Source organism: Streptomyces coerulescens (genome assembly GCF_042657965.1).
Taxonomy (GTDB): Bacteria; Actinomycetota; Actinomycetes; order Streptomycetales; family Streptomycetaceae; genus Streptomyces; species Streptomyces coerulescens.
Window position 1 is genome coordinate 1 of the sequence record NZ_JBHSKM010000053.1, and the last position, 56,817, is coordinate 56,817.

General features: G+C 70.1%; 48 protein-coding genes, 1 tRNA gene and 1 pseudogene (1 of these 50 only partly in view). 20 read left to right on the top strand and 30 right to left on the bottom strand.

Annotated elements, in window-relative coordinates:
- On the bottom strand, positions 1-409 hold a 409-nt coding region (locus ACFPQ9_RS43610), incomplete at its 3' end, for a phosphopantetheine-binding protein (protein ID WP_380865844.1).
- Between the two features lie 294 nt (positions 410-703).
- On the opposite strand from ACFPQ9_RS43610, the gene ACFPQ9_RS43615 reads away from it, so the two are divergent.
- Positions 704-1,525 (top strand): hypothetical protein, encoded by an 822-nt coding sequence (locus ACFPQ9_RS43615; RefSeq protein WP_380865847.1) that lies wholly within the window; start codon positions 704-706, stop codon positions 1,523-1,525.
- A gap of 69 nt (positions 1,526-1,594) precedes the next feature.
- Here ACFPQ9_RS43615 and ACFPQ9_RS43620 read toward each other — a convergent pair whose 3' ends face one another.
- The 3 genes from ACFPQ9_RS43620 to ACFPQ9_RS43630 are packed head-to-tail and all read right to left on the bottom strand — an operon-like array spanning position 1,595 to position 4,101.
- On the bottom strand, positions 1,595-2,287 hold the full coding sequence (locus tag ACFPQ9_RS43620) for a thioesterase II family protein (protein ID WP_380865849.1): 693 nt from the start codon (positions 2,285-2,287) through the stop codon (positions 1,595-1,597).
- 36 nt (positions 2,288-2,323) lie between these two features.
- Positions 2,324-3,103: an ABC transporter permease gene (locus ACFPQ9_RS43625; protein ID WP_380865852.1), complete on the bottom strand. Its 780-nt coding sequence runs from the start codon at positions 3,101-3,103 to the stop codon at positions 2,324-2,326.
- Entirely contained in the window at positions 3,103-4,101 is a 999-nt protein-coding gene (locus ACFPQ9_RS43630) for an ATP-binding cassette domain-containing protein (protein WP_380865855.1), read from the bottom strand. The genes ACFPQ9_RS43625 and ACFPQ9_RS43630 overlap by 1 nt, the downstream gene beginning before the upstream one ends.
- A gap of 194 nt (positions 4,102-4,295) precedes the next feature.
- On the opposite strand from ACFPQ9_RS43630, the gene ACFPQ9_RS43635 reads away from it, so the two are divergent.
- Positions 4,296-4,721: an SCP2 sterol-binding domain-containing protein gene (locus ACFPQ9_RS43635; protein WP_380865858.1), complete on the top strand. Its 426-nt coding sequence runs from the start codon at positions 4,296-4,298 to the stop codon at positions 4,719-4,721.
- Between the two features lie 104 nt (positions 4,722-4,825).
- Here ACFPQ9_RS43635 and ACFPQ9_RS43640 read toward each other — a convergent pair whose 3' ends face one another.
- Positions 4,826-6,478, bottom strand: a complete 1,653-nt coding sequence (locus ACFPQ9_RS43640; protein WP_380865861.1) for an AMP-binding protein — start codon at positions 6,476-6,478, stop codon at positions 4,826-4,828.
- Positions 6,479-6,889: 411 nt separating this feature from the next.
- Here ACFPQ9_RS43640 and ACFPQ9_RS43645 point away from each other — a divergent pair, with 411 nt between their 5' ends.
- Complete coding sequence (locus ACFPQ9_RS43645) at positions 6,890-7,588, top strand: response regulator transcription factor (protein ID WP_380865864.1); 699 nt, start codon at positions 6,890-6,892, stop codon at positions 7,586-7,588.
- Here the strand turns inward: ACFPQ9_RS43645 and ACFPQ9_RS43650 are convergent.
- The gene (locus ACFPQ9_RS43650; RefSeq protein ID WP_380866086.1) at positions 7,579-9,837 is read right to left on the bottom strand and encodes a heavy metal translocating P-type ATPase; all 2,259 of its coding nucleotides are present in this window, start codon (positions 9,835-9,837) and stop codon (positions 7,579-7,581) included. The genes ACFPQ9_RS43645 and ACFPQ9_RS43650 overlap by 10 nt on opposite strands.
- A 781-nt stretch (positions 9,838-10,618) precedes the next feature.
- On the opposite strand from ACFPQ9_RS43650, the gene ACFPQ9_RS43655 reads away from it, so the two are divergent.
- Positions 10,619-10,694: transfer RNA gene (locus tag ACFPQ9_RS43655), tRNA-Arg, on the top strand.
- Between the two features lie 67 nt (positions 10,695-10,761).
- On the opposite strand, the pseudogene ACFPQ9_RS43660 reads toward ACFPQ9_RS43655, so the two are convergent.
- A pseudogene (locus tag ACFPQ9_RS43660) lies at positions 10,762-11,312 on the bottom strand (tyrosine-type recombinase/integrase); the annotation flags it as partial.
- A 250-nt stretch (positions 11,313-11,562) separates the two neighbouring features.
- Here ACFPQ9_RS43660 and ACFPQ9_RS43665 point away from each other — a divergent pair.
- The 4 genes from ACFPQ9_RS43665 to ACFPQ9_RS43680 all read left to right on the top strand — a co-directional run bounded on the left by ACFPQ9_RS43665 (position 11,563) and on the right by ACFPQ9_RS43680 (position 13,788).
- Positions 11,563-12,753, top strand: a complete 1,191-nt coding sequence (locus ACFPQ9_RS43665) for an amidase domain-containing protein (RefSeq protein ID WP_380865867.1) — start codon at positions 11,563-11,565, stop codon at positions 12,751-12,753.
- Positions 12,754-12,946: 193 nt separating this feature from the next.
- A complete protein-coding gene (locus ACFPQ9_RS43670; protein ID WP_380865870.1) occupies positions 12,947-13,279 on the top strand; it encodes a hypothetical protein in 333 nt (110 codons plus the stop codon).
- 67 nt (positions 13,280-13,346) lie between these two features.
- Positions 13,347-13,496, top strand: a complete 150-nt coding sequence (locus tag ACFPQ9_RS43675; protein WP_380865872.1) for a hypothetical protein — start codon at positions 13,347-13,349, stop codon at positions 13,494-13,496.
- A 40-nt stretch (positions 13,497-13,536) separates the two neighbouring features.
- Positions 13,537-13,788, top strand: a complete 252-nt coding sequence (locus ACFPQ9_RS43680; RefSeq protein WP_380865875.1) for a hypothetical protein — start codon at positions 13,537-13,539, stop codon at positions 13,786-13,788.
- Here the strand turns inward: ACFPQ9_RS43680 and ACFPQ9_RS43685 are convergent.
- Both ACFPQ9_RS43685 and ACFPQ9_RS43690 read right to left on the bottom strand, forming a co-directional pair.
- Positions 13,779-14,306, bottom strand: coding sequence for a hypothetical protein (locus tag ACFPQ9_RS43685; RefSeq protein ID WP_380865877.1), 528 nt, complete (start codon positions 14,304-14,306; stop codon positions 13,779-13,781). The two genes, ACFPQ9_RS43680 and ACFPQ9_RS43685, sit on opposite strands and share 10 nt — an antisense overlap.
- A 282-nt stretch (positions 14,307-14,588) precedes the next feature.
- Positions 14,589-14,717: a hypothetical protein gene (locus tag ACFPQ9_RS43690; RefSeq protein WP_380865880.1), complete on the bottom strand. Its 129-nt coding sequence runs from the start codon at positions 14,715-14,717 to the stop codon at positions 14,589-14,591.
- Positions 14,718-15,975: 1,258 nt separating this feature from the next.
- Here ACFPQ9_RS43690 and ACFPQ9_RS43695 point away from each other — a divergent pair.
- A complete protein-coding gene (locus ACFPQ9_RS43695) occupies positions 15,976-19,227 on the top strand; it encodes an RHS repeat-associated core domain-containing protein (protein ID WP_465269624.1) in 3,252 nt (1,083 codons plus the stop codon).
- Between the two features lie 1,630 nt (positions 19,228-20,857).
- Here ACFPQ9_RS43695 and ACFPQ9_RS43700 read toward each other — a convergent pair.
- The 4 genes from ACFPQ9_RS43700 to ACFPQ9_RS43715 all read right to left on the bottom strand — a co-directional run bounded on the left by ACFPQ9_RS43700 (position 20,858) and on the right by ACFPQ9_RS43715 (position 23,091).
- Entirely contained in the window at positions 20,858-21,067 is a 210-nt protein-coding gene (locus tag ACFPQ9_RS43700) for a hypothetical protein (protein ID WP_380865885.1), read from the bottom strand.
- 112 nt (positions 21,068-21,179) lie between these two features.
- Entirely contained in the window at positions 21,180-21,800 is a 621-nt protein-coding gene (locus ACFPQ9_RS43705) for a hypothetical protein (RefSeq protein WP_380865888.1), read from the bottom strand.
- 25 nt (positions 21,801-21,825) lie between these two features.
- Positions 21,826-22,287: a hypothetical protein gene (locus ACFPQ9_RS43710; protein ID WP_380865891.1), complete on the bottom strand. Its 462-nt coding sequence runs from the start codon at positions 22,285-22,287 to the stop codon at positions 21,826-21,828.
- Between the two features lie 99 nt (positions 22,288-22,386).
- Entirely contained in the window at positions 22,387-23,091 is a 705-nt protein-coding gene (locus ACFPQ9_RS43715) for a calcium-binding protein (RefSeq protein WP_380865892.1), read from the bottom strand.
- A gap of 288 nt (positions 23,092-23,379) precedes the next feature.
- Here ACFPQ9_RS43715 and ACFPQ9_RS43720 point away from each other — a divergent pair, with 288 nt between their 5' ends.
- On the top strand, positions 23,380-23,943 hold the full coding sequence (locus ACFPQ9_RS43720) for a hypothetical protein (protein WP_380865895.1): 564 nt from the start codon (positions 23,380-23,382) through the stop codon (positions 23,941-23,943).
- A gap of 73 nt (positions 23,944-24,016) precedes the next feature.
- On the opposite strand, the gene ACFPQ9_RS43725 is transcribed toward ACFPQ9_RS43720, so the two are convergent.
- Positions 24,017-25,357 carry a ferredoxin reductase family protein gene (locus tag ACFPQ9_RS43725; RefSeq protein WP_380865897.1) on the bottom strand — a complete coding sequence of 447 codons (1,341 nt, stop codon included), beginning with the start codon at positions 25,355-25,357 and terminating at the stop codon, positions 24,017-24,019.
- Between the two features lie 217 nt (positions 25,358-25,574).
- On the opposite strand from ACFPQ9_RS43725, the gene ACFPQ9_RS43730 reads away from it, so the two are divergent.
- Positions 25,575-25,949: a hypothetical protein gene (locus tag ACFPQ9_RS43730; protein ID WP_380865900.1), complete on the top strand. Its 375-nt coding sequence runs from the start codon at positions 25,575-25,577 to the stop codon at positions 25,947-25,949.
- Positions 25,950-26,803: 854 nt separating this feature from the next.
- Here the strand turns inward: ACFPQ9_RS43730 and ACFPQ9_RS43735 are convergent.
- Positions 26,804-27,700, bottom strand: coding sequence for a hypothetical protein (locus ACFPQ9_RS43735; RefSeq protein ID WP_380865902.1), 897 nt, complete (start codon positions 27,698-27,700; stop codon positions 26,804-26,806).
- Between the two features lie 129 nt (positions 27,701-27,829).
- A complete protein-coding gene (locus ACFPQ9_RS43740; RefSeq protein ID WP_380865905.1) occupies positions 27,830-28,702 on the bottom strand; it encodes an alpha/beta fold hydrolase in 873 nt (290 codons plus the stop codon).
- A 123-nt stretch (positions 28,703-28,825) separates the two neighbouring features.
- Between ACFPQ9_RS43740 and ACFPQ9_RS43745 the strand changes: the two genes are divergently transcribed.
- Positions 28,826-29,398, top strand: a complete 573-nt coding sequence (locus tag ACFPQ9_RS43745; protein ID WP_380865907.1) for a CGNR zinc finger domain-containing protein — start codon at positions 28,826-28,828, stop codon at positions 29,396-29,398.
- Positions 29,399-29,441: 43 nt separating this feature from the next.
- On the opposite strand, the gene ACFPQ9_RS43750 is transcribed toward ACFPQ9_RS43745, so the two are convergent.
- From ACFPQ9_RS43750 to ACFPQ9_RS43765, 4 genes are all read right to left on the bottom strand, one after another.
- The gene (locus ACFPQ9_RS43750) at positions 29,442-30,269 is read right to left on the bottom strand and encodes an SAM-dependent methyltransferase (RefSeq protein WP_380865909.1); all 828 of its coding nucleotides are present in this window, start codon (positions 30,267-30,269) and stop codon (positions 29,442-29,444) included.
- A gap of 204 nt (positions 30,270-30,473) precedes the next feature.
- Positions 30,474-31,118 (bottom strand): LuxR C-terminal-related transcriptional regulator, encoded by a 645-nt coding sequence (locus ACFPQ9_RS43755; RefSeq protein ID WP_380865912.1) that lies wholly within the window; start codon positions 31,116-31,118, stop codon positions 30,474-30,476.
- Positions 31,082-32,401, bottom strand: coding sequence for a sensor histidine kinase (locus tag ACFPQ9_RS43760; RefSeq protein ID WP_380865914.1), 1,320 nt, complete (start codon positions 32,399-32,401; stop codon positions 31,082-31,084). The genes ACFPQ9_RS43755 and ACFPQ9_RS43760 overlap by 37 nt, the downstream gene beginning before the upstream one ends.
- A gap of 25 nt (positions 32,402-32,426) precedes the next feature.
- Positions 32,427-33,674 carry an MFS transporter gene (locus tag ACFPQ9_RS43765; protein WP_380865917.1) on the bottom strand — a complete coding sequence of 416 codons (1,248 nt, stop codon included), beginning with the start codon at positions 33,672-33,674 and terminating at the stop codon, positions 32,427-32,429.
- A gap of 196 nt (positions 33,675-33,870) precedes the next feature.
- Between ACFPQ9_RS43765 and ACFPQ9_RS43770 the strand changes: the two genes are divergently transcribed.
- The 3 genes from ACFPQ9_RS43770 (at position 33,871) to ACFPQ9_RS43780 (ending at position 36,389) form a co-directional block, all read left to right on the top strand.
- Positions 33,871-34,836, top strand: a complete 966-nt coding sequence (locus ACFPQ9_RS43770; RefSeq protein ID WP_380866087.1) for an ArsR/SmtB family transcription factor — start codon at positions 33,871-33,873, stop codon at positions 34,834-34,836.
- Between the two features lie 106 nt (positions 34,837-34,942).
- Positions 34,943-35,452: a glutathione peroxidase gene (locus tag ACFPQ9_RS43775; RefSeq protein ID WP_380865920.1), complete on the top strand. Its 510-nt coding sequence runs from the start codon at positions 34,943-34,945 to the stop codon at positions 35,450-35,452.
- Positions 35,453-35,519: 67 nt separating this feature from the next.
- Positions 35,520-36,389 carry a MerR family transcriptional regulator gene (locus ACFPQ9_RS43780; protein ID WP_380865923.1) on the top strand — a complete coding sequence of 290 codons (870 nt, stop codon included), beginning with the start codon at positions 35,520-35,522 and terminating at the stop codon, positions 36,387-36,389.
- Positions 36,390-36,515: 126 nt separating this feature from the next.
- On the opposite strand, the gene ACFPQ9_RS43785 is transcribed toward ACFPQ9_RS43780, so the two are convergent.
- The 3 genes from ACFPQ9_RS43785 to ACFPQ9_RS43795 all read right to left on the bottom strand — a co-directional run bounded on the left by ACFPQ9_RS43785 (position 36,516) and on the right by ACFPQ9_RS43795 (position 38,917).
- Positions 36,516-36,707 (bottom strand): DUF397 domain-containing protein, encoded by a 192-nt coding sequence (locus ACFPQ9_RS43785; RefSeq protein WP_380865925.1) that lies wholly within the window; start codon positions 36,705-36,707, stop codon positions 36,516-36,518.
- A 234-nt stretch (positions 36,708-36,941) separates the two neighbouring features.
- Positions 36,942-37,784: a helix-turn-helix domain-containing protein gene (locus ACFPQ9_RS43790; protein ID WP_380865927.1), complete on the bottom strand. Its 843-nt coding sequence runs from the start codon at positions 37,782-37,784 to the stop codon at positions 36,942-36,944.
- Positions 37,785-38,158: 374 nt separating this feature from the next.
- Positions 38,159-38,917: a GOLPH3/VPS74 family protein gene (locus tag ACFPQ9_RS43795; protein WP_380865929.1), complete on the bottom strand. Its 759-nt coding sequence runs from the start codon at positions 38,915-38,917 to the stop codon at positions 38,159-38,161.
- Between the two features lie 236 nt (positions 38,918-39,153).
- On the opposite strand from ACFPQ9_RS43795, the gene ACFPQ9_RS43800 reads away from it, so the two are divergent.
- Together ACFPQ9_RS43800 and ACFPQ9_RS43805 are read left to right on the top strand one after the other, a co-directional pair.
- Entirely contained in the window at positions 39,154-41,757 is a 2,604-nt protein-coding gene (locus ACFPQ9_RS43800; RefSeq protein WP_380865931.1) for a D-alanyl-D-alanine carboxypeptidase, read from the top strand.
- A gap of 196 nt (positions 41,758-41,953) precedes the next feature.
- A complete protein-coding gene (locus tag ACFPQ9_RS43805) occupies positions 41,954-43,810 on the top strand; it encodes an MFS transporter (RefSeq protein WP_380865934.1) in 1,857 nt (618 codons plus the stop codon).
- 31 nt (positions 43,811-43,841) lie between these two features.
- Here ACFPQ9_RS43805 and ACFPQ9_RS43810 read toward each other — a convergent pair whose 3' ends face one another.
- Positions 43,842-44,681 carry a hypothetical protein gene (locus ACFPQ9_RS43810; protein WP_380865937.1) on the bottom strand — a complete coding sequence of 280 codons (840 nt, stop codon included), beginning with the start codon at positions 44,679-44,681 and terminating at the stop codon, positions 43,842-43,844.
- A gap of 93 nt (positions 44,682-44,774) precedes the next feature.
- Between ACFPQ9_RS43810 and ACFPQ9_RS43815 the strand changes: the two genes are divergently transcribed.
- Positions 44,775-45,560: an SDR family oxidoreductase gene (locus ACFPQ9_RS43815; RefSeq protein WP_380865940.1), complete on the top strand. Its 786-nt coding sequence runs from the start codon at positions 44,775-44,777 to the stop codon at positions 45,558-45,560.
- Between the two features lie 161 nt (positions 45,561-45,721).
- Positions 45,722-47,290, top strand: coding sequence for a sodium:solute symporter family protein (locus tag ACFPQ9_RS43820; protein WP_380865943.1), 1,569 nt, complete (start codon positions 45,722-45,724; stop codon positions 47,288-47,290).
- A gap of 73 nt (positions 47,291-47,363) precedes the next feature.
- On the opposite strand, the gene ACFPQ9_RS43825 is transcribed toward ACFPQ9_RS43820, so the two are convergent.
- Together ACFPQ9_RS43825 and ACFPQ9_RS43830 are read right to left on the bottom strand one after the other, a co-directional pair.
- A complete protein-coding gene (locus tag ACFPQ9_RS43825) occupies positions 47,364-48,479 on the bottom strand; it encodes an ADP-ribosylglycohydrolase family protein (RefSeq protein ID WP_380865946.1) in 1,116 nt (371 codons plus the stop codon).
- Between the two features lie 139 nt (positions 48,480-48,618).
- Positions 48,619-51,078 (bottom strand): tetratricopeptide repeat protein, encoded by a 2,460-nt coding sequence (locus ACFPQ9_RS43830; RefSeq protein ID WP_380865948.1) that lies wholly within the window; start codon positions 51,076-51,078, stop codon positions 48,619-48,621.
- An 88-nt stretch (positions 51,079-51,166) separates the two neighbouring features.
- Between ACFPQ9_RS43830 and ACFPQ9_RS43835 the strand changes: the two genes are divergently transcribed.
- Positions 51,167-51,676 (top strand): DUF2165 domain-containing protein, encoded by a 510-nt coding sequence (locus ACFPQ9_RS43835; protein WP_380865950.1) that lies wholly within the window; start codon positions 51,167-51,169, stop codon positions 51,674-51,676.
- 6 nt (positions 51,677-51,682) lie between these two features.
- Here ACFPQ9_RS43835 and ACFPQ9_RS43840 read toward each other — a convergent pair whose 3' ends face one another.
- The 4 genes from ACFPQ9_RS43840 to ACFPQ9_RS43855 form a co-directional block, all read right to left on the bottom strand.
- Complete coding sequence (locus ACFPQ9_RS43840) at positions 51,683-52,846, bottom strand: DUF418 domain-containing protein (protein WP_380865952.1); 1,164 nt, start codon at positions 52,844-52,846, stop codon at positions 51,683-51,685.
- 82 nt (positions 52,847-52,928) lie between these two features.
- Entirely contained in the window at positions 52,929-53,480 is a 552-nt protein-coding gene (locus ACFPQ9_RS43845) for a hypothetical protein (RefSeq protein ID WP_380865955.1), read from the bottom strand.
- A gap of 88 nt (positions 53,481-53,568) precedes the next feature.
- A complete protein-coding gene (locus tag ACFPQ9_RS43850) occupies positions 53,569-56,166 on the bottom strand; it encodes a bifunctional FO biosynthesis protein CofGH (RefSeq protein ID WP_380865958.1) in 2,598 nt (865 codons plus the stop codon).
- Positions 56,167-56,298: 132 nt separating this feature from the next.
- A protein-coding gene (locus tag ACFPQ9_RS43855) for an LLM class F420-dependent oxidoreductase (RefSeq protein WP_380865960.1) crosses the window boundary here: on the bottom strand, positions 56,299-56,817 show its 3' portion. It continues 330 nt past the right edge of the window; 519 of the gene's 849 nt are visible here — the last part of the coding sequence; its start codon lies beyond the right edge, outside the window; the stop codon is at positions 56,299-56,301.

Sequence of the window (56,817 nt, forward strand, 5' to 3'; positions counted from 1 at the left end):
AATACGCATGCTGCACATCAGTCAGACCGAACGCCTCACCCCACCCCGCCACATCGGGCCGCAGGGTCAGTTCCCGCTCGGCCTCGGCGAGCGGTGCCTCGGCGGAGGAGACGATGGCGGTATCGACGGCCGTGGCGAGGACGCGCAGGCTGGGCATGGCGACGAGGTCGGTGAGCGAGATGGGCACGTCCAGCTCGGCATCGATCGTGATCTGGAGCTCGGTGGCCTGGAGCGACTCCAGGAAGACGGACTCGTCGAGGTCGGCGGGTGCCTCGTGGCCGGTGATGCGCCGGTAGCGGTCCCGCAGGTAGGCGCTGATCTCCCGCATCCGGTCGGACGGGGAGAGAGCGAGCAGGGCACCGCGGTCGAGGGAGAGGGTGTCGACGTCGCCGTTGCTGATCGGGGGCACTGGATCCTCCAGAAGGCATGCGGGCCTGCGGGTGCGAATCCCGGCCAGAGTCACGTGCGGGCGAAGCCGCCCAACAGCCCTGAATGACTGCCGGGAAGGCCGGACGCCCGAGGACGCCCACCGTGCTCTTTCGAGGGGGCTAAGGGCACGGCTCTTCGGACGCGTCGTGCTGGGATTGGCCGGTCGTGGTGCCCGGGGGGACGGTGCAGGGGATTTTCCCGACGCCTCGAAGGAGCGACTGTGGAAGGCCCGTCCCGCTCAACCAAACGGCAGGTGAGGCGCACCCTGTTGCGCTTGGTGCCGATACTGGCCGTGCTCGTCGCGGCCGGAGCGTTCATCGTCGCGAACCGCACCCAGGCCATCACCCCTGACGGAACGCGCGTCACGCTCGCCATGGCACTCGAGGAGTACCGCGATCACCCGACGGCACTCCGCGACGACCTGGGGCAGATCAAGAGCCCGGTCGCCCCGAGCAAGGAGGTCAAGGGGTTCACCAAACCGAAGGCCGGCGTCTACACGTACCGGACCGACGGGGCCGACTCGATCATCTACGACGGGGACAAGTACGAGCGTCCCTTCCCGAAGGTGACCCACGCCCGGGTGCTGCACGCCGCCGGCTGTGTGTGGGAGCTGTACTTCACCCCGATCAAGGAGCACACCGACGCCCACCGGCAGTGCAGCGGCCAGGGCGAGTACCTGTGTCTGGCCCATATGCAGAAGGTGAGTTTCGCCGGTATCGAGGGCGACGAGGCCCATAAGTGCAACCCGGCCATGGTCCAGGTGGGCGGTGACGCGGTGAAGCCCGGCGGCAGGGAGGAGACCATCTGCGTCGCGCACGGCAACCGTGCCGCGATCAAGATCAAATATATCGGCGACGAGACGGTCAGGGTGGCCGGGGAGGACCGGCAGGCCCACCATGTGAAGATCGACAGCTATGTGAAGGGCGACGGTCTCGACGGTGACGCCGTCGCCGACGTCTGGTTCGACAAGGAGGACGGCCTGTATCTGAAGGTCGTCAGGTCGGCGGATGTGAACGTGGACCGCGGCGGCGGCAACAAGGGCACCTACCGCGTCGAGGCGTCGTACACGCTGGAGTCCCGGACCCCCAAGGTCTGAGCGCTCCATGACCGCGGCGGGGCCACCCCGGTGAAAGGGGTGGCCCCGCTGCGTGGTTCGCCGGGCGGATCACCGAACGGGTGAGGCCGTCTCCTCCCGGATACGGTCCAGCACCGGCTCGGGGTTGTCGGCGACGAAGAAGTGGCCGCCGGGCACCGTGTGCAGATCGAAGGTGCCCGTGGTGTGCAGCCGCCAGGCAGCGCACTGTTCGGTGGGCGCCCGGTCGTCGTCTTCGCCGGTCATGGCCACGATCCGGCAGTCCAGGGGCAGTCCGGGGGTGTAGCGGTAGGTCTCCGCCGCGCGGAACTCCGCCCGCAGCCCCGGTTCGGCCGCCTCGCGCAGCTCGCCGTGGTCGAGCAGTTCCGGCGGGGTCCCACCGAGCGCGCGCACCTCCGCCCAGAACTCGGCCGTGGGCAGGCCGCCCAGTTTCCGCCCCGGCGACGGCAGATGGGGGGCGACGTGGCCGGTGGCGAGCAGCGCCGCCGGACCCTGGCCGCCGCGGGCGCGCAGTGCGCGGGCGGTCTCGAAGGCGACCAGCGCGCCGAGGCTGTGGCCGAGGAACAGATACGGGTGGCGCTCGGCGGCCAGGTGGTCGGCGCAGGCCTCGGCCAGGGCGGTCACGGAGTCCGGCGCCGTCGGCGCACTCCCCGGGAATCTGGCGCCGCGGCCCAGCACGCGTATCTCGACGGAGGCGAGCCGATCCCCCCAGGAGCGGTAGGGGGAGTCGGCGCCACCGGCGTGCGGAAAGCAGTACAGCAGCATGGCGGGTTGCTCCTCTGTGCGGGCGGCGGACCCGGCTCAGTCGCCCACCAGCCGGGCGAAGGCCGGGACGACGAAGATCTGGGTGACGACGGTCAGCCCGACGAGTACCGCCAGGGCCTTCAGCAGTGCCTCCGTGACCGTGCCGCTCTCCGGCCCGGTCATCAGGGCGCGGATGCCCTCGATGACGTAGGTGAACGGATTCCATGTGGTGAGCGAGGCCAGCCAGTCCTGCAGGAGGTACGGCGGGGCTGCGGCGGGGCTGGCGAACAGCAGCAGCACCGACAGGGGCGCCATGGCGAGCGGCGCCTGCGGATTGCGGGTGCGCAGGGCCACCACGTAGAAGATGCCGCCGTAGGCCACCGACCAGAACGAGGAGAGCACCAGCAGCAACAGGACACCGGCCGGGCCCGATTCGATGCGGGCACCGAGCAGCACGCTGACGCCGAGCACCACGAGGCCGGCCGGCACCACCCGGATGGCGTCGAACAGGAGCCTGGACAGCAGCAGCGCCGAAGGGCGCACGGGTTGCAGCCGCAGCCGGTCGAGGAATCCGCTCTGCGCGTCGAGGACCAGGGCCGTGGCCGAGTAGCCGGATCCCATCATTCCGGTGAACAGCAGCAGTCCGGGCGCCATGTAGGCGGCGTACGGGGTGACGGGGAAGCCCGGGATGAAGGCCATGCGCTCGTAGCTGGACGCCACGAGGGTGATGAGGAACAACGGGAAGAGGACGGGGAAGACGAAGGCGATCACAGGGCTGCGCAGGCCCTCGCGGAGGTTGCGGTTGAGCAGGGTGACGGTTCCTGAGAGCGCGGACATCAGACTCCTCCCCGGCCCGAGCCGACGGTCCTGGCCAGGGCCGCCGCGGCGACACTGCTGTTGTCCTGGGTCCTGCGTTCCAGTCCCTCGCCCGTGAGCCGGATGAAGACCTCCTCGATGGTCGGATCGGTCACCGTGACCCCGGCCAGCGCAATGCCCCGGTCGTGCAGTCTCCCGAGCAGGGAGGGCAGGACGTCGTCGCCCGCCGGCAGGTCGACCTGGAGGACGTCGTCGGCCACCCGGCAGCCGGCCTCGCCGACGACGGAGGCGGCCACCTCGCGTGCGTCGGGTGTGGCCGGCAGGGCGAGGACCTTGCCGCCGATGCCCTTCTTGAGCTGCTGGGGGGTGTCGATCACGGCGACCGCGCCCTTGTCGAGGATGGCGATGCGGTCGCACAACTCGTCGGCCTCGTCCAAGTACTGGGTGGTGAGGAACACGGTGCCGCCGCTCTGCCGGTAGGTACGGACGAAGCTCCACAGGGCCCGCCGGCTCTGCGGGTCCAGACCCGTGGTCGGTTCGTCGAGGAAGAGCAGCTCCGGACCGTGCAGCAGGGCGAGTGTCGCGTCGAGGCGGCGTCGCATACCCACCGTGTAGGTGGCGACGAGCCGATCGGCCACCTCCGTGAGGCCGAACCCGGTGAGCAGTTCCTCGGTCCGCTCGGTGCGCCGGTTCGGCCGCATCCGGCGCAGGGACGCGACGAGGTGCAGATGCTCACGGCCCGTCATGAGGGGGTCGAGCGCGGCCTGCTGGAGTGACAGACCGATACGGTCCCGCACCTGGGACCGGTGCTTGACGACATCGAGTCCCAGGACCCGAGCCTGGCCCGATGTCGCGCGGGTGAGGGTGGTCAGGATACGGACCGTGGTGGTCTTTCCCGCTCCGTTGCGGCCGAGGAAACCGAACACTTCCCCCTCGGCCACCTCGAAGTCGACCCGGTCCACTGCCACCGTGCCGTCGTCGAACTGCTTGTGGAGGCCCTGGGCCTCGATGATGGACATGCCGTTCAGCGTCTTGCCTCGGGTTCCCGCTGAACAGCGCTGTTTCGGAGCGTCGTTCGTACCCCGGGCGGCACCCGTTCTAGGTGGCCGTTCGGGCCCGTCGGGCGTGCTGTGACTCGGGCGTCCCGTTGGCCCTGGGTGCCGCCGCCGCACTTCGGTACAACGGTGGCACCGGACCAGACCGAGGGGATGTCGTGAGCGTCTTTCCCAGCGCAGAGTGGCTGAATTCGTATGTCGGGCTCATCAATTCCTCAGAGGAGTTCGAGGAGGCGGCCCGCACGTTCCAGGCCGAGATCGCCTTCGTCTTCGAAGCGGAGGAGACCCTGGGCGTGCAGGCCGACATTTGGTGCCATACAGAATTCGGCGACGGAAAATGTAAATCCGCCAGCTACGACGTGGGCCCGGACGGTGCGGGCGACACCACATTCGTGATCAGGGCGCCTTATTCCGTGTGGAAAAGCGTCATCGAGGGCGAGACGGACCCCATCGAAGGGATGCTGGACGGCGACCTCATGGTGACGGGCCATTTGCCCACGCTGCTGAAATACGTGCGGGCGACGGACGAGCTGGTGTCACTCGCCGCCCGGGTGTCCAGCAGCTTCGTCGACGAGATGCGCTGAGCCACGGCGACCGACCATGGCTGAAGCCGCCCGGCCGGGTGTTCCCACCGGCGGGGCGGCTTCGGTATGTGCGGCTCGCGCGCGCGGGAGACGGTTCCGGCGCGTCAGCGAGCGGTGGCGACGACGTCGAGTTCACCCGCGAGGTACCGGTCCCGGCAGGTGCCCCGGCGCTTCTTGCCCGACGAGGTCTTCGGCAGGGTGGCGGGCCGGACCAGGACGACTTCGGCCGGGGCGTGCTGAGCGGCGCTGCGCAGCCGGTCGAACAGGTCGTGGGCGAGCCGGTCCTGGCTCGCGGCGCCGCCGGTGCCCTCGGCGACCACCACCATGCGCTCCTGGTCGGGGAGGGAGAAGGCGATGACGTTTCCGCCGCGCACTCCGGGGACCGCCTCGGCCGCGATCTCGTAGTCCTCCGGGTAGAGGTTGCGCCCGCCCACGATGATCAGGTCCTTGGACCGGCCGCAGATGTACAGCTCGCCCTCGTGCAGAAAGCCGAGGTCGCCGGTGTTCATCTGCCCGCCGGCGAGCCGCCCCATGCCGTCGAGAGGCGCGTCGGGTCCGGTCCAGTAGCCGCCGGTCACGCCGGGCCCGGTCACCCGCACCTCGCCGACCTGTCCGTCGTGCAGGCGCTCGCCGCCGGGGCCGTGCACGGTGACTGAGGTGCCGGGCAGGGGGCGGCCGCAGGAGACCAGCGGGCGGGCCGGAAGCTCGTGGTCGCCCGACTGGCGCGGGGCCCGGTCGGGCTCGAGCACATGGACCGGGGCCGTGGCCGAGGCCGCCGTCACGACGAGCGTGGTCTCGGCCATACCGTAGGTGGGGCAGAGCGCCTCGGTGGGCATGCCGCTCTTGCCCAGGACGCGGACGGTTTCCTCCACCGTCCCGGCCGTCACCGGTTCCGCGCCGTTGATCGCCACGCGCAGCCGGGACAGGTCCAGCGCCGCGGGCCGAAGCTGCTGCGCCCTGACGGCCAGCCGGTAGGCCGAGTTGGGGGCGGCGATGATCTCGGCGCGGTGGGCCGTCACGGTCTCCAGCCAGCTCGACGGCCGGCTGAGGAAGTTCTCGGTGGGCATCACGACGGTGTGCACGCCCTGCACCAGCAGACCGACCACCGAGACGATGCCCATGTCGTGGTAGAAGGGCAGCCAGCTGACGTAGGTGTGCCCGGGGCGCATGCCGAGTGACGTCATACAGGCGGAGACGTTCCCGACCAGCTGGCCCTGACGGACGGGAACGGCCTTGGACGAGCCGGTGGTGCCCGAGGTGAACTGGAGCAGGCCGAGGGCGAAGCCGTCGGGCACCGGTGGCTCCGGCGCCTGAGGGCCCGACAGCATCGTTTCGAGCCCCAGTACCCGGCATCCGGACGGCACCCGCTTGCTCAACCGGGGCGCGCGGTCGGTGAGGACGAGGCGAGCTCCCGAGGTGACGATCCGGTGCGCGAGCAGACCTCCGGCGGCGGCCGTGTCGTCCGGCCGCTCGTGCGGCAGCACCACCGGCACGGCACCGAGCCGCCAGATGCCGAAGAGGTTCAGGAGCAGTTCCAGGGACGTGGGCGCGAGCACACAGACACGGTCCCCGGGCCGGACGCCGGCATGGTGCAGCCGGGCCGCGGCACCGGTCGATATGTCGTCAAGTTCGGTCAGTGTCAGACGGGTCGGCCGCATGGCCCGGTCGAGCACGGTGAGCGAGCCGCCGCGCCGCGCCGAGCGGCGCAACGCGGCCGGTATCGACAGCTGTTCGGTTCCCAGGGAGTCGGCGGTCATGGGACGTAGCCCTCTCGGGTAGCGGGGAGCACCGGGCGCCGTCCCACGCTATGCGGCTCACCGCCGACCCCGCGTCCGTCCTTGGGAGACGCCGTCCGAGGGTGCCCGAATGGCTAGTGGTGTCACCGTCCCCGGGCCCCGACACCGACCGCCGGAAAGCGGATTGGCGTGATTCATTCGACCTCTTCCGGAGGCGGCAGTGAGAGGTGTTGCCCGCGTACTAAGTCGTCATCTAGGGTCTTCCCGATCTACTAGACCGGCGTAGTAGAACAAAGTGTGAACGATCGTCGATGGCGTACCGGCCACGCGGTAACCAGTTCACCCCATTTCCGGTCCATTCCCGCAATTGTTCAGCGCGCGACTCCTTCCAGAGGAAATCTTCCCAGGCCGAGCCACTCAGGAGAATTAGTCGTGACCGAGACAACTCACACCAGCGCACTCGAGTACTCATCCACGACCCACGACGGGCTGGACATCGCCCTGTTCGTGCCGAACGAGGTGGCGAGGTTCGGCCTGCGCACCATGCTGACCTCGGTCAGGGTGCGACATCTGACGGAGATCGACTCCTACGAAGAACTCGTGGAACACCTGCAACGTGCGCCTGTCGATGTCCTGATCATGTCCTGTCCGGGCTTGGAGGTGGCCCAGCAGGAAGAACCGCTCCGTGAGATCGCCACCATGAACGTCAAGGTGCTGTTCCTCCTGGAGAGCGCGTCGGAACACATGATCTCCCGGGCGGCCTCGCTGCCCGTCGACGGCTTCCTCGTGCAGTCGGAGCTGACCCGGAACGCCCTGGCCGACGCGCTGCGCCGGATCAGCAACGGCGAACTGTCCATGCCCTCGACGCTCGCGCGCGAGCTGCTGTCCCAGGTGCGCGAGCGAAACGGCGCCAAGGCGCCGCGTCCGGTGTCCCTGACCCCCCGGGAGCAGCAGGTGCTCTCGCTGGTCGGGGACGGCCTGAGCAACAAGCAGATCGCCCGTCGGCTCAGCATCTCCGAACACGGCGCCAAGCGTCATGTGGCGAACGTCCTGGCGAAGTTGAACAGCCCCAACCGAACCCTGGCCGTGGTGACCGCGCTCAAGGAGGGGCTGCTTCCACCTCAGGCCTGAGCGGTGGGGCGCCACGACCGCAGCCGCAGGCTGTTGCCGACGACCAGCAGCGAGCTCCCGGACATGGCGACAGCGGCGATCATCGGGTTGAGCATGCCGGCGGCGGCGATCGGGATGAGCAGAACGTTGTAGGTGAACGCCCAGGTCAGGTTGGAGCCGATGGTCCCCATGGTGCGCTTGGCCAGCTCCAGTGCGTCCGCGACCGCCTGCGCGTCCTCCCGCATCAACGTCACCGACGCGGCTCCGACGGCCACGTCCGTACCGGTCCCCACGGCCATACCGAGTTCGCAACCGGCAAGCGCGGCCGCGTCGTTGACGCCGTCGCCCACGACCGCGGGAGTGCGGCCGGTGGACTGAAGGCGCGCCACGAATTCGGCCTTGTCCTCCGGCGACGCGGAGTGCCGCACCTGCTCGATACCGAGCTCGTCGGCGATCGCACGGGCCGGCCCGGGGCCATCCCCGGTCAGCATCATGACCTCGACGCCCAGCGCCCGCAGCCGCGCCACCAGTTCGACGCTGCCCTGCCGCAGCGTGTCCCCGAGAGTCAGTACGGCCACGCACGCGCCGTCGATCTCCACCAGGACCGCGGTGCGGCCCGCGGCGTCGGCCCGGTCCCTGGCGTCCCGCAGCACGTCCGGCAGCCGGGTACCGGCGGATATCCGCCGCACGCACAGGGCGTGCCCCTCCACGGTCGCGCGCACCCCGGTCCCGGCCATGGCGGTGAACTCGGAGACGCCACCGGGAGCGTGGCCGGCCGAGGGCGCGGCGGCGGCGATGGCCCGGCCTACGGGATGTTCGGACAGCTGCTCCACGGCCGCCGCCAGTCGCAGAACGGCGTCGGCCGACCAGCCGTCGACGGTCACCGTGTCCAGCAGGCGCATCGTGCCCGAGGTGAGCGTTCCGGTCTTGTCCAGCACCACCGTGTCGACGGCCCGTAGTCTCTCCAGCACCTCGGGTCCCTTGAACAACACGCCGTACTGCGCGCCGCGCCCCGTGGCCGCGAGGAGCGCGGTGGGGGTGGCGAGCCCGAGCGCGCAGGGGCAGGCCACCACCAGCACGGCCACGGCGGTGGTGACGGCGCCCTGCGAACTGGCGCCGACGCCCAGCCAGAAACCCAGGACGGATGCCGCGAGGGCGAGCACCGCGGGCACGAACACCCCGGCGACACGGTCCGCGAGCCGCTGTATCCGGGCCTTGCCCGCCTGAGCCTCCCACACCAGCTGGGTGATCCGGGCGAGCCGGGTGTCGGCACCCACCTCGGTCGCCCGTACGACGAGGCTCCCGCCGGCGTCCAGCGTGCCGCCGGTGACCCGGTCGCCCGGTCCGACCTCGCGGGGCACGCTCTCGCCGGTCAGCAGGGACGCGTCGATCGCGGCGCTGCCGCTGACGACCACGCCGTCGGTGGCCACCCGCTCGCCCGGCCTGACGAGGAACCGCTGTCCCGGCACCAACTGAGCGGCGGGAACACGCCGTTCGAGCGGTGGCTCGCCCGGCGGCCCGTCGTCGAGGACCGTGACATCCTTCACCACGAGTTCGGCGAGCGCGTGCAGCGCGGAGCCCGTCCGGCGCCGTACCCGATCCTCCATCAGCCGGCCGCACAGGACGAACAGGGGGATGCCGACGGTCGCCTCCAGATACACATGGTCATGCCCGCCGTCCGTGCTCAGGGAGAACGGCATGACCAGTCCCGGAGTGCCGGCGGTACCCAGGAACAACGCGTAGCACGACCACAGGTACGAGGCGGCGACCCCCAGACTGACCAGGGTGTCCATGGTCGCGGTCGAGTGCCGCAGGGCGCGCAGCGCCCGGCGGTGGAAGGTCTCGGCGCCCCACAGGGCCACCGGGGTGGCCAGCAGGAAGCAGACCCACTGCCAGTTGCGGAACTGCAGCGCGGGGATCATGGACACGAGCAGGACGGGCAGGGCCAGGACCGCGATCAGCACCAGCTTGACGCAGTCGTCGTCACGACATCCGGCCGGAGGGGCCTCGGGCGCGGCTTCGGCGTCCCTGATCCGGTCGGCGGTGTACCCGGCCCGCCGCACGGCATCGAGGAGGTCCCCCACGGGCACATCGACCGAGTGCACGACCCGGGCCCGTCCGGTGGCGAGGTTGACCCCACAGGTGACGCCGGGCATCCGGTTGAGCCGCTTCTCCACGCGGGCCACACAGGCGGCGCAGGTCATTCCGCCGACGGTGAGATCGGTGGTGACCAGCGAGCCGCCGCCGCCCGGCCCGGCCGACTCCGGCATGGCCGGCACCCGCCCGGCGCCACCCGGCACCCGCGCGGCGTCACCCGGCACCCGCCCGGTGTCGTCGGGCTCCCGGTCGGTGTCGCCTGCCTCCCGCCCGGTGTCGTCCGCCGCTCCGCGGAACATGTCGGATCCGATGCTCATCGGGTGTGCTCCGCCGAGTGCGAGATTTCGTCCCGGGGGTAGTGCCACCCCGGACGCAGCTCCGGTGACACCGGGCCGATCGCCCGCCCGACGGCGTAGAACACGACGCACAGTGCTCCTAGGAGCAACACGAATCCGATCGGTTTGCCGGGAGGGAAGAAAGACCGCGGCCGCTGGTCTGTATCCGTATCCATGGGCTCTTGGCCGTCCATGGTCAATTGGCTATCCGTGGGCAGTTGGTCATCCATGGGCAGTTGGTCGCATCCATGGGGCGGGGGGTTCCCGCACATCCTCGACCGCCGCACGGCCCGTTCCGGCGTCCCAGAGCAGCTGCGGGGCCCCAGCACGACCAGGGCCGGGGCGGCCCCGGACCGCGCCACTCGCTGCGGCAGACTTCCGGGAAGCCGAGCCGGCTCTGCGGCCGACGTTCGGGAAGCCGAGCCGGCTCCGCGGCGACGTTCGGGAAGCCGAGCCGGCTCCGCGGCGACGTTCGGGAAGCCGAGCCGGCTCCGTATGGCTCTCTCGCCTCGGCCGCCCCTCCGCGACTCTAGAGCCATCCTGACCTGCGGAAACGAGAACCTTCCCACTCTCGATCCCTTATCCGCTAGGCTAGTCGCCGGATCTCTCCGAGATCCCTGCCTTCGTAGCTCAGGGGATAGAGCACCGCTCTCCTAAAGCGGGTGTCGCAGGTTCGAATCCTGCCGGGGGCACCAGCCCAAACGGCCCGGACCGATCATGGTCCGGGCCGTTTTGACGGCACCATTTGACGGCAGTCGCCTCTCAGGCGGCCGGTCGGCGGCGCTTGAGCAGCCGGTCCATATAGCTGATCGCCTCCCGCTGGGTGTCGTGCTCCACGTGCGTGTACACGTCCATCGTGATGCTGATCTGAATGTGCCCGAGGATCTCCATGATGACTCGCGGTGCTACGCCGGCCGCCGTCAGTAGGGTGGCGCAGTCGTTCGCGCATCGTGGAGTCGGACCACCCGCATCCCTGCATCGGCGGCGACCCACATGAATGACCGGTAGACGTTGCGCGGCTCCACCGGCCGCCCGTTCCTCGTGGGGAAGACGTAGCCCCGCTCAGACCACGCGGTACCCGTGCGCGCGAACGCCTCCCGCTGCCGCAACCGGTGCCAGCGCAACGGCGCGATGCACAGCGAGGGCATGGGAACGACGCGCTGACGGCGGTTCTTGGGGTCATCGTCGTACATCGTTCCCCGCCGACACGGCGTCTGGTGGCGTAAGTGCAGCACCCGGTTGTCCAGGTCCACATCGGACCAGCGCAGCGCCACCAACTCCCCGCGTCGCAGGCCCATGGCAGCGACCGCCAGGGCGCATGACTGGAGATCGGACAGGTAGGGCGCGAACTGCTTCGTGCTCTCGGCAAGAGTGCGTTCGTCCGGGGGGGACATGGCCGCCGAGGGGACTGCCCCGCGTTAGGCGTTCGCTGATGTACCACCCTCTCGATCAGGAATCAGACATTCCGGGATCAGTAATGCGCCCACGGGGAACGCGACCTGCATGCTCGCCCTCTTGGTCTGCGGGCTGACCCGACCAGTCAGCCGTGATCAAGGGGGTTTCATGCGCGCTGCGCATCACAGACGTGTCCTCGCCGGAGCCGCGGCCTCAGCCACAGCGGCGATGCTTGTGCTCACCGGCACCCCGGCGGACGCCCAGCCTGCCTCTCCGGCAGCGGCTTCGTCGGCGAACGCCGACTCCACCGCTCTCACCCAACTCGCCGAGGGCTATCTGCAGCAGCGGGCCGACATGCTGACGACGACTCGTCCGACGGCCAGAGCCGCGACCGCCCGCGTCCGGGCCACGCGCTCCATGACCGCGCAGGTGCAGGATGATCTCGCCGCACTCGTGGAGAAGGGCAGGCGTTACAAGGAAGTCGACGGCGGCTACACGAAGGCGCAGGTCGACGTGGAGGTGACTGACACCTCCGTCACCGGCCAGTCGGCAACGCTCCAGCTCATCGAGCGCACCCGCCTCCTCCTCCCCTTCACACCGCAGGAGGTCGCGGACGGCGCTCCGGAGTACGAGGAAGTGTCCGTACCGCACACCGTGAAGTTCACCCAAGGCCCCGACGGTGCCTGGCTGCTGTCGTCCGACACGGCCGACACGAAGGGCGGTCCGACGCCGACCACGCAGGTGTCCGCCGTGGACGCCGTTGGCGGCGCCGATGACGGGGGCGGCAAGGCGGAAGAGGACGAGGGAAGCAAGGACGCCGCGTCCGGCACCGCTCCGCTTCCCGACAACAGCGACGACTCCGGCGACAAGCGGGAGGTCAGGGGCTACAGCTACGGCAAGATGGTTGCCTACGCGGACAAGTACTGGGACCACCACAACAGCGCCTGGCGCACGTACGGCACCGACTGCACCAACTTCATCTCCCAGGCGATGCATGCCGGCGGCTGGGGCCCCAAGGGCGGCGCGATCATCCAGCGGCCCAGCAACAAGTACTGGTTCTACGGACCGACGACGTGGACCACCAGCTACACCTGGGCGGCTGCGGAGAACTGGTACTGGTTCGCGAAGAAGCACTCGAAGCGGACCAAGATCCTCGACAACGTGTGGAAGATGGCCAAGTCGGACGTCCTCCAGGCCGACTGGGGCCGCGACAACAACATCGACCACACGATGATCGTCACGAAGAAGTACCGGGGCACCCCCTACCTGACGTACCACACCAGCGACACCCACAACAAAAGCCTGAAGAAGCTCCTCTCGGACCACCCACGTGCCTGGTGGTACGCGCACCGCACCTGACAGGCTGCTGACCCCCCTCACAGGAACCACATAGGAGTGCGCTGTGGAGCGTCGACATCTTCTGGCTGTGCCGGCCGCTCTGGCCGCTCTTGCCTTCGCATCCGGCTGCTCGTCCGGTGATGACGAGGCCAAGTCCTCAAGCCCCTTGACCCCCTCGGCCTCGGCATCGTCCGACGGGGCCCACGAGGCCGTCGTGGCGTACGTGAACGCCCTGAACTCCCGAAGCGCTGCCGAACTGATCGAAGTCGGGGGCGTGAAGGACGAGAAGTGGTCCAGGCACGAGGCCGAGCAGATCCTCGCGGACAAGGGCGGGCGGGGGTGGAAGATCAAGGATGTGCAGGTCGACCACGACATGGGCCCGGACACCGGCTCGGCCCGCCTGATGGCCGAGGACAAGGCAGGAAAGGCCATGCGGGACACCTTCACCGTGACGCGTGAGAAGGGCACCTGGCACCTCGTGGTCTTCACCCAGCAGCCTGCGGAGTCCGGTAAGGAATCCGCGTCCACCGACAAGCCGAGTTCCTGACAGAGCTGTTGGGGTGGCTCGCACCCGTGACCCGGGTGCGAGCCGCCCCAGCCGTTAGGCTCCGCCGGTGACGACACCGAACCGATTCCAGATGGCCTTCGACGGCCGGGCCCGCAGCGTCGTGGTGGAGGACGTGATCGGAAGCATCGCCGCTGTCGATGTGCACGCGGAGCCTTACGGCCCTCCGCTCGTCGTGCCGCAGCTTGCATCGGACTAGCGGAATCCGTCCTCACTGGATTTGCCGGCCCGGTGGGGCTGTGACGCCGGCCAAGCGGATCTGGATCTCCTTGCTCGCGCTCGGCCTGGTCCACGAGCTCGACGCACTGACGAACAGCGAGTCCGGCGACCCCCTTGCTGAACGCATCCGTGCCCTGTTCCAGGTCCACACCGGCGTCGGCCGCGCCGCATTCCTCATCGTCTGGCTGCCCTTCGCGGCTTGGCCCGCCGCTCACCTCAGCGTGAAGAAGCCATGTCCGTTTTTGACGCGCCAGCCCACTGCCTACAGGTGATGCACCGCCGCTCGGGCAGTGGAGACGAACGTCAATAAAGATTGCCAAAATGGGTCGTAGCACTGGTCGAAGGCTGCAGGTGCATTTGGATCGCCGGCGATTGATGCTTCAAGTGTTCGGTATGGCGGCCTGGTTGAGAGCCTCAGCTTCTCTGCGGCCTCCGCCACGTCGTCGGGCCCTTCCAAAGTGATCACCCATATGAAGTGGCGGAGCTTTCCGTACTCCTCCCGAAGACTGGCCCGCACCTCCTTCAAGGCAGGTAACTGCTCAGTGCGCGGGCTGGCCGATCCGTGGATATCCGAGACCTCCCAGTACAACTCAGCCATCCTGTGAGCCTGTTCGATGAGGCTCACATAGGCGGACCGACGCGCTTCACTCACCCGAACGGCACGCTGAGTCTTCTCAGCCGCGCTGGCCTGAATCTGTGCAGCCCGGGCAGTGCCGCGGCTGGTGACCCAGCTGGCAAGCACGGCCGTGCCTGCAGTCAATGAGGAGATCCAGATAGCAGAGTCGGCCATGCGGGGGATCTTTCCCCGGCATGATGTCGATGAATACTCTCGGCTCGGGGATCCGGTACGACCATCTGCGTCTCGTTCATGATGCTGCCGATCACACCGCCTCAGGGGCGGTGGGTCCAGCGCCGGCGCCGGCTGTACACGATCGCCACCAGGGCCTGCCTGACGGCCCTGGAGGCACCCTCCCAGCGGCCCCTCCCCTCGGGCGGCCCAGGAGTCGATGAGCGGGTAGAGCCGGTCGCGCAGGGAGCCGCAGGCGACCCTCCTCGGGGCGCCCTCGGACGATCACCGGGTGACCGTAGCCGGGCGCGAGCCCTCGGTGCCCTGGCTCCAGCCGACACCCGACGCGCTGTTCGGCACCGGCGACCCGGCGGCCATCGTGAACGACAGGACCGGCGTGCGGCTCGCCTTCATCAGCGCCCCAGTACCTGCCCGCCCGGCAGCGCGCCGTTCTCACGCTGCTCGACGTGCTGGCGGTCCGGACTTAGGAGGTCGCCGAGATTCTCGGCACCACGCCCGCGGCACAGCACGCCGCGCCCGGGCTCACCTGGCCGAGGCCGGACCGGTCCAGTACGACCTGGCCGACCGGACGAGGAAACCCGGCGCACCCTGCTAGACCGCTACGTCGATGCCTTCACCCGCGCCGACGCCGACGCGCTGGTGGAACCCCTGCGCATCGGCGTCGAGATGGAGATGCCGTCGACCTCGACCTGGTTCACCGGCCGCCGGGCCGTCGTCGGGGTCCTGACCCATCGGGTCCTGTGCAGGGCCGGTGGCGCCTGGTGCCCACCCTCGCCAACGGTCAACCCGCCGTCGTCGCCTACCAGCACACAGGCGACCGCCGCTACGAGGCGTACGGCGTCCAGACCAACGTTTGCGCAGGTCACAGCCTTGATCAGGGAAAGCTCCTCAAGCAGGTGTCACAAGTTCGAATCCGGTTGGAGGCACAGCAAAATGCCTGGTCAGGGGCCCTTCCCTCCGACGTACGGGCGGGCCTTCGCGGCTCATCGCGCACATTCGCAGCGCATGTATGACGGACATGCGTCTGCGGGCAGGGGCCAGACAGCTGTGCGCAATGACCGCTGTGGGGTGCACGGAATGAGCCCCTCCCGTTAACGTCGGCGCCCTCCCTGCACCCTCCTCTTTCGCAGAAGTGACGCAGGAGGGTGCAGGCCGCCCATCTCATTCGCCGCACTCGCCACTCCTTCCACTTCACAACAGGGTTCCAGCCAGGGCCAGTTGGCGGGGCAGGAGTCGCTGGCCACTCTCGAACGAGTGTGCTTATCGTGGCCGCGGCGTCCGCATCGGGTGGGCGTTGTTGGTCCGGCAGAAGGGCGGGCGGCCGGCAAGTCCCCGTGTGCCCCTCGCTTGCGTCCGCTGTCCCCCGGCGGCGCCGTGACGCCACTCGGCCCCCTCTGCGATGACCCGGCCACTCCCCTTCTGCCCCGCACATGTACCGCACCCCTTTTCGATCCAGGTAGGGAGTCACGGCAACATGTACTCACGCAGCAAGAGCACGCCGCGCAGGCGTGCCCGGATACGCACCAGACGCATCGTGATCGCCTCATCGGCTGTCTTGGCTCTCGCCGTTTCCGCGACGCCGGCGATCGCCGCGCCGGACGTACCGGACAGGCCCGTCTCGGCGTGGGGCAAGGGCGGCGAGAAGGCCAAGATGCCGCCGGTCAAGGTCGGCACGACCAAGGCGCCCAAGACGGTCCGGGAGAAGGTCTCGGAGCAGTTGGCGCGGTGGCGGGCAGCACAGGAGAACCGCGCCCGCACCGGTGATGTGCCGGGTAGCGCCAGGGCGGCGATCGAGGCGGTCGTGCCCGAGGGTCAGGGGCAGGTCCCGTGGCATCAGATCTCCGATGTACGGATCACGGACTCGCTCGTGGCGCGGGTGAACTACTCCAACGGCAACCTGATGCTCGCCGCGACGGACTTCCAGGTCGCCGGGGTCGGCAAGTCGTTGCAGCTGACGAGGACGTACAACTCGCTGGCCGCCCCGTGGGGCAAGGTCTCGCAGCGTTGGTGGGCCAATTACGAGCGGTACCTGCAGATCGAGACCGACCGTGCAGTGCTGTATGACGCCACCGGCGGATCGGTGCCCTTCACGAAGAAGGCGGATGGCACGTACGCGACCCCGAAGGGTCACCGCCTGGACCTGGAGAAGACTGCCGGCGGCGAATACACGGTGACCGAGCGAGGCTCGGGCACGAAGGACACCTACAGTGCCTCCGGCACGCTGGTGAAGGTGAGTGACCGCAACGGCGGCCACATCCTCGTCGACCAGCATGACGAGGGCACCGAGCACAAGGGCTTCAAGCTCACCGAGTCCCGCTCCGGCCGCAGTATCGACCTGGTCAAGACCGATGCGTCGCAGTGGCAGGCCAAGGACAACACCGGCCGCACCGTGGTCTACGACCTGAATCCGGCCGGGGACCTGGCCAAGACCACGGACACCGAGGGCAAGGCCACTTCCTTCGGCTATGACGCCGACCGACGGCTGACGAAGGTCACCACCCCGGAGGGGCGGGTGACGGTCTTCACCTACGACAGCAGCAACCGGGTCACCTCCATGAAGCGCGCCACCGGATTCAACGATTCCGGCGAGACCGGCCCCACCCACACCTACGCCTACACTGCCGACGCGCCGGGCAAGGCCGGGGTCACCACGGTCACCGACCCGGCCGGGAACCAGACCAGGTACACGCATACCGCGGACGGTTCGGTCACGAAGGTCACCGACGCTCTCGGCCGGAACCGGGATCGCACCTACGACGCCAACCTGAACCTCGAGACGGCCGCGGACGCCATGGGTACCGGCTCCACCCCGGGCAACGTCACTGCCTACGGCTGGGACACTCGTTCCAACCCCACCAGCCTGAAACTGCCCACCGGTGCCACCTCCTCGCTGACCGGCTACCGGACGATCGCCGGGGCGGACGTCCCCGGGAAGATCACGAGCGCGGACGGGGTGCAGGTCAGCTACAGCTACGACTCCGCGGGCAACACCACCAAAGAGACCGTGGCCGGGACGGACGGCGGCACGCGCACCTTCATCTACAACCCTGCCTCCCCCACCTGCGGCGGCTTCGAGGGCCAGCGATGTGAGGTGAAGGACGCAGGCGGCAAGGCCACCAAGTTCCACTACGACGCCAAGGGCAACCTGGCCAAGGTCACCCCGCCCGCCCCTCTGGGCGAAACCACGTACACGTACGACAGCGCCGGACGGCCGGAGACCGTCACCGACGGCCGGGGCATCAAGACGGTGTTCGTGTACGACAACCGTGACCGGATCACCAAGGTCTCCAGCACGAACATGACCGTCACCTACGCATGGGACGGCGACGGCAACCTCAAGCAGCGCTCGGACGCCACCGGCATCACCAAGTACGACTTCGACCCGCTCAACCGGGAGACGGTCCGAACCCTCCAGGACGGCTCGCAGACCGTCCTCGAATACACGGCCGAGGGCAATGTCGAGTCCTACACAGACCCGTCGGGCACGGTGAGGTACACGTACAGCAAGACCCACAACCTGCTGTCCCTCACCGACCCGCAGGGCAAGAAGACGACGTACGACTACAACGCCAACGACGCCCGCACCAAGACCAGCCTCCCCGCAGGCATCACGGAGACGGTCACACGGGACAAGTCCAACCGGGCGACACGGATCACCGCGACCTCCGACGCGGAGGGGACCCTGATCGATCTCGCCTACAGCTACGCCTACACCAGCGGCGGCCAGACCGTGGACGGCACGCAGATCCGCTCCCGCACCGACCACGTCGACGGCCTGAAGCGGACCTACGACTACGACTCCGCCGGACGCCTCAAGTACGCCAAGGAGACGGCGGGTTCGACGGTCAACAACAGCTGGCTGTACTGCTACGACAAGGCCGGCAACCTCACCTCCCAGAACGGCAACCTCCCCGGCCTGCTCAACGTCCAGGCTGAGGACACCTGCCCCGGAGGCACCGCCTACACCTACAACGACGCCTCCCAGCTCACCGCCCGCGACGGCAGCACCAACGGCTGGTCCTACGACAAGGCGGGCAACGAGACCGCGGCGAACCCCACTGCGGACACCGCCCGCACCGGCGGGCAGTGGAACGACTTCTCCCAGCTCACCTCCATCACCCAGGGCGGCAAGGAGTACAAGGGAAGGTATGCGTCCACCGACCAGTCCGAGCGAACCCAATTCGGCGACACGGTCTTCCACCACGGCCCCGTCGGCCTGTCCGCGCAGACGAAGGCCGGTGTGGACATGAACCTCACCCGCGAGCCGTCGGGAAACCTCCACTCCTTCCGCACCAAGGGCGAGACGTACTACTACCTCACCGACGGACTCGGTACGGTCGAGGCCGTGGCCAACTCCCAGGGCAAGAAGGTCAACTGGTACTACTACAGCCCCAACGGCATCGCCGACGCCACCGAACAGGTCACGCAGCCCTACCGTTTCGCGGGCGGCTACCAGGACCCGACCGGGCTCTACCACAACAAGGCACGCCACTACGACGCGCAACTCGGCCGCTTCACGCAACCCGACCCCTCCGGGCTCGAGGCCAACCCCTACCTCTACGCCTCCGGCGACCCCACCAACCTCATGGACCCAGACGGAACATGGGGCATACCCAAGTGGGCGAAGAACGCCTGGAAGAAGCACAGCGGCGCCATCATCGGAATTGGGGTCGCCGCCGGGTGCAGCTTCGCCAGCGCCGGGACCGCGACAGCCGCTTGCATCATCGTTGGATCGGGTGTGGCCGGCGCGGTGTCCCACGCTGCCTCGGGAGAGAACCAGAGCCTCGGCGGGTACTGGTCGGCGACCTGGCAGCCAATGGCGTGGGGAGTTGCCGGTGGCTTCGCGGGGAAGCTCGGCCCTGCGGTAAACCGCTGGAGGGCTGACCGGAACCTCCCCGACTGAGGGTAGAACGATCTGATGAGATCTCCGAACCCAAGGGGTCTGATGGTTCGCATTACTGATGCCTACTGGCGCTTGGAAAAGCGCTTCAGCCGTCCGCCCACCAGAAGCCAGAGATTCTCCGCGAGGCACCCCATGCTCATCGGGACATGCGCAGGAATAATCATTTCTGCGATCTTGCTTCCTACATCCCTGGGCGCGGGGAATGGATTCACCTACAGCGTTCTGGTCTCTCTCCTAGGAGGGGTCCTCGTGGGCGCGGTCTTTGGTGGCACCTGCCTCCTGGAAAGAAAGCGCCAGCGGAAGCTGTTCGGAGATCCCTAGCCTCGATCTTGCGCGAGGGTCCGTCGACGGAGTCGGATTCGGCGGACCCTCAACCTTCCTCTGGCGGTTCGATCCTCAGCCGAATCGGGAGAGGTCTCCAGCCTCGCGCTTTCGCGCGCCCAGCAGACTGGAGGTCTTGATGTTGTAGTTGACCTCCGGTCGTAAGCTCGCTGTGGCCTGCCGGTGAAGGTCCGGTCCGGGTACCTGCCAGGACGCCCGAGAGCAGACTGGCGGCGTCGGGGGCAACCGCCCGGCGTCGAAGCCCAGTGCCCAAAGCCCTGCACACCGGGGCACCGTCAGCTTCACTGGCGCACGCTTCATCGGCGGCGAGGTCCTCCACTTCACCGGCGCGGAGTTCACACGCGGCACGGTCAGATTCGACCACGCAGTGTTCGCCGGCGGCACAGCCGACTTCACCGCTGCGGTCGGCGTACCCGTCAGGCCTGGCCTCTCCGAATGGAGACCCTTAGCCCCTACAGGCTCCGTTGCCCTCCTAAAGCGGGTGTCGCAGGTTCGAATCCTGCCGGGGGCACCAGTCAAGAGGCCCTGGACCGATCATGGTCCGGGGCCTTTTGACCGGCAGACCTACAGCCAGTAGTCCTGGCACCAGAGCAGGCCGTACCGCTGATTCCCTAAACGGTCATGGACAGGGGCTCGTAAGAGGAGAATGCCAAAACGGCCGGGAGCTCACGCCTGGCCGCAGCGTGGCACGGCGGTCGGTGTGCAGAACGGTAGAGACGACAAGTTGGAACCCGACTGGGCGGCACTCGCCGAGCGATCCGAGCGGGCCAGCCGGCGCCGATCCATCCTCCTCGTGGTCGTGCTGATGGGAGCTGCAGGGATCGGTGCCTTGATATCGACCATACTCATGCTCTACGCCGATGGTGGCCCCGTCCCCCGGCCCTCGCCCGATCCCACGTTCGGGACCGTGGGGCCCACCGAGCCTGCGGACCCTTCATCACAGGCGACTCCGAGTCAGACGGATTTCCTGGAGGACGTCAGCCAAGACAGGAAGACTCTGGTGCCGGGAGGTTTCCGGTTCCCGGAGTCGACCAGCTCCGCTGTAGGGGGATCAACAAGTGTTTCGGTGACGCTTAGGATGGATGGGAACTACCCGGGCCGCACCAGCCCGTCAGCGGGCAGCGAGATTCACCCCATTCCAGTGGGCGGCGTGGAAGGGGCAGTCAGCGCGAGCGAGCCAGGCGAGTACAAGCTCGTACTGCGGATCACCACATACCAAGGAGAGTCGAACCGAGCCCTGGCGACCTCAGCTCCCGTGACGATCCGTTTTCATGTAACCAATACGGACTCACGAGTAGAAGCCGGTCCAGTACTCCTCATGACCGCACGCGAAGTCCTCGGGCCGCTCTGCCCGCAACACTTCGTACCGGGCGACGAAGACCTTGAGAGCTTCGTGGAGCGGGCAGTCCAGGTGGTCACGAAGGGTCTTGATGCCGGGGATGATCTGGTTGGCGAGGATCTGGTCGTCGACGAGGCTGACGGTTGCGCCGTTGGTCATGGCTGTGATCGAAGCCGGGCAATGGGTCTCTTGGCAAGGTCTTTTCCCTCGTGCCGCGACCGTGCCAGAACGAGGGAGGGACCACGGGAACAGGACTGCGCGGATTATTGATTCAGCGTGGTCCGATGTGAGGAGGGCGCGTGGACGGCCTTGACACGTTGCGTTGGTAGCCCTTCCCCGTTATGCCGAGATCGCTGCGAATAGCCGCATGGAACTTGTCTCGGGATATTCGGTATCTCTTGTATGCCCTCTCCCATTCCGTTGCGTCTACCTCGATCACGCCACGGGCATAGTCGCTCAGTTTCCAGATGGTCGACCGAAACGCATGTGCGGCCTGACCGACGCGCTCATCCCCCAGCATTTGTACGGTCTCGTACGCGAGCGCCAGTCTCCTGTCGGAATCAGCAATCTCCTTGACTCCGTCTTCGATGGAAACGGGAGGGGGTCCCTCGAGGAGATTCTTCGTAGTGGCAAGCGAGCGAGCAGCCCCGACCTGGACGTGCGCAACGTGAATCAGCTCCCTGTACGCCTCGAACCGGCGCTGGCTCCACTCCCGCTGCACCTCACGTTTCCACCGAAAGCGTTCCGACATGGCGCTTCCCGCGAAAGAGACCAGGCCTCCGATGACCACACCTATCAGGGCCGGCAGCTGTACGGCCAAGCTCATCGTGTCCCCCCCCAACAGTCCGCCGGCAGTCCGCGCAGTCGTAGGTGCAACTGCCGTCAGAGCCATGCGGAGCAGTGTGTATGGCGCGTGGTCAGCCCTGGCTGTCGTCCTGTAATTCTTGACGGACGGCTGCCCGAAACTGCAGCGCGATCCGGCGCATCTCTGCCACGTTGTCCGCATCACTTGCGGTGATCCATCTGTCGGCCAAGTCCCTCACGTGGTCGCTGCCGAACGCCCACAGGGCAGTTGCAGCCTCCGTAGTGAGTTCCACCCTTTTGACCTTCGTCCAATGCCCCTCGACCTCATGGAGCTTGTCAAGCATCCCCAGCTCCTTGTATCGCTCCCTCCGGAGATCGAGATCGATCACACGAAGCGCGCCGAAATATGCTTCACGACGTTCATTCCACAGTCGAGCCCGACGTTCGCCCTGCTGCGTATCAGCCAGCATCCGCGCCGCATGCCGGCGCCCCTGCGCTCCCGCCAGCCAGGTGCACACTGTCCCCACCACACCGGACAGACCCGCAACTGTCGTCCCCACCCAGTCCCACGCCATTCAAGGCATCGTCCAGCACGCTCACCGCTTCGTCGAGGGCGCGCTTCGGTTCCCCTTCCGAACGGCCCTTGGGCCCCTCGGCACCTGTTCCGGCCGCTCCTACCGAACGTCCACGAAGTCGCCGGCGGTCTTGACCGTCGCCGTCGTGCTGGTGCCGGAGAAGTAGTAGCGCCAGTAGCCGTCGGTCGAGGCCGTGACCGTGGTCTTCAGGTTGCCGGTGCTGTTGGTGTGCACGGTCTTGACCGTCGTGTAGGTGTCTGTTCCCGCCTTGCGGAACTGCAGCTTGACCGGCTGGTCGGTGCACCCGCGGTAGTCGTGCGTCTCCCAGTTGGCCCGGGTCAGTTTTCCGGTGACGGTGATGCTCTTGCCCTTGGCGACCGGCTCCGGCGAGGCGTTGACGCTGAGCTTCGAATAGCGCTGGATGTAGGCGTACTTGTAGGCGTTCAGCGAGATGCCGCCGTTGCCCTTGTCGAAGGCGTCAACGGCGACGTTCCACCGCCCCGCCCACGCGTTCTTCCGCAGGTCGCGCGGGTCGAGCTTGAAGGTGACACCGCACGTCTTCGTGGTGCTGTTCACGACCGTGCAGATACGGCTGCCTTTCGGCACCGTCATGTCGGTGTCCTCTTCGCTGGTCCCGTGCCACACATGGACGCCGGCGGTCTCGATGCCGTCGGGGTCGGCGGCGGTCACGGAACCGGGGAAGGTGACCACGTTGGCGATGCCCACCGCAATGGGTTTGCCGCCGTTCACCGTGACCTTGGTGATCGTCGTGTCGCCACCCCACGACTCGTCGGCCTGAGCCATTGGAGCCGTGACGGCAGTGAGGGCAGTGACGGCAGTGAGGGCAGCCAGGGCCAAAGCACCGGACCGAGCAGTGCCTATGGCGAATGCGCGCATGTAGTCCCCACGAGAGTCAGGCCTGTCGTCCGGCCCCCGCCGCAGGCACCATGATTGGTTGGGGGAGTGTACTGCGTTCACGCCAACGTGGCTGATTGTTTGCCCCCGCCTCAGCCGCCACGCCCCTCCCGCCTGCCGCCAGGCGAACCGCGCCCGCCAACTCGAGAAACCGCAGGCCCGCCCACGCCGTCTCACATGCCGACACGGGCGGACGACGTACTGCACTCCGCCCACCGGGCACCACTGCTGGAGGAAGCCATGGCCATGGTCGGCCTGTTCTGGATCACCGAGGATTCCGTGTACCTGGGCGCCGAGCCCGCCGGCGCGGCGTCCGGGGTGCGGCTGACCGAGGACGGCGTCGAAGCCCTGGGGACGGCCCACGGCACGGCCTGGACGTGGCGCGAGGTGCGGCGGATCAATGTCCGCGACGTGCCCGTCCGGTCCTCCGCCCGGCGTCTCGCGTCCATGGCCTTCGACACCCTGGCCACGGCCGTGAGCGGTCTGGGAGAGCAACCGCCCGCCTACACCGTGTGCGTGGAGACCGTGGACGACACCGCCGAGGTGAGCGTGTTCTCGGCGGTTGCCGGCGGAATCTACACGCCTGACGAGTACGAGCTCTCCCGCACGCTCCTGGACCGGCTCGTCGACGGCCACGCGAGTGTCGCCGACCTGCTCGCGTGGCGCCGTGACCAGGCAGCCGACGGTACGCCGCCCCGCGAGGAACGCGAGGCGCTGCTGCGCAAGTGGGCGGACCACTAGCCCGAGCCCGGCGGATGTCGGATGACGGATGACGGATGACGGCGGCGCGCCGGGACCTGTCGCGGCGTGCCGCTCAGGCCAGGCCGAACCTCTCCGCGTGCACCTGGCCCGCCGGGACCCGCAGGTCCCGCAGGCCGGTGAGTACGGCCGTGGTCATGGCCGGCGGGCCGCAGACGAACACGTCGCGTTCGATGATGTCGGGGACCAGTCGGTGCAGGTTCTCCGGGGCGAAGGGCGGGGTGCCGCTCTCGCCGGTTCTGCCGGTGATCAGGTGGAGGCGTCCGCCTCGTACGGCCACCAAGTGGCGGACCTCGTCGAGGAGTACGGCGTCGGCCTCGCTGCGGACCCGGTACAGCACGACGAAGTCGCCGGTCGTCTGGTCCTCCAGCATGGCGCGCACGGGTGTGATGCCGACGCCGCCGGCGATCAGCAGGGCGCCGGGCCGGCTGCGGTGCAGCGAGGTGAACGCGCCGTACGGTCCCTCGACGAAGGCGCGGCTGCCGACGGGGACGTTGCGCAGGCCGGCGCTGGCGGTGCCGGCCGCCTTCGCCGTGAGGCGCAGCCCGCGTCCGTCGGGCGCGGCCGACAGGGAGAAGGGGTTGGCCAGCCACCAGTGGTGGTGCCCGGGGAACCGCCAGATGCAGAACTGGCCCGCGCGGGCCGGGAGTTTGTCGAGGTGCCGGCCGGTGACGTACACGGAGACGACGTTGTCGGACTCCGGAACCACCGCGGCCACGGTGAAGCGGTGGTAGGCGTTGCGCCACAGCGGCATGACGAGCCGGCCCGTCAGCAGGGCGCCGAAGGCGAACAGCCACAGGATCCACCAGTACGCGGTGGCGAACGCGGAGGACGTGAACGTCGTCGTCTCCTGCAACTGGTGGACGAACGCCAGGCCCAGGGCGACGTAGAGCAGCAGATGCAGACCGTGCCAGACCTCGTACTGGAGGCGTCGGCGCAGGGCCCGGGTGGAGATCGCGGCGATCACGACGATGAGGGCCGCGGCGAGCATGCCCAGCAGGGAGGCCGGCACACCGCTCAGCGCGACGAACGTCTTCCCCATGGACGTGTCGTCGAGCGTGGCGTAGCCGAGCACCACCAGGGTGGCGTGGGTGAGGACGGTCCACAACAGGGTGAAGCCGACCCAGCGGTGCCACACCGTCAGGCGGTCCATGCCGATACGGCGGTCGAGCCACGGCAGCCGGGCCACCAGCAGGAGTTGGAAGAGGAGCAACAGGGCCGCGTGCAGGCCGAAGAACTTGGCGACCGTCAGCACGCTGTTCTTGCCCGAACCCGCGGTGGCGAACAACGCCTCCACGATCACCACGTTGGCGAGGACGAAGGTCCACATCGCCCAGCGCGCCGCCTGCACCGGAAGCACGGTGCCGCTGCGCACCGTGTTGCTCGCTGTCGCCATGGTTGCCTCTCATCCCCCGAGGCCGCGGGAGTCGCGACCCGTGTGCACAAACCCCATGAAGATCGGCGAATTCGCCCTAATGCGTACGTCGATCGGGTAAGGATACGGCTCGCGGGCCGGATCCGTTCATGGTGGAACCGCCCCAATCCGGCGGGAGTTCGGCACGCTGTTACGGTTCCGGCGGTTCCGTGACGGGCGAAGAAGGGATGAGCCGGGAATGACGGACGCTGAGTTCACCGACGCGTTGGACGCCGTGCTGCGCGACCTGCGTGCGCAATGCGCCGTACGGCCGCGGTTCGAGGACGACGCCGAGTCGGGGCTCATGATGTACGCGCCCGACGGGAGCGGGCAGGGCATCGGGCCGGCCCTGGGTGCCACCCCGGCCGAGCGGATGGCGAGCCTCGCCGAGCAGGTTCAGGAGTGGGCCGTGGAGGCGCTCTGGTCGGCGGGTGCGTCGGCGGTGTGGCCGCACTGCCCCGAGCATCCGGACGCCCATCCGCTCACGGCGACCGTCACCGGCGGTACGGCGATCTGGGCGTGCCCGAAGAGCGGGGCGCCCTTCGGACGGATCGGCACGCTGGAGAGCCGATAGGGCCGGCGCGGCGCCGCCATCTGTGCGCAGTCGACCGCCCGGCGCCGTCGACCGCGCGCCTCCGTCACCCACGCACCTCCGCCACCCACGCCGCGCCCTCACCCCCGCGCCGCCACCAGCCCGGCGCCGTCAACCGCCCGGCCGTCGGCCGCCCGGCACCGTCACCCACGCACCTCCGCCACCCACGCCGCGCCCTCACCCGCGCGCCGTCACCAGCCCGGCGCCGTCAACCGCCCGGCCATCGGCCGCCCGGCACCGTCACCCACGCACCTCCGCCACCCACGCACCTCCGCCACCCACACGCCTCCGCCACCCACGCCGCGCCCTCACCCGCGCGTCGTCACCAGCCCGGCGCCGTCAACCGCCCGGCCGTCGGCCGCCCGGCACCGTCACCCACGCACCTCCGTCACCCACGCACCTCCGCCACCCACACGCCTTCGCCACCCACGCCGCGCCCTCACCCCCGCGCCGCCACCAGCCCGGCGCCGTCAACCGCCCGGCCGTCGGCCGCCCGGCACCGTCACCCACGCACCTCCGCCACCCACACGCCTCCGTCACCCACGCCGCGCCCTCACCCCCGCGCCGCCACCAGCCCGGCGCCGTCAACCGCCCGGCCATCGGCCGCCCGGCACCGTCACCCACGCACCTCCGCCACCCGCGCGCCTCCGCCACCCACACGCCTCCGCCACCCACGCCGCGCCCTCACCCCCGCGTCGTCACCAGCCCGGCGCCGTCAACCGCCCGGCCATCGGCCGCCCGGCACCGTCACCCACGCACCTCCGCCACCCATACGCCTCCGCCACCCACACGCCTCCGCCACCCACGCCGCGCCCTCATCCCCGCGCCGGCAAGAGTCAGGCGTCTCCAGGCGTGTCCAGGCGCTCCGCCTCCCCCGCTGCCGCATCCGCCTTGCGCCTCGCCTCCCTGACCGCGCGGTCGGCTGTGCGTGCCCGCTCCCGTGCTGCCTGTTCCGCGGAACGTGCCTGCTGTTGCTCCTCCCTCGCGTGCTGGAGTTCGGCGGTCAGGTCGCTGACGCGCTGCTGGGCTTCGTCCCAGCGTTTCTTGGCCGCGAACGCCTCGCGGCTGGCGGTCGCCGCCTCCTTCTCCCTGGTGCGGAGTTCACGCGCGGTCCTGTCGGCCTCCTTGCGGGCCTTGGTGAGCCGTCGGCGGCGGTCCGCAGCTGCCGCCTTGGTGGCCTTGGTGGCCTTGGTGTCGGTGCGCGCCGGACGCGACGCGGAGGCAGGAGGCGGGGGTGCGGGTGCCGTGCCTTCGGCCACGGCCGGGAAACCCGCGCCCGCGGGCAGGGGCTTGGCCAGTCGGCCGCTCGCCCATTCCCGGGCGGCGCCGGGGTCCGCGAGGACGGCGCGCAGGGTGTTCTCGACCTCTTGGCGGGCGGCTTCGGTGATGGGACGGCCGGCCTGTGCGGCCAGTTGTCCGGCCTGCCGGGACAGGGCGGTGATCAGAACCCGCTGCTGTCGGCTCAGTTCGCGCAGCTGCGCGCCGTCCAGGTCGCGGTGGGCCTGCCTCAGGCCCTCGCCGAGGTGGAGCAGCGCTTCGACCTCGGCGGGGCTTTCATGGACCAGGAGGTTGCCGGCCCAGGCCGACAGGCTCGGGCGGCGCAGCTTGCCGATGCGGTCCGCGAGGGCGCGGTCGCCGGCCGTGCGGGCCTCGGCCATCCGGGCCGCGCGGGCGGCGGTGAACTTCTCCGGCCGCAGCCGGTAGAGCTCGTCGGCGACAGTTTCCAGGTCCATCGGCGTTCCCTCTCCGCGCCGGTTTTGCGGAGCTCCCCGCGCCACAGAGGTCCGTATCGATTTTCGCACCCTTGGGGTGGGCGTGCGCGCAACCGGCCGCCCCAGGACCGCCCGCCGGCCCGGGTCGGGCTACTTCCAGGCACGCTCCAGGAAGTCGCCGATCAGCGGGGCGATCTCCGGCAGATGCGTCTCCAGGGCGAAGTGGCCGGTGTCGAGGAGGTGGAGTTCGGCGTCGGGCAGGTCGCGCAGGTAGGCGCGGGCGCCGGGCTCGGTGAAGAAGGGGTCGTTGCGGCCCCAGGTGATGAGGGTGGGCGGGGTGTGGCGGCGCAGCCAGGCCTGCCAGTCGGCGTAGCGCTCGAAGTTGGAGCGGTAGTCCAGGAGCAGTGACCGCTGGGCCTCCTTGCGGCCGGGCTGGTCCAGGAAGTGCTGGTCGAGGGTCCAGCCGTCGGGGGCGATCAGGTCGAGGTCGGCGACGCCGGTCTCGTACTGGCCGCGGGTGCCGGCGAGTGTGAGCACGCCGTCGATGGTGGCGTCGGCGCCGGGGGTCTCGGCGGTGAGGCCGATCAGACTCAGGGCCATGTCGGAGAGGCCCTCCTCGTAGGCGTTGCCGTTCTGGACGACCAGCCCGGCGATCCACTCGGGGTGGCGCTCGGCGACGCGCAGGCCGATGGGGGCACCGAAGTCGAAGACGTACATCACGAACCGGTCGAGGCCCAGGCCCCGGACGAAGCCCTCGGTGATGTCGGCGAGCCGGTCGAACGTGTACGTGAAGCCGTCCGGGGCCCGGGTGTGGCCGAAGCCGGCGTGGTCCGGGGCGATCAGCCGGTAGTGCGAGCCGAGGGCGTCGATGAGGCCGCGGAACTGGTGCGAGCCGGAGGGGAAGCCGTGCAGGAGCAGCAGTACGGGCGCGTCCGGGCGGTCGGGGAGGGACTCCCGGTAGAAGACGCGGACGCCGTCCACGTCGAGGTGGCGGTGGACGGTGCGGGGGGTCGGGGCGAGCATGATCGGTCTCCTTCGAGGAGGATCTCATGGGTGAATCTAATGGGTGACTCGCGGATTCATGCGTTAGAGCAAGCGTGCGCCCGCGCCGACTAACGTGTCAAGCCCCGCATGTACCATTAGCCCATGAGCGATTCCGCCCCGCTGACCGGAGAACCCCTGGCCCTGGATCTGGTCAACACCCGGCCGGCCACCGGTGACCTGCTGACCACGCCCGACGGGCTGCGGGCCTGGTGGGCGCTGGAGGCCGAGCGGCTTTCGGAGGACGTACCGGAGGAGGCCGGCGGCGCGGATCTGGCCGCGGTGCTCGCCGTACGGGAGCACACCGCGCGGGCCCTCGATCATGTACGCAGGGGGGAGCGGCCCCCGGACGAGGACATCGAGGGGCTCAACCGGGCGCAGCGTGCGGCACCGGCGATCAGTGAGCTGGTCTGGGACGGGTCGGCGGTGGCCGTCGCGCGGCGGCGCGAGGGGTCACCCGGGGTGCGGCTGGCCGCCGGGCTCGCGCAGGCCGCCGCCGAGCTGCTGGCCGATCCGGCGGTCGGCGCGATCCGCAAGTGCGAGGCCGACGACTGCGTGATGCTCTTCCTGCCCACCCATCCGCGCCGCCGCTGGTGCTCGGCCGCCCGCTGCGGCAACCGGATGCGGGTGGCCCGGCACTACCAGCGCCACAAGGGGGGACAGCCGGAAGCCGGGTGAGCGGGCAGGGCGTGGACGCCCGGCCCGGCTGGGCCCGGGGCCCTCACCGCTTCCGGCCCACCCCGCAGTACGCGTCCACCGCCGCCGTCGCCGGGTCCGTCGGCCCGTGGGTGTCGGGGCGCCATTCGGGGACCTGGACGATGCCGGGGTCCACCAGATCCAGGTCGTCGAAGAAGCCGGCGATCTCGCCGATGCTGCGGACGTGGTAGGGGACGGCGCCGCTGGCGTTGTACGCCTCCGAGGCGGCGATCATGCCCTCGCTGGTGGCCGTGCTGTCGCTGATCACCAGGTGGCTGCCCGCGGGGAGGCCGGCCAGCAGGCGGCGTACGAGGTCACGGGCCTCGTCGTGGTCGGCGACATGGCCGAGGGTGTTGAGGATCATCAGGGCGACCGGCCGGGAGAGGTCAAGGGTGCCCGCGGCGGCCTCCAGAACGGCCTCGGGGTGGTGGAGGTCGGCCTCCAGGTACGACGTCGCGCCCTGCGGGGTGCTGGTGAGAAGGGCGCCTGCGTGCGCCAGCACGATCGGGTCGTTGTCGACGTAGACGATCCGGGCGTCCGGGGCCACGCGCTGGGCGACCTGATGGGTGTTGTCGGCGGTCGGCAGGCCGGTGCCGACGTCGAGGAACTGCCGGATGCCCACCTCGCCGGCGAGATGGCGTACGGCGCGGCCCAGGAAGTGCCGGCTGGTGAGGGCCACGTCGACCAGGCCCGGGAAGATCTCCTTGATCTCGTCGCCGATCCGCCGGTCGACCTCGTAGTGGTCCTCGCCGCCGACGAAGTAGTTCCAGAAGCGCGCCGAGTGGGGCTTGGTGGAGTCGATCCGGGCCCGTGTCGCCGCGGCGGCGCCGAGGGGGGTCGTGGGGTCGGACACGGTGGGGCCTCCTGCGGATCGGGGGCGGTGCGGGTCGGTGCCGGTGGTCAAAGCAGCAACCAACCTAGGTGAACTTCCCCTGAACACAGGAGAGTTGGCGCAGTTGGCGCAGAAACGCCCACACGCACAGTGATGTTTTGGCCATCCTTCGGGCCGGGAGGCCCGCCCGTCCGCTGCCCGACGGCCCGCTGCCCCACCGGCCGCTCACTGGTCCAGATACGTGAGCACCGCCAGCACCCGCCGGTTGTCGCCGTCCGCCGGCAGCAGCCCCAACTTGGTGAAGATATTGCCGATGTGCTTGGCGACGGCCTTCTCCGAGATGAACAGGCCCTGTGCGATACCGGCGTTGGAGCGGCCCTGGGCCAGCCACTCCAGGACCTCGCGCTCGCGTCCGGAGAGGCTGCCCACGGCCTCGTCACGCTCCTTGCGGACCAGGAGCTTGGAGATCACCTCGGGGTCCATCGCGGTGCCGCCCCCGGCGACCAGGCGGATGGAGTCCAGGAACTGGGCGCCGTTGGTGACCCGGTCCTTCAGCAGATAGCCGACGCCCCGGCCGCCGCCGGCCAGCAACTCCCGTGCGTAGAGCGGCTCCACGTACTGGGACAGCAGCAGCACCGGCAGGTCCGGCAGCTGTTCCCGGGCCGCCAGCACCGCGCGCAGACCCTCGTCGGTGAAGGTCGGCGGCAGCCGGACATCGACGACCGCGACGTCCGGCCGCTCCCTGACGAGCGCGTCCAGCAGTTCCGTGCCGTTGTCCACGGCGGCGACGACCTCGTGGCCGTGGGCGCCGAGGAGCCGGATCAGTCCGTCCCTCAGGAGGAAGTGGTCTTCGGCGAGGACAATACGCACGGAAGCTCCATCGTCACCATGGTCGGTCCGTTCACGGGGCTGTTCACGGCCAGCACCCCGTCGAAGGTGGCGAGCCGGCGTTCGATGCCCCGCAGGCCGCTGCCGCGCGAGGCGTCGGCGCCGCCGTGACCGTCGTCCGTGACGGTGATGCGCAGCATGCCGCGATCGTAACGGACGTCGATCAAGGCCCTGTCGGCGCCGGAGTGCTTGGCGACGTTGGTCAGGATCTCCGAGATCGCGAAGTAGGCCGCCGATTCGACCGGCATCTCGGGGCGGCCCGGCAGCTCGACCTGGACCTCGGTGGGGACCGGGCAGACCATCGCCAACGCCCTGACCGCATCGGCGAGTCCACGGTCGGCGAGAACCGGCGGGTGGATGCCGCGGACCAGGTGGCGCAGCTCCTCCAGCGCCTTGGCGGAGGACTCGCGGGCCTCGATGAGCAGGGCGCGCACCGCCTCCGGGTTGGTCTCCAGGAGGTGTTCGGCCGCGTCCAGGGTCATGCCCATCGCGACCAGACGGGCCTGGGCGCCGTCGTGCAGGTCGCGTTCGATGCGGCGGATCTCCGCCATCTGTGTGTCGACGGCGTCGGAGCGGGTGGCGGCCAGGTGCTGGATGCGGCTCGCCATCAGCTCGCTCTCGCTCGGGGCGAGCATCGAGCGGGTGTACAGGGCGTGCCGGCGCACGGCGCGCGGCGCCGCCCACAGGGCCAGCGGCAGCTGGAGGACGCCCAGGACACCGGCGAGGACGGCGGTGGCCCGGCCCTCGATCGGGATGAACTGGTACCACAGGCCGTCCCATTCGGCGGACAGCGGAACCCCGAAGAAGGCGAGGAAGATGCCCCACACCCCACTGAGGATCAGGGCGAGCGGGAAGAACGCGAGGAACGCTCCGGCCAGCGGGTCGACCAGGACCCAGACCCACTCGCGCCGGGTCTGCGGGTCGCTCGTGATCCACCGGTAGCGGGCGGCCACCCCGGAGGCGCCCTCGGGCACGGGCGGCGGCGGTCCGGGCGGGCCGGGTATCTCCACCCCCGACCAGCGCAGCGCCAGTTCGCGCCGGCGGGCGGCCAGGTCGCGCACGCCCTCCATGGCGCGCGGCACCACGCCGAGGCCGGGCCCCACCAGCCAGATCGCGCCGGAGACCGCCAGGGACAGGCCGAAGGCCGACATGGACGTCCAGCACAGGGCGACAGCCCGCCGCAGCCCCACTGTTCCGGCCGCGAGCGAGAATCCCCTGATCTCGTCCGGCGGGCGGTTCCCCCCGAGCCGCGTCGTGCGGTCCATACGGCACGCTCCCCTCTGCTGCCAGTCAGTTACGCGGGGCCGAAGCGCCCGTGCCCTCATTGTGACGACCGTCGGGGTGCCGCCGCGGTGGGAAAAACTCCCCTCTTGCGTCCCGCACCCCACCACGGCCGGCCACCGCAAGCGTCAGCGTCACCGCGAGCGAGGCGACCGCCATCACCGTCATCGCCGTCCCGGGTGAGGTCAGTTGGGCCACCGTGCCCGCGAGGGCCGCGGCAACGCCCTGCATGGTGAGCATGCCGGCGGCGCGCAATCCGAGGGCGTGGCCCGCGAGTTCGTCGGGGGTGAGGGCCATCAGCCGCTCCTGCTGGGCAAGGGTCGCGCCGAAGCCGACGGAGGCCACACACACGGTCAGGGCGGCCCAGGGCGTGGCCGGCCGCAGCGCGAAGAGCAGATACGGCGTGGCCAGCAGGAGCAGCAGCGGGACGGGCAGGCGGGGGCGCAGGGCGGGCGGTACGAGGCGGCCGACGGTCAGATCACCGGCGAACATGCCCAGCGCCGCGCAGGCGAACAGGACGCCTGCGGCCCCGGAGTCGTAGGAGACGTAGAGGGATTCACAGCCGACGATCAGCCCGTTGGGGAGCCACATGCCCAGGTAGGTGAGGCGGCGCGGGCGGGAGGACCACAGGAGGGCGTTGGTGCGCCAGGTCGCCGAGACGGACGGGCGGCCCGAGGAGCGCGGCGGGCGGGCCGTCAGGCCGAGCCGGGTGACGAGGGACGCGGTGGCGTACAGGGCAGCCGACAGAAGCAGACAGGTACGGGGGGACACCACCGCGAGCAGTGCGCCGCCCGCCGCGAACCCGACGACCTGCACCAGACCGAAGACCATGTTGAACACCGAACGGCCCAGCACGAAGCCGTCCTTGGGCAGGATCTCGGTCAGCAGACCCCCGGTCACGCCCCCGCCCAGCGAGGCGATCAGGCCCTGCAGGAAGACCAGGCCGAAGACCGCTCCGATCGGCAGACCGGGCAGCGCCAGCAGCGCGGTGCAGCCGGCGAAGGCCAGGCTGATGGTGCTCAGCGTGGCCCGCGGGGGCAGCCGGTCGGCACCCGACAGCAGGAAGGTCGCCCCGAGCATCTGCGCGAGCTGCGGCCCGAACATGCTCACCGCCGACAGCAGCGGCGAGTCGGTGGCCCGGTACACCTGTGTGGCGAGCGCCAGCCCGCCGATCGTCAGGGCCGCGCCCTGGGCCGCGGAGGCCAGGAAGAACGGGGTGAACTCGGGGGTGCGGAAGAGTTCGCGGTAGCTGCGCATGCGCGGAGTCTGCGACGGTGGACGCGGCGGTCGTATTGTTTCGCGCGGACGCGAAAGCACGGGTGCACGGGGCCGCGAAAGCACGGGCGCACAGGGCCGCGAGCGATCGGGTGCACGGGGCCGCGAAAGCACCTGTGCCACAGGGGCCGCGAAGACACCGGTGCCGCGCAGCGGCGACGACATCCGGGGGGTGCTCATGGGGTGGTGGCAGCTCAACGCGGACACCCTCGCCCGCAGCCGCTTCGTCCTCTCCCCGTTCACCGAGACCTTCGCGAGCCTGAAACTGCTGCACGCGGGCACCCCCGCGCATCCCGGCGAGCGGGCCTGGCTCCGCGATCATCTGCCCGCCTACCGCGCCCGCCTCGCCGCCGACCCCGTGACCGCACAGCTGGTGCGCGCCGCCCTCGGCCGGTACTGGACCGCCGACTTCATCACCCCCACCCCCAAGGACGGGGAGACCTTCGAGCAGGTCGTCGCGCGGGTCCGGTCGGCCGACCCGGCCACGGCCCGCGCCGACCTCACCGTCTCCCTCCCCGGCCCGCTGCCCGCCGCACTGGACCGCGACGACCTCCCCGAGCGTGCCGCCGCGCTCCTCGACCACGTCTGGACCCGGACGGTACGGCCGTACTGGGACCGCCGCCGACGGATCCTGGAGGCGGACGTGGCCGCCCGGACCGCGCGGGTGAGCCAGGGCGGCTGGGCGGCGGTCCTGGACTCCCTCCGCCCGGGCCAGACCCGCTGGCTCGGCGACAACCGCCTCCAGGTGAACCTCGGCGAGTACCCGCCCCGCGAGATCTCCGGCGCCGAACTGGTCTTCATGCCGGTCACCCCGAAGACCGGCTGGGTCTCCTGGGAGGACCCCGACCGCTACGCCCTCGTCTACGCCTGCACGGGCGCCCTCACCGACCCGGGTGCCCGCACGGTCCCGGCAAGCCTGAGCGCCCTGCTGGGCCGGACCCGCGCCACGATCCTCGTTCTCCTCGCCTCCCCCATGAGCACGAGCCAGTTGGTCGCGGTAACGGGCCAGGCCCTCGGCACGGTCGGCCGTCACTTGCGAATCCTGCTGAACGCGGGACTGGTGGAGCGCCGACGAGCGGGCCGTTCGGTCCTGTATTCGCGCTCAACGGCTGGAGAAACACTGCTGGCAGCGCCCCGTTTCTAGGGGCGCGGGGCTGTATAGATGTGCGGCTCCGCCGCGTGGGCGCGCTCAGCCCCCACCGACCGGCACGTTCTCATCGGCGCAACCGTCCGGAGTTAGCATCCGCCTCATGACGACTGCACACAGCAATGAAAACTCCCCCCTCGACGTCGACATCGACGCCCTCACCGGCGGCACCGCGAACCTCGCCCAGTACACGGGTCGGGCGGTCCTGATCGTGAACGTGGCCTCCAAGTGCGGCCTCACCCCGCAGTACAACGGCCTGGAGAAGCTCCAGGAGCGCTACGCGGAGCGCGGCTTCACCGTGCTCGGGGTGCCCTGCAACCAGTTCATGGGCCAGGAACCCGGCACCGCCGAGGAGATCGCGGAGTTCTGCTCGGCGACGTACGGCGTGACCTTCCCGATGACCGAGAAGGTCGAGGTGAACGGGGAGGGCCGGCACCCGCTCTACGAGCGCCTCGTGGGCTTCGCCGACGCCGAGGGGCACACCGGCGACATCCGCTGGAACTTCGAGAAGTTCCTGATCGGCCGGGACGGCGCCGTCGTCGCCCGCTTCTCGCCGCAGACCGAGCCGGAGGCCGCCGAGCTCGTCGCGGCCGTCGAGGGCCAGCTGGCCTGAGCGGCCGTTGACCTTGCCCCTGGGGCAGGGCTGAGCCTCCTTGTCGCCGGGCGGGACAGGCCGCCCGGTGACGGAGGATGAGGCCGTGGACGACGAACTGCTCACCATCGGCGCGTTCGCCGCGCGGGCCCGGCTCTCGGCCAAGGCCCTGCGGCTCTACGACCGCCTGGGACTGCTGCCGCCCGCGCAGGTCGACGAGGCCAGCGGCTACCGCTACTACCGCGCCGAGCAGATCGAGCGGGCCCGTCTGGTGGCGCTGCTGCGCCGCCTGGACATGCCGCTCGCCCGGATCGCGGAGGTCGTGGAGGCCCCGGACGGGGCCACGGCCGCCGACCGGCTCGCCGCGTACTGGGCGGACGTCGAGGTCCGGATGGCGGAACAGCGGACTCTCGCCGAGTACCTCCGTGGACGACTGTCGGGGAGGAGCTCCCAGATGTACGGCAAGTACGAGATCGAAACGGTGGACGTGCCCGAGCAGGTGGTGATCAGCGAGACCCGGCATGTGCTGGCGGGCGAGCTGCCGACCTGGATCGAGGCGTCGCTGGGCCGGCTGGAGGAGGCGGCGCGCGGGTGCGGTGGTGTCACGGCGGCGCCGTTCGTCGTCTACCACGCCGATGTGTCGATGGAGAGCGACGGCCCGGCCGAGTCGTGTGTGCCGGTCGCCGACGAGGCGGCGGCGCGGGCGTGGGCCGAGAAGCACGGCCGCACCCGGGAGGCGAAGGTGAGCGTGCTGCCGGCCCAGCGGCTGGCCTACACCCGGATCACCAAGGCGCAGGTGGCCCATCCGCAGATCCTGGCCGCCTTCGAGGCGGTGGAGGAGTGGATCGCCCGGGAGGGCCTGGAACAGGCGGGCCCGTGCCGTGAGGTGTACTTCGCGGACTGGGAGGCGGCCAGGGCACAGGACCCGGTGTGCGATGTGGCGTTCCCGGTGAGGTGACGTCCGGGGCACAGCCGAGCCCTCTCGGCAAGGACGGCGGGCTGGTCGAGAGGGCTCTTGTGGTGCTTGTCTGCAGTTGTCGGTCGCGCGGTCGGTGGAAGGTGCGGGTTCAGACAGCCCCGCCCCTTACGCCTTGACCGACGCCACGAAGGTGTTCCACGCGGTCGCGGGGAACGCCAGGACGGGGCCCTCGGGCACCTTGGAGTCCCGCACCGCCATGGCCGCCGTGACCGGCGACTTGACCTCGACGCACGCGCCGTTACCTGTCGAGTACGAGGACTTGGTCCACGTGTCCGTGGCACCCTGACGAATTGCCATGTTCGCTCCGAATTACCAGATGTTGAGTTGCTGTCACCGTCCTGCGCGTCCGGACCGGATCCCGCAGGACGATTCACGCCAACGTTGTTGCTCGGTGGCGTGATCGACGCTACTCGCCAACATCGGCTGACGAAGCGACTATTCACTCGGGTGGGTGGCATATTCCAGCGGAGTCTTCCATCCCGGCCGGGAGACGGTGTACCGTACGGCTCTTCTCGGTCGGGACGGGTGTTTTCAGCGCGCGTAGTCCTTCGCGATGTCCGCGATGAACTGCCGTGACTGGTCCACGTTCAGGGCCTGCGCCCGCAGATGCTCGTACATCACGCTGTACTTCTGAACGTCGTTCGCCTTCTCCAGGTACAGGTCGCTGGTGACGCCCTCGATGTAGACGACGCTGGAGTCGGCCGCGTCCGGGAACTCCAGGATCGCGTACTGCCCGTTGAGGCCTGGGTGCGCTCCCATGTCGAAGGGGATGACCTGCACGGTGACGTGCGGCAGCTGGGACTGCTCGACGAGCTGCTCCAACTGGTCGCGCATGAGCGAGCGGTTGCCGACGACGCGGCGCAGAGCGGCCTCGTCCAGGACGGTCCACAGCCGCAGCGGGTTCTCCTCGGTGGAGATTCGTTCCTGTCGGCGCATCCGCACCTGGACCCGCTTCTCGATCTCCGGCAGCGCCCCGGCGATCAGGGCCTCGGCGTACTGCTTGGTCTGCAACAGCCCCGGGACGACCTGCGGGTCGTACACCCGCAGACTGGCCGCGTCCGTCTCAAGGCCGATGTAGACGCTGTACGGGATGTCACCGAAGGAGTGCCACCAGCCCTGCTGCCGCGAATCCTTGGCCATCTGCATCAGCGAGTCCACGATGCGGTGGTCCTCCACCTCGTAGACCCCGCACAGGTCGCGGACGTCGCGCTGGCTGATGCTGCGCCGTCCGTTCTCCAGCCGGCTGATCTTCGACTGCGACACCAGCAGCCGTTCGGCCACTTCCTCGGCCGTCATACCCTTGAGCTCGCGGAGCCGGCGCAGCTCCTGGCCCAGCCGGCGTCGCCTGACGGTGGGATTGACATTGGACGCCACGGGACGTGCACCTCCGGCTGCGGACCTCTGGTTACCACTTTGCGTATCTGCTGTTGAGCAGACTGCCACCAAGGTGCTTACTACCGCTGGGAAACGGTGGATATGCGCTGGATACACGCCAGTTCGCCAGGATCCCCGCACATGCGGGCGCGCGGGGCGACGGGGCCGTGCCGCCATCGGGACATACCGATGGCGGACGTACGGCCCCGTCGCCCCGCGCGGACCAGCGGCTCCCGAACCGGTCTTGGGGACAGCGGTGCGGCGCTGCACTTCGCGTGCGTGGTGTGCGGGTCGTGCTGTGGTGCGGGTGGTGCGCGTGCTGGATCAGGTGGTGCGTGCGCCGGATCCGGTGATGCGGGTCGTGGGACTGCGGCTCAGTGGGCCACGACACGCGCCATGGATCCGCGGCGCGGCTGCACCGGAACGCCACGAGCGGGTTCCGCCGCGGCCCTGCCTCCGGGGGCGGCCTGCCGGCCGACCGGTGCGGCGGGGCTGCGACGAGGCTGGGCCGCCGCGCCGTTCTGGACGTCCATCACCGCGTGCGCGACGAGACCGCCCATGGGGTCGTGCCTGATCAGGTCCCGCAGCCGGGACCTTGAGGACCTGCCCTCATTGCCCGGATACAGGTGCTTGCCGAGGCCGACCGCGTGCGCCAGGGCGGCGAGCGCCGCGGTCCGCGGGTCCGGCGGTACGCCGGTGCGGATCGCGGAATCCAGCCGGGCCCTGATCTCCCGGCTGATGTCGGTGTCCGTCGCTTGATAGCGAGTCGTCGGCAGCACTCCGCACATCTGGCCCGGCACGGCGGCGACCATGCCGCACCTCTCCAGATGCGAGAGATAGGTCTGGCGCAGCCCCAGCCGGGGCCCGCCGATCCAGTGGACGGCACGCACGGGAGCGCCACGCCTTCGCAGCAACTCCAACGCACAGTCCAGTGTTGGATCTCCAGTCGGCCGTGGTGCCACCACGGCGATACGATCCCCGTCTGGGGCTATCCGTCCGGCCAGCGCCAGCTCCACTAGCTGTGCTCCGGCCAGACCGAGGTCGAGCGACTGCGGCTGTGCGGTGGTACCCGTGGTCGGGTCCAGCGCCAGCAGCAGAAGCTCCTCCGGAAGTGTTCTGCGGCTCCTGCCCATCCATGCCTCCCCGCGTGGATGAAAGACAGGGTGACCCCTCTCACATTGGTCTGTCGAGGGTGCGTGACCTGTTTGTAAGGGAACCGGTAGGTATGTCGTTCTCGTCTACCGCGTCAGTGGGGGGCCGCGCACAGGACACTGGTACATGGTTCGGGCAGCGGCACGGGGGTCGCGCGGTCACGGTGTCCGGGCGACGGCTCACGGTTCGGCAGACGCACGGAGGCGTGCGGCGGCACATGGAGGAGGCATCGGTGGCGGGCGAGTCCCCCGACAGGTCGAAGCAGCGCGAGTCGTCGGCAGAACCGACGTCGGGGAGCGCGATTCCGGTTCCCGAATCCAGGCCCGAGCCCGAGGGCGCCACCGAGAAGCGCGACCCGCGCCTCGCGGTGGCCCGGGAGACCACGGCCCCGAAGGAGCCGGCGGCGTCCCGGGGCGGCGTGGACACGGCGACGCGGGTACTGTCCCGCCGCGAACTGGAGGCGGTACGGGCGGAGCTGGAGAACTCCGAGGGCTCCGGGAACTCCGGAGCCGGTGACGCGGACGACGCGGCGGGCGATGCCGCGGAGACCGAGGATGCGAAGGCGGAGGCCGGGAACGCGGCGGGCGCCGATGCGGGTGCTCCGGACGCGGACGACGCGGACGACGCGGCAGCGGAGGCCGACGCCGGCGATGCCGAGCCGACGGAGGACGCCAAGGGTGCCGGGACCGACGGTGACGCCGGGGCCGGGGCGAGCGACGACCGGCTGAAGGCGGCCGTCGCGGCCTGGGTGGCCTCCTCGGACACCGACGGCAAGGACACGACCTCGGACGCGGACGGCGACGCCGTCGCCGAGGCTGCCGACAGCGATGTCGAGGCGGACCCCAAGGCCGCTTCCGACGCCGAAAGCGCCTCCCCCGCCGCCGAGGAGGGCTCCAGCGAGACCTCTGAGGACCCTGAGGCCTCTGAGACCCCTGAGACCTCTGAGGCGCCCGAAGGGGCCGACAAGGGCTCTGCCGCCCCCTCTGACGGCTCCCCCGAGGACACCGACACCGAGGAGCCCTCCGGCACCGCCGAGGCAGCCACGACCGCCGACAGCACCGACAGCGCCGACAAGGCAGCCAAGGACGCCGCGCCGGAGGACCCCCGCAAGGGGTCCGCCTCGACGGCCGCCGCCGAAGCCCCCGAGGACGCCGAGCCCGCCAAGGACGCCAAGGACGACGGTGACGGCGGTGACGGCGGTGACGGCGGTGCGGGCAAGGTCGTCGATCAGCCGACCGCGATCTTCAAGGCCGTACGGCCCGCCAAGCCCACCGTCGACCAGCCGACCACCATGCTGAAGGCGCCCAAGCCGGACGCCCTCAAGCCCGAGGCACCCAAGCCCGACGCACCCAAGCCGGAGGCGGCCCAGCCGGAGGCACCCAAGCCCGAGGCGCCGGCCGAGCGCACCAGCAAGTTCGTCGCGCTCAAGCCGGACCTGCGGCCGGAGGCCCCGAAGCCGTCGGTCACCCCGAACGCCCCCGACGTCACCGCCGCCGTCCCGCAGATCGGTCCCGAGCGGACCACCCAGCAGCCGCTGCCGCCGAAGCCGCCGCTCGATCTGCTGGCCGAGCTGACGAACACCCCGCCGCCCCCGGACACCGCGGTGCGGACGGCCATCCGGCGGGTCAAGATCTGGACGCCACTGGTCATCCTGCTCGCGATCGTCTTCGCGGTGGTCCAGTCGGTGCGCCCGCTCCCGGCCCCCACCCTGGAGCTGACCGCCGAGGACTCCTACACCTTCGACGGCAGCAAGATCGACATCCCGTGGCCCGCCGACGGCCAGGCCGCGCTGGACGTCGACGGCATCGGCACCTTCGGCTCCTCCGGCGACCAGAAGCCCGTTCCGATCGCCAGTGTCGCCAAGGTCATGACCGCCTACGTCGTCCTGCGCGACCGCCCCCTCAAGAGCGGCGACGAGGGCCCGAACATCAAGATCGACCAGCTCGCCGAGGACCAGTCGAACGCGGGCCAGGAGTCGACCGTCACCGTCACCGCCGGCGACGAGATCCGCCAGCGCGAGGCCCTTGAGAGCATCCTGATCGCATCCGCGAACAACGTGGCCCGGCTGCTGGCCCGTTGGGACGCGGGCTCCGAGAAGGCGTTCGTGGCGAAGATGAACGCCGCCGCCGAGGACCTCGGCATGACGAACACGACGTACACCGACCCCTCCGGTCTGAACGACACCACCGTCAGCACGGCCGTGGACCAGGTCAAGCTGGCCAAGGCGGCGATGAAGTTCCCCGCCTTCCGTGAGGTCGCCGCGATGATGTCGTACGACGACTACAAGGGGAAGAACCACTCCAACTGGAACCAGCTGGTCGGCAAGAACAACGTCGTCGGCATCAAGACCGGCACCACCACCTCCGCCCTCGGCAACCTCGTGTTCGCCGCGAAGAAGGAGGTCGGCGGCGAGACCCGCACCATCGTCGGCGCCGTCGTCCGCCAGCCCGCCGGCGGCACGGACAACACCATCCTCAGCGCCGCCCTCACCGGCGGCGACCAGCTCATCCGCGCGGCCCAGGACGCCCTGGAGTCGGCGACGATCCTGAAGAAGGGCGACGTGGTGGGGTACGTGGACGACGGTCTCGGTGGCCGTACTCCCGTCGTCGCCACCAAGGACGTCAAGGCGGTCGGCTGGTCGGGCCTGAAGGTGAAGCTGACCTTCGCGCCCGACGAGGTGCCGCACACCGCGAAGGCCGGCACCCAGGTGGGCACGCTCACCGTCGGTGACGGCAGCAGCGGCGCCGTGAAGATCCCGGTGGCCCTCCAGACGGAACTGACCGAGCCGGGCTTCACGGACAAGCTGACCCGTATCGCCTGACCCGGGGGCGTCCGAAGGGACCCTCGCGCAGCCCGCCGACGGCGCTCGTCGGCGGGCTGCGTGCTAGCGTCACGAAACGGGCAGGTCGTCGCTCACAAGGCGCGACCGGAGAACCTTCAGGGTCTGGGCCGACAACACGCGGGAAACGGGACGCGGCCAGAACAGAAGACGGGACAGCACGGGGAGTGCCTCAGACGTGGCCACTGCGGAGCCGACACGCGCCGACGACGCCGATCCGGGACGGGGAGCCGGTCCGCGAATACGCGTACCCGCGCCACGCACGGGAGAGGGTCAGAGCCGTCCGGAGGAGAGACCTCCGTCGCGGCTGACCGCCGCCGTCGCCGCCCTGCGTGAGCGTCTGCTGCGTCACCCGGTGCTGTCGGTCACGACCCTGGCCGGGCTGCTCCACATCATCTGGTTCTTCACGTTCGCGAACAGCGGCGGCGATCTCGCGGCCCAGGACGCCTGGGCCGAGTTCGTCGGCCGGCACCCCGACTCGGCCTACAACCTGGCCTGGTACGGCGGGATGCACCCGGTGTCCTACAGCGTGGTGTCGCCGTATCTGATGTCGGTCCTCGGCGTCCGTACGACGATGATGATCGCGGGGACCCTCTCCGCGGGCCTGCTGACGCTCGTCCTGCTGCGCAGCCGGTCGGTGCGCAATCCGCTGTGGGCCGCGTTCGCCGGGGTGTTCGGGCTGATCGCCAACGCGATCTCCGGACGGGTGACCTTCGGCCTGGGCACGATGTTCGCGCTGGGCGCGGTCGCCGTCGTGTTCTGCTGGCCCTACCGCTGGCGCTACAAGCGCTGGGCGAAGGCGCTGTGCGCGGCCCCGCTGGCCGCGCTCGCCACGATGGCCTCGCCGGTCGCGGGGCTGTTCGTCGGCTTCGTGGCGGTGGCGCTGTTCCTGCAGAAGCGCCGGCCGGGCGCCTGGGCGCTGGGCATCGCGCCGACGGCGGTGGTCGCGGTGTCGGCCTGGCTGTTCCCCTTCTCCGGCACCCAGCCGATGGTGATCGGTTCGGTGCTCCTGCCGCTGCTGTGCGCCGTCGTCACCTTCGTGATCGTGCCCGAGGACTGGAAGACGGTCCGGCTGGTGTCCGCGGTCTACGGCCTCTCGGTCGTCCTCGTCTGGGTGGTCAGCTCGCAGATCGGCTCCAACATCACGCGCCTGGCGATGCTGTTCGCCGGGACGGCCCTGGTGGCCGCGCTGCCCTACACGGTGCCCCGGTCGCGCAAGTGGTACGCGAGCGTGCTGGCCCTGCTCACCTTCGTCGGCTGGATCGGCTACAAGACGGTCGACGACATCATTCACGCCGCCCCGGCCGCGTCCTGGGCGCGCGAGCTGGCACCGCTCGTCAACGAGCTCCAGGAGGTCGGCGCAGAGAAGGGCCGCGTCGAGGTGGTCCCGGCCCGCTCCCACCGGGAGGCCTCCGCGCTGGCGCCGTACGTCAACCTGGCCCGCGGCTGGAACCGCCAGGCCGACATGGAGCGCAACCCGCTCTTCTACGACGACACCCTCAACTCCGCGAACTACCGCGAGTGGCTCCAGCGCTGGGCCGTGCACTTCGTGGTCCTGCCCAAGGACGAGCCGGACGCCTCGGGGGCGGAGCGTGAGCGGGAGCTGGTGCAGCGCGGCATGCCGTATCTGAAGCAGGTGTGGGGCGACGCCAACTGGCAGCTGTTCGAGGTGACCGCCCCGGCGCCGCTCGCGGAGCCGAACGCCGTGGTCGAGCGGGCCGAGCAGGGCGAGATGACGATGCGGGTGAGCAAGCCGGGCCGCATCCTGATCCGTATCCCGTACTCGCCCTGGCTGGGCCTCGTCGACGCCGACGGCAAGAAGCTCGACCCGCCGCAGGAGACGAAGGAGTCCGAGGACCGCCCCGACGACCTGCCGAAGTCGTACGACAACGTCAACGGCTGTCTGGCGGAGACGGAGGAGGACGCGCTCGGCGACAAGTGGACGACGCTGGTCGCTCCGCGGGCGGGCGTGTACCGGCTGGCGGCGCCGTACACGTTCTCGCGGGGGACGCCCTGTCCGGAGGAGCTGCGCTGAGGGGCGTGGCCGGGCCGCCGGCCTGCGTCGATCAGCGCAGCTCGGCCACGTACCGGTCCGTCCCGGGCACCGTCGGGACGAACGGCGCCACCAGTTCCACCCGCCCCAGCCCCGTCTCCTCCACCGCCGTGTCCAGGCCCGTGAAGGTGGGCTCCCAGCACTGCCTCGGGTCCGCCTCCAGGAACCACAGCAGGGTCAGCCGGGTGTCGACGCCCTCGACCTGCTTGACGTACGACATACGGTCCAGCGGCAGTGGCGTGGGCCGGAAGACCGTCACCAGCGCGGCCGGGGAGCCCGCCAGGCGCTTGGGGAGGTGCCGGGCGCGCAGCCACTGAAGCAGTTCGGCGCGCTGCTCGGGCGAGGCGGCGTCGACGACCTGGACGACCAGGCCCGCGTAGGGGTGGTCGAGGGCGTGGAAGTCGCGGGGGCCGGCCGCGCCGTCGCGGTACACCGTCGCCTCGTGGTCCTGGAACGCGGTGAAGACGTGGGTGCGGTCCTGGTAGACGCGGGCGTCCCGGTTGAGGCGCTTGTTGATGCCGACGGTCCAGCGCATGTGGTCGGCGTAGCGGCCGGCGGTGATCCAGTACGTGGAGATGTAGCAGCCGGCGGTGACCGGCTGGGCTATCGCCGACTTCTCCGGGTAGCGCAGCAGCTGGAGGTCCCGGGTCGCCACCCAGCGGCGGCCGGCGAACATCCAGGGCATCGCCATCGCGCCGGCGTAGTAGTGGTCGTCCTCGTACCAGCGGTTGTAGGCGTACTCATGGCCCGGGTGCGGTTCGACCATGGTGATCAGGGCGTGGCCGGGGCGGACTCCGTACGGGCCGACGGCGGCCAGTTCGGCGTACACCTCGCTGCGGGTGTCCTCGCTCATGCCGTTCCCTTCCTTCCGGTGGCTTCCGTCCTCCCTCGGACGCCCATACTCTGACGCCCCGTCAGATAATGCGCCAGAGTCAGGGAGGTCTCGATGTCACTGCTCACCGGCAAGACCGTCGTCGTCTCGGGAGTGGGCGCCGGCCTGGGTCACCAGGTCGCGGCTGCGGTCGTACGGGACGGCGGGAACGCCGTGCTCGGGGCGCGTACGGAGGCGAACCTCGCGAAGAGCGCCGCCGAGATCGACCCGGGCGGGGCGCACACGGCGTACCGGGCGACCGACATCACCGACGAAGGGCAGTGCGAGGCGCTGGCGGCGCTGGGCCGGGAGCGGTTCGGGGGGATCGAAGCCGTGGTCCATGTCGCGGCCTGGGACTCCTACTTCGGCGGCCTGGAGGATGCCGACTTCACCACCTGGCAGTCGGTGATCGACGTCAATCTGCTGGGCTCGCTGCGGATGACCCGGGCCTGTCTGCCGGCACTGAAGGAGGGCGGCGGCTCGGTGGTGTTCATCGGCACCCAGTCCGCCGTGGCCGCCCCGTCGCAGGTGAGCCAGGCCGCCTACGCCGCCTCCAAGGGGGCGCTCACCAGCGCCATGTACTCGCTCGCCCGGGAGCTGGGCCCGCACCGCATCCGGGTCAACACCGTGCTGCCGGGCTGGATGTGGGGGCCGCCGGTGCAGGCGTTCGTCCGGTTCACCGCACAGACGGAGGGGGCGCCGGAGGAGGACGTACTGAAGCGGCTGACCGGGCGGATGGCGCTGCCGGACCTGGCCACGGACGGCGATGTGGCGAACGCGGCGGTGTTCCTCGCGTCTGACCTGGCGCGGGCGATCACCGGGCAGTCGCTGCTGGTGAATGCGGGGGAGTTGATGCGCTGAGGTACGGTTTCGACCGTTCGTAGCTGTTCAAGCCTGTGAACGCAGGTCACCAAGCAGAACGATTTTACTGTCTGTTGACCTTACGTGCGCTTGTCGTGCCCTCGCCACCGCACCCACCATGGGCGAGCCGTTCACAGGACGGAACCCGGGGAAGGGGTCCCATGAACAGTCTCGACTGGGCCGTGCTCATCGGCTACTTCGGCGTGATGGTGGCGATCGGCGTCTGGTCGCACAAGCGCGTGGACAACGTCAGCGACTTCTTCACCGCGGGCGGGAAGATGCCGTGGTGGCTGTCGGGCATCTCGCATCACATGTCCGGATACAGCGCGGTGATGTTCACCGGGTACGCGGGCATCGCCTACACCTACGGCGTCACGTCCTTCGTCACCTGGTCCTTCCCCATCGCGCTGGGCATCGCCATCGGTTCGAAGCTGTTCGCGCCGCGCATCAACCGGCTGCGCTCACGGCTGCATGTGGCCTCCCCGCTGGAGTACCTCAAGAACCGCTACGACCTCAAGACCCAGCAGGCGCTGGCCTGGTCCGGCATGCTGCTGAAGATCGTGGACGTGGGCGCGAAGTGGGCCGCGATCGCCACCCTGCTGTCGGTGTTCACGGGTGTGTCCCTCAACCAGGGCATCCTCATCACCGGCACCATCACGGCCATCTACTGCACCATCGGCGGACTGTGGGCGGACGCGCTGACCGAACTCGGCCAGTTCGTCATCCAGTTGCTGGCAGGTGTCGCGATGTTCATCGCGGTCATCATGGAGCTGAACGACAAGGGCATCGGCTTCCTCGACGCCTGGGACCGGCCGGAGCTCCAGGGCCACGGTGAACCGCTGGTCGGACCGTACGGAACGGTCTTCCTGCTCGCCTTCCTCTTCATCAAGCTCTTCGAGTACAACGGCGGCATGCTCAACCAGGCCCAGCGGTACATGGCCACGGCCACCCCGCGGGAGGCCGAGCGGTCGGCGCGCCTCTCGGCGGTCCTGTGGCTGGTCTGGCCCGTGGTGCTGTTCTTCCCGATGTGGATGTCTCCGCTGCTGGTCGAGTCGCAGAAGCCGGACGGCTCGGACTCCTACGGCCTGATGACCGAACAGCTGCTGCCGCACGGACTGTTGGGCCTGGTCATCGTCGGCTTCTTCTCGCACACGATGGCCATGTGCTCCTCCGACGCCAACGCGATCGCGGCCGTGTTCACCCGGGACGTGGCGCCGGTGCTGTCGAAGCAGGCGCGGGCGTGGGGTGAGCGGTCCGGGCTGATCGCCGCGCGGGTGACCACGGTCGTCTTCCTCGGTCTGTCGATGGCGGTGGCGACCCAGGTCAACTCCCCCACCTTCAAGGACATCATCACCGTCGTGATCAAGTGGGTCGCCGGTCTCATGGGCCCGATCGCCATTCCGATGATGCTGGGCCTGCTGCGCCCCTTCCGCCGCTCCGGCCCGACCGCCGCGCTCACCAGCTGGTCGATGGGTCTGCTCGCCTTCTGGCTGGTCAACTACCCGATCAGCTGGCAGATCGAGGGCGGGGTGCCGCTGCAGTACCAGGTCTCCATCCCGCTGGCGGTCTCGCTGGTCCTGTACATCGTCGTCGGCTTCATCAAGCCGGAGGACACCCCGGAGCGGCTCGCCGTCGTCGAGCGCATCAACACGGACGACGACGGGGCCGCGGCGGCCGCGGTGCCCGCGCCGGCGGACCCGATGGAGGACGCGGTCCGCGCGAAGGACTGAGCACCAGCAAGGAAGAGCGGAAACGCGCACAGGCGGTCACTCGCACAGCGGGTGGCCGCCTTTCGCCGTCCGCTCAGGCCCGCGGATACCTGGCCAGCCACCCCGGCGACGACCCGGCCGGGCCGTGCAGGGCCGGGCCCTGGGTCATCTCCATGGCGAAGTCGTCGGCGAGTTCGAGGATCGTGGGGCGGCCCTCCAGCTCGGCCAGCCAGGCCGGGGGCAGGGCGGTCTCACCGTGCAGGGCGCCCAGCAGGCCACCGGTGAGGGCGGCCGCGGCGGCGGAGGGGCCGTCGTGGTTCACGGCGAGGCAGAGGCCGTGGCGGACGTCCTCACCGACCAGGGCGCAGTACACGGCCGCCGCGAGCAGCCCGTCCGCCGAACCGTCGGCGGCCAGCTCCTCCACCCGCGCCGGGGTGGGCATGCCCTGCCGTACGGCGCCGAGCGCGTGCTGCAGGGCGTCCGACACGGGCTCGTGACCGGGCCGCACGGCGAGCAGCGCGAGCGCCCGCTGTACGGCCCCGTCGAGGCTCTCCCCGCAGGCCAGGCCATGCACGATCACGGCGTACGCACCGGCCGACAGATAAGCGATCGGGTGGCCGTGGGTCTGGGTCGCGCACTCCACGGCGAGCTGGACGACGAGCTGCGGCTCCCAGCCGACGAGCAGCCCGAAGGGTGCGGAACGGGCGACGGCCTCGGGCCCGAGCTCGGTGGAGTTCTTCGGTGCCTCCAACGTGCCCATGGTCTCGTCGCCGAGGCCGATCAGCAGGGCGCGGGTGGGGTCGCGGCGGGCGTAGAGCCACTCCTCGCGCGCCAGCCAGCCGTCGTCCTTGCGGCGCTCGTCGGGGCCCCAGTCCCGCTGTGTGGCGGCCCAGCGCAGATACGCCCGGTGTACGTCGGTGGGCGGATGCCAGGCGCCGGTGTCCCGTCTGACCTGGGCCCTTATCAGCCCGTCGACCGAGAACAGGGTCAGCTGCGTGAGATGGCTCACGGCGCCGCGCCGCCCGTACCCGAACCCCAGGTCGACGATGCCCTCGGCGCCGTGCTGTTCCCGGATCTCCTCCAGCCCCAGCCCGTCGACGGGCGCGCCCAGGGCGTCCCCGACGGCGACGCCGAGCAGCGTGCCGCGGACCCGGCTGCGGAAGTCCTGCTGCTCGGTACGGCCCCAGACGGCGCCGGCGGTCGCACTCATCCAGACCTCCCCGTGACAGCGTTCCGTCCGTACGACAGTTCGCCACTGTAATCGACCGGGGACGGTCGGTTCAGGGGGCGGATCGGAATGTGGAATGTGACCGAAATGAAGCTGACTGGCCAGTTTCAGCCAGGGACGATCACGGCTCCGTCGTGGGCAGGGACAGACGGGCCGCGAGGCGTTCGTCCGCCGCCGCCCGGTCGTCCGCGCCGAGTCGCCGGTGCACGGTCGCCCGCCGCTCCAGGGCCCACACGTAGGAGGGATTGAGTTCCACAGCGCGGTCGAGGTCGGCCAGCGCCTCCTCGTGGCGGCCGAGCTTGGACCGGGAGGCGCCACGGCTCGCGTACGCCGAGGCGTACTCGGGGTCCAGGGCCAGGGCCCGGTCGTAGTCGACGAGGGCCTCCTCGTCACGGCCGGCGACGCGCAGTGCGTCACCGCGCTCGCAGCGGCCCCAGGCCCAGTCGGGTTGCAGGGCCAGGGCCCGGTCGAGGTCGGCCAGCTGTCCGGCACGGTCTCCGCGGGCGCGCCACAGACGGGCCCGACGGGCCAGCGCCCAGGCGTAGTCCGGCTTCAGTTCGAGGGCGCGGTTCAGATCCGTGAGGGCCTCGTCGAGCTCTCCTCGGCTGAGGCGGGCGGCGCCCCGGGAGGCCCAGGCGAATTCCTGGTTCGGGTCGAGCCGGATGCCTCTGTCCAGGTCCTGGATCGCCTCGTCGTAGCGGCCCAGGATCCGTTGGTGCTCGCCGCGCAGGAACACGTTGTACGGGTTGTCCGGCTCCAGTTCGAGAACCCGGCGGAGGTCGTCGAGGGCGCCCCGGTAGTCGCCGAGCGCGCTGCGGGCCTGCACCTTGCCCCGGTACGCGGACACCAGCTCGGGATCGAGATCGAGGGCCCGGTCGTAGGCCTTCACCGCTCGCTCCTGCTCGCCGCCCCTGGCCAGCGCGTCGCCCCGCGCGGCCCATGCCCTCGCCCGCCACTCCTCAGGGCCGCGGGCACGCTCAAGGAGCAGCCGCAGTACTGTCTCCGCCCCGCTCTCCGCAAGTGCCTCCACCAGGCCGTCCGCCCACGTCCGGATCACCTCGGCGTCCGCGTCCTCGCCGGCCTCGGCAAGGAGCTGCACCCACCGCCGCAGGACGTCCTCGCCGTGGTCACACGCGGTGACGAGGTCCGCCAGGACCCCTGGCAGGGCGGCACGAGGCCGTGCGCACAGGAGGTGGTACGACTCGACGAGCCGCAGTTCGCGCCAGTCCTCCTCGTTCCAGAACTCGCCGGGCTCCAGATCGGCTTCGGCCTGCTCCCGCCACGACGCGAACGTCTCCGCGATCCGCGTGTGGTGCCGGGCCCACCCTCGGGGCGACTGCCGGCGTTGCAGCCTCAGCATCGGCGCGCGTACGAGGTCGTGATACTGCATCCGGTCCCCGCGCTCGCTGACGAAGGGCATCCTCTTCAGCCACGCGTACAGCCCGTCGCGCTCCTCCTCCGGACACTCGACCACGGCCCGGAACACATCCGCGTCCAGCGTCCGGGGCAGGGCGCAGGCCAGTGCGGCGGCTCTGCGCACCGGATCCTGCTCCCACTTCAGGAACCGCTCGACGGCCGTGCCGCTCGGATCCCCGACGTCCGCCGGATCCGCGAGCCGGGTCTCGGCAAGGGTGGAGACGAGCACCGGGAGTCCTCCGGTCAGGCGCAGCACCTCGGCGACGACGGGCTCGTCGTGCACGCCCTTGTCCGCGAGCAGACGTCGCGCCTCCGTCTCCGTGAAGGGCCCGAGCGGTACCTCCGTCACGAATTCCGTCAGGCCGCCCCAGCGTGCGTGGGCGAGGGGGAGCTGCCCGGCCGTGACCACGACGGCGTTGGCGGGGAAGGCGCCGTACCGCTCGGTCGTCATGGCCTGGTGCAACCAGCCGTCGAGAAACAGCCCGGTCCTTTCGTACGTGTCGAAGAACAGGACGATCCAGGGCGCCTCCGACGCGGCGTCGGCCAGCTCGCCGAGCAGCACCGGGGTCAGTACGCGATCCGGTGCCAGGACGAGTTGTACGTCCTCCTGGCTGCGGAAGCGTGCGCTGAGTCCCGCGCGCAGGCGATCGGCGCCGTGGGCGAGCTGCGCCGCGTCGAGCGCGCCGGCGAAGGGGCCCACGCCCGGCACCAACGCCAGTCCGGCCAGACCTGCCCGGGCCACCGCCATACTGCCGCCGGACGGCTCCCGCGGCTCCGGTTCGAGCAGGGCGGCGGTCGCCGCCTCTGCCTCGTGGCGCCGATCCCGGTGGGTGGTGAGCAGTCGCTCCAGTTCCTTGAACTTGTGTCCCTGGGCGGCGAATTGGCGGCTGATCGCCGCCAGGGCCTCGGTCACGCTGCCGACGCTCTCGTCCACGAACGCGGTGAGGGCGCCCCGGTCGCGGGAGAGCTGCTCCAACTCCCGGATCAGGAACGTCTTCCCGACCCCGGCGTTGCCGTGCACATGGAACAGGAACCGATGCCGCTCGTCGTCCGGCGCGAAGTCGAAGTTCCTCCGGAACGCGGCCCGTTCGTCGCTGCGTCCGACGAAACCGGCTCGCTTGCGACGTCCGATCAGCTCCTGCATCGACGGCCGCGCCTGCCCCATGCGTGGTCCCCTCGTCCGGTGCTCCGCAGGCCACCATTCTGGCTCAATGCCTAGGGAACACAGGTGCCCCACAGGGAAGATGACCAGCATGTCATCCACACCCCCACGCCCCTCCCTCCACCTCGCGGCCGCTCTCCTGACCGCGACGGCCGCCCTCTACATCGCTCTCGTCGCCTTCGGGAACATCACCGACTTCGGGACGAACCAGCAGTTCGTGCGGCATGTCCTCGCCATGGACACGACGTTCAAGGACGACGACCTGATGTGGAGAGCCGTCACCAGCAAGGGACTTCAGGACGCGGCGTACGTCGCGATCATCGTCTGGGAGACCCTCGCCGCCCTGGTGCTCATATACGGCAGCTGGCTGTGGTTCCGCCGTGAGGACCGGCGGGCCCGCCGTTTCGCCACGTACGGCCTGCTGATGCTGATGCTCCTGTTCGGCGCCGGGTTCATCGCGATCGGCGGTGAGTGGTTCGCGATGTGGCAGTCCGGGGACTGGAACGGGCTGGACGCGGCGACGCGGGTGTTCCTGCTCAGCGGGGTCGTGCTGATCGTCAACCATCTGCCGTTCGGGTCGGCGCAGCAGACCGACGCCTGACCCGGATCAGCGACGCAGGGCCCACTTCTGGACCGATTCCAGGGGCCCTGCGGAGAACCGCCGCAGCCACAGCGTGGAGCCCACCATGAGGACCGCGCAGACCGTGGCCCACAGTGCCACGACCCACCACGGGCCCGAGTCCGCGAACCGCTCCGCGAGGCCCAGCCCGATGCCGTAGGAGATGAGCACGCACAGCACGTTCTGCAGGACGTAGCCGGACAGCGCGGTCCGGCCGACGGAGGTCAGGCCCGTCAGCAGCGGGCCCGGCCGCCGTACCCGGTCCACCACGGCTCCGATCAGGCCGATGTAGCCGAGGGCCAGCAGCGGGGCCGCGCCGTAGCGGGCCAGCAGGAACAGGTCGGGGCCGGCCAGCGTCGCCGCCACGTTGAGGGGCAGCCCGAGGCCGATTCCCCACGCCAGGAGCCGGGAGCGCAGCCGGCGTCCCGTCTCGTCCGCGCCGAACGCGCCCGCCCGGAACAGCCGTACGCCCAGCAGGAACAGGAAGAGCAGGAGGAAGAAGGTCAGCACCGGTTCCATGCGCAGCGCGAGCGCGTTCTCCAGGCGGAAGGCCACCTGGTCCAGGTAGCCGCCGTGTGCGTACAGGTCCACGACGTCCCGGGAGACCGTGCCGCCGCCGCTGCCGTCGTCGGCCGCCGCGATCGCCGCGGTCAGCAGGCCCATCAGCGTCAGATGGAGGCCCGCCGCCCACCACATCACCCGCCGCTGGGCCCGCTCCGAGCGGGTCAGCAGCCGTGCGACGAGCAGCGCGGTGACCGCGTACCCCATCAGTACGTCCCAGGCGAAGACCAGCACGAAGTGCACGGTGCCCTCGGCGAACAGGAACAGCGCACGCCACCGGTAGCGCCCCGGCCACGGCTGTCCGCGCCGCTGCGCGGAGGCGTACTGGATGGCGAGGCCGACCCCGAACAGGATCGTCAGCAGCGACAGGAACTTGCCGTTCGCCAGCACGCCGAAGGTGCCCTCGACGGGCCCCGTGGCCATCCCGGACTCCAGGGCTCCCCATTCCGCGCCCGGACCGGTGAAGATCCATACGTTGGTCATGAGGGTGCCCAGGATGGCCACACCGCGCAGCACGTCGAGGAGGGGAAGCCGGCGTCCGGCGGGCGGGGCCTGCGGTGTCTGTGTGACTCGCGCGTCCGTGTGCGTCATGCCTTCATCGTCTCGGCGGTATCTCCCCGGATCGTCATGAGCGAAGGGGAACCTGCCGTACATCGAAGGATGCAGCGGACGGCTACTTCACCACGACCACCGACGTACCCGCCTCGCCGAACTTCCACAGCGCCGCGCCGTCGGCCGCGCGCATCCGGATACCGCCGGTCTGCTTGTCCCCGGCGGGCGGGGGCGAGGAGCCGTCGACGGCGTTGGAGAAGGCGATGGAGACGCCGGACTTGGCGGTGAAGTAGATGATGTTCTCGATCTGCACACCGTCCGAGCCGGTGGTGGCCATGCTGCGGGACGAGACCGCGTAGGTGCCGGGGTCCGGGCTCACCGTGCCCGGCCACACGGCGAACGTACGGCGGGACGCGTCGCTCGCGTCGACCAGCCAGACCCGCTTCTTCCCGAGGGAGTAGACGACCCGGCGTCCCGTGCCCGAGCCGTCGGGCACGACCACCTCACCGGGGGACTTCGTCGGTGCGGGGCTCGCGCCCGACGGCGCCGAAGCGCTCGGGCGGGCCTTCGCGGCCGTCGGGTGCGGCCCCTTCTCTGCCTGCACGGCGAGGGCGGTGACGGCGGCTATCGCTCCCACCGTCAGACCGGTCACCCAGACCTTGGGAGCAGGCACGGGCACGCATCTCCTCAGCTAAGGAAAGCTATGGAACCCCTCCAGCGGGGGTCGGATCATCGTACCGACCCCCGCGGTGGGCTCTTCCTCAGTCCAGCACCGGCAGCAGCTCGGGCAGATGCCCGTCCGAGGCGGCCGCCGCCCGCTGCCGCTCCTCGGACACCTCGCCGTACAGGGTCGTACGCGGCTTCGCCGGCCGGCCGGCCGCCTCGGCGACGGCCACCAGGTCGCGTACCGACTTGTAGGAGCCGTACGACGAACCCGCCATCCGCGAGATCGTCTCCTCCATCAGCGTGCCGCCGAGGTCGTTCGCCCCGGAGCGGAGCATCTCCGCCGCGCCCTCGGTGCCCAGCTTGACCCAGCTGGTCTGGATGTTGGGGATGTACGGGTGCAGCAGTAGCCGGGCCATGGCGGTGACCGCGCGGTTGTCGCGGATCGTGGGGCCCGGACGCGCGATGCCCGCCAGATAGACCGGCGCGTTGGTGTGGATGAACGGCAGGGTCACGAACTCCGTGAAGCCGCCGGTGCGTTGCTGGATGCCGGCCAGGGTGCGCAGGTGGCCGAGCCAGTGGCGGGGCTGGTCCACATGGCCGTACATCATCGTCGAGCTGGAGCGGATGCCGAGCTCGTGCGCGGTGGTGATCACCTCGATCCAGGTCGCCGTCGGCAGCTTGCCCTTGGTCAGGATCCAGCGGACCTCGTCGTCGAGGATCTCGGCGGCGGTGCCGGGGATGGAGTCCAGGCCGGCCTCCTTCGCGGCGCTCAGCCACTCCCTGATCGACATCCCGGTGCGGGTGGCGCCGTTGACGACCTCCATCGGCGAGAAGGCGTGCACATGCATTCCGGGCACGCGCTCCTTCACGGCCCTGGCGATGTCGAAGTACGCCGTCCCGGGCAGGTCCGGGTGGATGCCGCCCTGCATGCAGACCTCGACCGCGCCCACCTCCCACGCCTGCTGGGCGCGGTCGGCGACCTGGTCCAGGGAGAGGGTGTAGGCGTCGGCGTCGGTCCTGCGCTGTGCGAAGGCGCAGAAGCGGCAGCCCGTGTAGCAGACGTTGGTGAAGTTGATGTTCCGCGTGACGATGTACGTCACGTCGTCGCCGACCGCTGATGTGCGGACGTCGTCGGCCACCTGGCACAGCGCGTCCAGCGCCGGGCCGTCCGCATGCAGGAGCGCCAGCGCCTCGTCGTCGGTCAGCCGGGTCGGGTCGTCGGCGGCGACCCGCAGCGCCTGGCGGACGTCGGTGTCGATGCGCTCGGGCGTCATACCGGGGGCGGCGGCCTCGCGCAGGGCGCCCCAGTCGCCGTACACCTCGTCGAAGTCGTCGCGGCGGTCGGACGTGCGGCCCTCGGTGTCGATGGTGGCGTGCAGGTCGGTACGGCCGGAGGAGACGAACGCCTCCTCGGGCTCCTGCCACGGGTGGCCCTCGACCACGGCGTCGGGGCGGGCGAGGCCGGTCCCCGGGTCGGCGAGCGCCCGTACGTGCGGCAGCAGCCGGGGGTCCATCCAGGGCTCGCCGCGCTGCACGAACTCGGGGTAGACACAAAGCCGTTCCCGCAGCTCGAAGCCGGCGTCCGCCGACTGCCGGGTCAGTTCCTCGATCTGCGGCCAGGGGCGTTCGGGGTTGACGTGGTCGATGGTGAGCGGGGAGACGCCGCCCCAGTCGTCGATGCCGGCGGCGATCAGGCGGGCGTACTCGCCCTCGACGAGGTTGGGCGGGGCCTGGATGTTGCCGGCCGGGCCCATGATGAGCCGGGCCACCGCGACCGCCGCGACCAGTTCGTCCAGTTCGGCGTCCGGCATGCCGCGCATCGCGGTGTCGGGCTTGGCGCGGAAGTTCTGGATGATCAGTTCCTGGATGCCGTGGTACGACCGGGCGATCCGGCGCAGCGCGAAGAGGGACTCGGCGCGCTCCTCGTACGTCTCGCCGATGCCGATGAGGATCCCGGAGGTGAAGGGGACCGAGGAACGGCCCGCGTCCTCCAGGACCCGCAGCCGGACGGCCGGTTCCTTGTCCGGGGAGCCGTGGTGGGGGCCGCCGGGCTCGGACCACAGCCGGGTCGCGGTCGTCTCCAGCATCATCCCCATCGACGGGGCGACGGGCTTGAGGCGCTGGAAGTCGGTCCACGTCATGACACCCGGGTTGAGGTGCGGGAGCAGGCCGGTCTCCTCCAGGATGCGGATGGAGATGGCGCGGACGTAGGCGATGGTGTCGTCGTAACCGTGCGCGTCGAGCCACTCCCTGGCCTCCGGCCAGCGGTCCTCCGGCTTGTCGCCGAGGGTGATGAGGGCTTCCTTGCAGCCGAGGGCCGCGCCCTTGCGGGCGATGTCGAGGACCTCGTCGGGGGACATGAACATCCCGTGGCCCGCGCGGCGCAGCTTGCCGGGGACGGTGACGAAGGTGCAGTAGTGGCACTTGTCCCGGCACAGCCGGGTGAGGGGGATGAAGACGCTCTTCGAGTACGTGATCACGCCGGGGCGGCCGGCGGCCTCCAGGCCCGCGTCACGCACCCGGGCGGCGGACGCGGCGAGGTCGTCGAGGGCCTCACCGCGGGCCTGGAGGAGTACGGCCGCCTCGGAGACGTCGAGTGCGACGCCGTCCCGGGCGCGTTTGAGGGCGCGACGCGTGGAGTTCTCGGTGGGGCCGGGATTCGGGCCGGTTCCGGGGGTCGCGGGAGTCGTCATTCTTTGAGCATACGTTCGAGATTTGCGGGGCCGGGGAGGGTTCGGGGTGGTGCTGTGTATTGCCGGGTGCGGGTACGTTGTGGCTGGTCGCGCAGTTCCCGCGCCCCTGGGTCGGCTGCCCGCCCGCCCCCTCTAGAGGTACTCGGCATACTCGTCCAACACCCGCAGAACCTCCGCCTCTCCCGCCGGAGGCAGCTGTACCACGACCTCCTCGATGCCCAACTCGGCATAGTGTGCGAGCTTTCCGGGGCTGGGATACACGGCGTAGGGCACGACCTGGAGCGCGTCCGTGTCCCGGCCGGCGTCGGTCCAGACGGTTCGTAACCGGGGGAGACTTTCGGACAATCCTCGCCCGCCGATCGGCATCCACCCGTCGGCGTACTCGCTGATGTGCGCGAACAGCTTCGGCCCGGCCGCTCCCCCGATGAGCGTGCGGGGGCCGTTGACCTTCGGAGCGCGAGGCTTCTGTACGGGTTTGGGATAGGCGAAACTGGCGCTTACCGACCCGAACTCCCCCTCGTATGCGACCGGTTCGTCGGTCCACAGGGCCCGCATCAGGGCCATCCGGTCGCGGACGAGATCGCGTCGCGTGGCCCACTCGACGCCGTGGTCGGCGGCCTCCTCCACGTTCCAGCCGAAGCCCAGGCCGAG

Coding starts and splice junctions, on each gene's coding strand:
- ACFPQ9_RS43710 (WP_380865891.1), bottom strand. CDS start 22,287: ATGGCGTGGGACTGGGTGGGGACGACAGTTGCGGGTCTGTCCGGTGTG.
- ACFPQ9_RS43810 (WP_380865937.1), bottom strand. CDS start 44,681: ATGAGCGAGGACACCCGCAGCGAGGTGTACGCCGAACTGGCCGCCGTC.
- ACFPQ9_RS43825 (WP_380865946.1), bottom strand. CDS start 48,479: ATGAGTGCGACCGCCGGCGCCGTCTGGGGCCGTACCGAGCAGCAGGAC.
- ACFPQ9_RS43720 (WP_380865895.1), top strand. CDS start 23,380: ATGCCGACACGGGCGGACGACGTACTGCACTCCGCCCACCGGGCACCA.
- ACFPQ9_RS43715 (WP_380865892.1), bottom strand. CDS start 23,091: ATGGCTCAGGCCGACGAGTCGTGGGGTGGCGACACGACGATCACCAAG.
- ACFPQ9_RS43705 (WP_380865888.1), bottom strand. CDS start 21,800: ATGGCTCTGACGGCAGTTGCACCTACGACTGCGCGGACTGCCGGCGGA.
- ACFPQ9_RS43735 (WP_380865902.1), bottom strand. CDS start 27,700: ATGGACCTGGAAACTGTCGCCGACGAGCTCTACCGGCTGCGGCCGGAG.
- ACFPQ9_RS43785 (WP_380865925.1), bottom strand. CDS start 36,707: ATGGCAATTCGTCAGGGTGCCACGGACACGTGGACCAAGTCCTCGTAC.
- ACFPQ9_RS43815 (WP_380865940.1), top strand. CDS start 44,775: ATGTCACTGCTCACCGGCAAGACCGTCGTCGTCTCGGGAGTGGGCGCC.
- ACFPQ9_RS43830 (WP_380865948.1), bottom strand. CDS start 51,078: ATGGGGCAGGCGCGGCCGTCGATGCAGGAGCTGATCGGACGTCGCAAG.
- ACFPQ9_RS43850 (WP_380865958.1), bottom strand. CDS start 56,166: ATGACGACTCCCGCGACCCCCGGAACCGGCCCGAATCCCGGCCCCACC.
- ACFPQ9_RS43690 (WP_380865880.1), bottom strand. CDS start 14,717: ATGAAGGCGAGCCGCACGCCGGTCCTGTCGTTCACGATGGCCGCCGGG.
- ACFPQ9_RS43760 (WP_380865914.1), bottom strand. CDS start 32,401: ATGGACCGCACGACGCGGCTCGGGGGGAACCGCCCGCCGGACGAGATC.
- ACFPQ9_RS43620 (WP_380865849.1), bottom strand. CDS start 2,287: ATGCTGCTGTACTGCTTTCCGCACGCCGGTGGCGCCGACTCCCCCTAC.
- ACFPQ9_RS43630 (WP_380865855.1), bottom strand. CDS start 4,101: ATGTCCATCATCGAGGCCCAGGGCCTCCACAAGCAGTTCGACGACGGC.
- ACFPQ9_RS43625 (WP_380865852.1), bottom strand. CDS start 3,103: ATGTCCGCGCTCTCAGGAACCGTCACCCTGCTCAACCGCAACCTCCGC.
- ACFPQ9_RS43835 (WP_380865950.1), top strand. CDS start 51,167: ATGTCATCCACACCCCCACGCCCCTCCCTCCACCTCGCGGCCGCTCTC.
- ACFPQ9_RS43840 (WP_380865952.1), bottom strand. CDS start 52,846: ATGACGCACACGGACGCGCGAGTCACACAGACACCGCAGGCCCCGCCC.
- ACFPQ9_RS43740 (WP_380865905.1), bottom strand. CDS start 28,702: ATGCTCGCCCCGACCCCCCGCACCGTCCACCGCCACCTCGACGTGGAC.
- ACFPQ9_RS43700 (WP_380865885.1), bottom strand. CDS start 21,067: ATGACCAACGGCGCAACCGTCAGCCTCGTCGACGACCAGATCCTCGCC.
- ACFPQ9_RS43770 (WP_380866087.1), top strand. CDS start 33,871: ATGGGGTGGTGGCAGCTCAACGCGGACACCCTCGCCCGCAGCCGCTTC.
- ACFPQ9_RS43695 (WP_465269624.1), top strand. CDS start 15,976: ATGCCGCCGGTCAAGGTCGGCACGACCAAGGCGCCCAAGACGGTCCGG.
- ACFPQ9_RS43795 (WP_380865929.1), bottom strand. CDS start 38,917: ATGGGCAGGAGCCGCAGAACACTTCCGGAGGAGCTTCTGCTGCTGGCG.
- ACFPQ9_RS43820 (WP_380865943.1), top strand. CDS start 45,722: ATGAACAGTCTCGACTGGGCCGTGCTCATCGGCTACTTCGGCGTGATG.
- ACFPQ9_RS43775 (WP_380865920.1), top strand. CDS start 34,943: ATGACGACTGCACACAGCAATGAAAACTCCCCCCTCGACGTCGACATC.
- ACFPQ9_RS43650 (WP_380866086.1), bottom strand. CDS start 9,837: ATGCCGGAGTCGGCCGGGCCGGGCGGCGGCGGCTCGCTGGTCACCACC.
- ACFPQ9_RS43800 (WP_380865931.1), top strand. CDS start 39,154: ATGGAGGAGGCATCGGTGGCGGGCGAGTCCCCCGACAGGTCGAAGCAG.
- ACFPQ9_RS43765 (WP_380865917.1), bottom strand. CDS start 33,674: ATGCGCAGCTACCGCGAACTCTTCCGCACCCCCGAGTTCACCCCGTTC.
- ACFPQ9_RS43745 (WP_380865907.1), top strand. CDS start 28,826: ATGAGCGATTCCGCCCCGCTGACCGGAGAACCCCTGGCCCTGGATCTG.
- ACFPQ9_RS43730 (WP_380865900.1), top strand. CDS start 25,575: ATGACGGACGCTGAGTTCACCGACGCGTTGGACGCCGTGCTGCGCGAC.
- ACFPQ9_RS43725 (WP_380865897.1), bottom strand. CDS start 25,357: ATGGCGACAGCGAGCAACACGGTGCGCAGCGGCACCGTGCTTCCGGTG.
- ACFPQ9_RS43685 (WP_380865877.1), bottom strand. CDS start 14,306: ATGGCCGACTCTGCTATCTGGATCTCCTCATTGACTGCAGGCACGGCC.
- ACFPQ9_RS43640 (WP_380865861.1), bottom strand. CDS start 6,478: ATGACCGCCGACTCCCTGGGAACCGAACAGCTGTCGATACCGGCCGCG.
- ACFPQ9_RS43665 (WP_380865867.1), top strand. CDS start 11,563: ATGCGCGCTGCGCATCACAGACGTGTCCTCGCCGGAGCCGCGGCCTCA.